47 protein-coding genes, 1 tRNA gene and 1 other RNA gene (2 of these 49 cut by a window edge) are annotated in these 57,671 nt (G+C 72.5%); 29 read left to right on the plus strand and 20 right to left on the minus strand.

Annotated elements, in window-relative coordinates; all coding sequences use genetic code 11:
* Together FHX40_RS06290 and FHX40_RS24995 are read right to left on the minus strand one after the other, a co-directional pair.
* Positions 1-908: the 5' portion of a glutathionylspermidine synthase family protein gene (locus FHX40_RS06290; protein WP_142258737.1), read on the minus strand. It extends 247 nt beyond the left edge of the window; only the first 908 of its 1,155 coding nucleotides appear in the window; the start codon lies at positions 906-908; the stop codon falls past the left edge of the window.
* Positions 909-1,000: 92 nt separating this feature from the next.
* Positions 1,001-1,408, minus strand: a complete 408-nt coding sequence (locus FHX40_RS24995) for a hypothetical protein (RefSeq protein WP_170198733.1) — start codon at positions 1,406-1,408, stop codon at positions 1,001-1,003.
* A 153-nt stretch (positions 1,409-1,561) separates the two neighbouring features.
* Here FHX40_RS24995 and FHX40_RS25000 point away from each other — a divergent pair, with 153 nt between their 5' ends.
* Entirely contained in the window at positions 1,562-2,191 is a 630-nt protein-coding gene (locus FHX40_RS25000) for a helix-turn-helix transcriptional regulator (protein ID WP_170198734.1), read from the plus strand.
* Positions 2,192-2,293: 102 nt separating this feature from the next.
* On the opposite strand, the gene aceE is transcribed toward FHX40_RS25000, so the two are convergent.
* Positions 2,294-5,050: a pyruvate dehydrogenase (acetyl-transferring), homodimeric type gene (gene aceE / locus FHX40_RS06300; protein WP_142258739.1), complete on the minus strand. Its 2,757-nt coding sequence runs from the start codon at positions 5,048-5,050 to the stop codon at positions 2,294-2,296.
* A gap of 409 nt (positions 5,051-5,459) precedes the next feature.
* On the opposite strand from aceE, the gene FHX40_RS06305 reads away from it, so the two are divergent.
* From FHX40_RS06305 to FHX40_RS06330, 6 genes are all read left to right on the plus strand, one after another.
* Positions 5,460-5,654, plus strand: coding sequence for a DUF1918 domain-containing protein (locus tag FHX40_RS06305; RefSeq protein ID WP_142258740.1), 195 nt, complete (start codon positions 5,460-5,462; stop codon positions 5,652-5,654).
* Positions 5,655-5,672: 18 nt separating this feature from the next.
* Positions 5,673-6,080, plus strand: a complete 408-nt coding sequence (locus FHX40_RS06310; protein WP_142258741.1) for a YjbQ family protein — start codon at positions 5,673-5,675, stop codon at positions 6,078-6,080.
* Between the two features lie 158 nt (positions 6,081-6,238).
* Complete coding sequence (locus FHX40_RS06315; protein ID WP_189136198.1) at positions 6,239-6,667, plus strand: DUF3052 domain-containing protein; 429 nt, start codon at positions 6,239-6,241, stop codon at positions 6,665-6,667.
* A gap of 144 nt (positions 6,668-6,811) precedes the next feature.
* Positions 6,812-7,270, plus strand: a complete 459-nt coding sequence (locus FHX40_RS06320) for a peroxiredoxin (protein ID WP_142258743.1) — start codon at positions 6,812-6,814, stop codon at positions 7,268-7,270.
* 39 nt (positions 7,271-7,309) lie between these two features.
* The gene (locus tag FHX40_RS06325; RefSeq protein ID WP_142258744.1) at positions 7,310-7,642 is read left to right on the plus strand and encodes a hypothetical protein; all 333 of its coding nucleotides are present in this window, start codon (positions 7,310-7,312) and stop codon (positions 7,640-7,642) included.
* A gap of 128 nt (positions 7,643-7,770) precedes the next feature.
* Positions 7,771-7,845: transfer RNA gene (locus tag FHX40_RS06330), tRNA-Val, on the plus strand.
* Positions 7,846-8,206: 361 nt separating this feature from the next.
* Here the strand turns inward: FHX40_RS06330 and FHX40_RS06335 are convergent.
* Positions 8,207-9,211, minus strand: coding sequence for a LysR family transcriptional regulator (locus FHX40_RS06335; RefSeq protein ID WP_170198735.1), 1,005 nt, complete (start codon positions 9,209-9,211; stop codon positions 8,207-8,209).
* 300 nt (positions 9,212-9,511) lie between these two features.
* On the opposite strand from FHX40_RS06335, the gene FHX40_RS06340 reads away from it, so the two are divergent.
* From FHX40_RS06340 to FHX40_RS06360, 6 genes are all read left to right on the plus strand, one after another.
* A complete protein-coding gene (locus FHX40_RS06340; RefSeq protein WP_142258746.1) occupies positions 9,512-10,624 on the plus strand; it encodes a saccharopine dehydrogenase family protein in 1,113 nt (370 codons plus the stop codon).
* 450 nt (positions 10,625-11,074) lie between these two features.
* A complete protein-coding gene (locus FHX40_RS06345; RefSeq protein WP_142258747.1) occupies positions 11,075-11,578 on the plus strand; it encodes a hypothetical protein in 504 nt (167 codons plus the stop codon).
* On the plus strand, positions 11,565-11,987 hold the full coding sequence (locus FHX40_RS06350) for a hypothetical protein (protein WP_142258748.1): 423 nt from the start codon (positions 11,565-11,567) through the stop codon (positions 11,985-11,987). Before FHX40_RS06345 ends, FHX40_RS06350 begins: the two co-directional genes overlap by 14 nt.
* Positions 11,988-12,582: 595 nt before the next feature.
* The gene (locus FHX40_RS26020; protein WP_268241035.1) at positions 12,583-12,714 is read left to right on the plus strand and encodes a hypothetical protein; all 132 of its coding nucleotides are present in this window, start codon (positions 12,583-12,585) and stop codon (positions 12,712-12,714) included.
* Positions 12,715-12,859: 145 nt separating this feature from the next.
* On the plus strand, positions 12,860-13,483 hold the full coding sequence (locus FHX40_RS06355; protein ID WP_189136199.1) for a cysteine hydrolase family protein: 624 nt from the start codon (positions 12,860-12,862) through the stop codon (positions 13,481-13,483).
* A 7-nt stretch (positions 13,484-13,490) separates the two neighbouring features.
* Positions 13,491-14,453 (plus strand): GlxA family transcriptional regulator, encoded by a 963-nt coding sequence (locus FHX40_RS06360; protein WP_142258750.1) that lies wholly within the window; start codon positions 13,491-13,493, stop codon positions 14,451-14,453.
* Here the strand turns inward: FHX40_RS06360 and FHX40_RS06365 are convergent.
* The 3 genes from FHX40_RS06365 to FHX40_RS06375 all read right to left on the minus strand — a co-directional run bounded on the left by FHX40_RS06365 (position 14,432) and on the right by FHX40_RS06375 (position 17,266).
* Positions 14,432-14,824 (minus strand): hypothetical protein, encoded by a 393-nt coding sequence (locus FHX40_RS06365; RefSeq protein ID WP_142258751.1) that lies wholly within the window; start codon positions 14,822-14,824, stop codon positions 14,432-14,434. The two genes, FHX40_RS06360 and FHX40_RS06365, sit on opposite strands and share 22 nt — an antisense overlap.
* 124 nt (positions 14,825-14,948) lie before the next feature.
* Positions 14,949-15,662: a response regulator gene (locus FHX40_RS06370; RefSeq protein WP_142258752.1), complete on the minus strand. Its 714-nt coding sequence runs from the start codon at positions 15,660-15,662 to the stop codon at positions 14,949-14,951.
* Complete coding sequence (locus FHX40_RS06375; RefSeq protein ID WP_142258753.1) at positions 15,659-17,266, minus strand: sensor histidine kinase; 1,608 nt, start codon at positions 17,264-17,266, stop codon at positions 15,659-15,661. Before FHX40_RS06375 ends, FHX40_RS06370 begins: the two co-directional genes overlap by 4 nt.
* A gap of 134 nt (positions 17,267-17,400) precedes the next feature.
* On the opposite strand from FHX40_RS06375, the gene FHX40_RS06380 reads away from it, so the two are divergent.
* Entirely contained in the window at positions 17,401-18,789 is a 1,389-nt protein-coding gene (locus FHX40_RS06380) for a cation:dicarboxylate symporter family transporter (protein WP_142258754.1), read from the plus strand.
* Positions 18,790-18,817: 28 nt separating this feature from the next.
* On the opposite strand, the gene FHX40_RS06385 is transcribed toward FHX40_RS06380, so the two are convergent.
* Positions 18,818-19,816: a carbohydrate kinase family protein gene (locus FHX40_RS06385; protein WP_142258755.1), complete on the minus strand. Its 999-nt coding sequence runs from the start codon at positions 19,814-19,816 to the stop codon at positions 18,818-18,820.
* A gap of 205 nt (positions 19,817-20,021) precedes the next feature.
* On the opposite strand from FHX40_RS06385, the gene FHX40_RS06390 reads away from it, so the two are divergent.
* From FHX40_RS06390 to FHX40_RS06400, 3 genes are all read left to right on the plus strand, one after another.
* Positions 20,022-20,744, plus strand: a complete 723-nt coding sequence (locus FHX40_RS06390) for an NUDIX hydrolase (protein ID WP_211350184.1) — start codon at positions 20,022-20,024, stop codon at positions 20,742-20,744.
* Positions 20,741-21,910: a 5'-methylthioadenosine/S-adenosylhomocysteine nucleosidase family protein gene (locus FHX40_RS06395; RefSeq protein ID WP_142258756.1), complete on the plus strand. Its 1,170-nt coding sequence runs from the start codon at positions 20,741-20,743 to the stop codon at positions 21,908-21,910. Before FHX40_RS06390 ends, FHX40_RS06395 begins: the two co-directional genes overlap by 4 nt.
* Before the next feature lie 476 nt (positions 21,911-22,386).
* Positions 22,387-24,495 (plus strand): hypothetical protein, encoded by a 2,109-nt coding sequence (locus tag FHX40_RS06400; RefSeq protein WP_142258757.1) that lies wholly within the window; start codon positions 22,387-22,389, stop codon positions 24,493-24,495.
* 89 nt (positions 24,496-24,584) lie between these two features.
* Here the strand turns inward: FHX40_RS06400 and FHX40_RS06405 are convergent, their stop codons facing one another.
* On the minus strand, positions 24,585-25,526 hold the full coding sequence (locus tag FHX40_RS06405; RefSeq protein ID WP_229788625.1) for a siderophore-interacting protein: 942 nt from the start codon (positions 25,524-25,526) through the stop codon (positions 24,585-24,587).
* Positions 25,527-25,734: 208 nt separating this feature from the next.
* On the opposite strand from FHX40_RS06405, the gene FHX40_RS06410 reads away from it, so the two are divergent.
* Positions 25,735-27,432 (plus strand): IlvD/Edd family dehydratase, encoded by a 1,698-nt coding sequence (locus FHX40_RS06410; RefSeq protein WP_142258758.1) that lies wholly within the window; start codon positions 25,735-25,737, stop codon positions 27,430-27,432.
* Positions 27,433-27,481: 49 nt separating this feature from the next.
* Here the strand turns inward: FHX40_RS06410 and FHX40_RS06415 are convergent, their stop codons facing one another.
* Positions 27,482-28,213, minus strand: a complete 732-nt coding sequence (locus FHX40_RS06415; RefSeq protein WP_268241036.1) for a Mut7-C RNAse domain-containing protein — start codon at positions 28,211-28,213, stop codon at positions 27,482-27,484.
* 95 nt (positions 28,214-28,308) lie between these two features.
* Here FHX40_RS06415 and hrpA point away from each other — a divergent pair, with 95 nt between their 5' ends.
* Positions 28,309-32,280 carry an ATP-dependent RNA helicase HrpA gene (gene hrpA, locus FHX40_RS06420; RefSeq protein ID WP_142258759.1) on the plus strand — a complete coding sequence of 1,324 codons (3,972 nt, stop codon included), beginning with the start codon at positions 28,309-28,311 and terminating at the stop codon, positions 32,278-32,280.
* Positions 32,281-32,346: 66 nt separating this feature from the next.
* Here the strand turns inward: hrpA and FHX40_RS06425 are convergent, their stop codons facing one another.
* On the minus strand, positions 32,347-33,024 hold the full coding sequence (locus FHX40_RS06425; RefSeq protein WP_170198736.1) for a hemerythrin domain-containing protein: 678 nt from the start codon (positions 33,022-33,024) through the stop codon (positions 32,347-32,349).
* A gap of 105 nt (positions 33,025-33,129) precedes the next feature.
* Complete coding sequence (locus FHX40_RS06430) at positions 33,130-33,804, minus strand: SIMPL domain-containing protein (protein ID WP_142258761.1); 675 nt, start codon at positions 33,802-33,804, stop codon at positions 33,130-33,132.
* A gap of 225 nt (positions 33,805-34,029) precedes the next feature.
* Between FHX40_RS06430 and FHX40_RS06435 the strand changes: the two genes are divergently transcribed.
* A complete protein-coding gene (locus FHX40_RS06435) occupies positions 34,030-34,548 on the plus strand; it encodes a TrkA C-terminal domain-containing protein (RefSeq protein WP_170198737.1) in 519 nt (172 codons plus the stop codon).
* 212 nt (positions 34,549-34,760) lie between these two features.
* The gene (locus FHX40_RS06440; protein ID WP_170198738.1) at positions 34,761-37,385 is read left to right on the plus strand and encodes an ATP-binding protein; all 2,625 of its coding nucleotides are present in this window, start codon (positions 34,761-34,763) and stop codon (positions 37,383-37,385) included.
* A gap of 113 nt (positions 37,386-37,498) precedes the next feature.
* Here the strand turns inward: FHX40_RS06440 and FHX40_RS06445 are convergent, their stop codons facing one another.
* Both FHX40_RS06445 and FHX40_RS06450 read right to left on the minus strand, forming a co-directional pair.
* On the minus strand, positions 37,499-38,542 hold the full coding sequence (locus FHX40_RS06445) for a hypothetical protein (protein ID WP_170198739.1): 1,044 nt from the start codon (positions 38,540-38,542) through the stop codon (positions 37,499-37,501).
* A gap of 768 nt (positions 38,543-39,310) precedes the next feature.
* Positions 39,311-40,225 (minus strand): proteasome assembly chaperone family protein, encoded by a 915-nt coding sequence (locus tag FHX40_RS06450; protein WP_142258765.1) that lies wholly within the window; start codon positions 40,223-40,225, stop codon positions 39,311-39,313.
* A 588-nt stretch (positions 40,226-40,813) separates the two neighbouring features.
* On the opposite strand from FHX40_RS06450, the gene FHX40_RS06455 reads away from it, so the two are divergent.
* The gene (locus tag FHX40_RS06455; RefSeq protein ID WP_142258766.1) at positions 40,814-41,782 is read left to right on the plus strand and encodes a terpene synthase family protein; all 969 of its coding nucleotides are present in this window, start codon (positions 40,814-40,816) and stop codon (positions 41,780-41,782) included.
* Positions 41,783-41,823: 41 nt separating this feature from the next.
* On the opposite strand, the gene FHX40_RS06460 is transcribed toward FHX40_RS06455, so the two are convergent.
* Positions 41,824-43,932 carry an ATP-binding protein gene (locus tag FHX40_RS06460; protein ID WP_142258767.1) on the minus strand — a complete coding sequence of 703 codons (2,109 nt, stop codon included), beginning with the start codon at positions 43,930-43,932 and terminating at the stop codon, positions 41,824-41,826.
* Between the two features lie 189 nt (positions 43,933-44,121).
* Here FHX40_RS06460 and FHX40_RS26025 point away from each other — a divergent pair, with 189 nt between their 5' ends.
* Complete coding sequence (locus FHX40_RS26025; RefSeq protein ID WP_268241037.1) at positions 44,122-44,253, plus strand: hypothetical protein; 132 nt, start codon at positions 44,122-44,124, stop codon at positions 44,251-44,253.
* 215 nt (positions 44,254-44,468) lie between these two features.
* Here the strand turns inward: FHX40_RS26025 and FHX40_RS06465 are convergent, their stop codons facing one another.
* The 3 genes from FHX40_RS06465 to FHX40_RS06475 form a co-directional block, all read right to left on the minus strand.
* Positions 44,469-45,374, minus strand: a complete 906-nt coding sequence (locus FHX40_RS06465; protein WP_142258768.1) for an ABC transporter permease — start codon at positions 45,372-45,374, stop codon at positions 44,469-44,471.
* Positions 45,375-45,403: 29 nt separating this feature from the next.
* A complete protein-coding gene (locus FHX40_RS06470) occupies positions 45,404-48,052 on the minus strand; it encodes an alpha/beta fold hydrolase (protein WP_142258769.1) in 2,649 nt (882 codons plus the stop codon).
* A 219-nt stretch (positions 48,053-48,271) separates the two neighbouring features.
* Entirely contained in the window at positions 48,272-49,285 is a 1,014-nt protein-coding gene (locus FHX40_RS06475) for a LacI family DNA-binding transcriptional regulator (protein WP_142258770.1), read from the minus strand.
* Between the two features lie 645 nt (positions 49,286-49,930).
* Between FHX40_RS06475 and FHX40_RS06480 the strand changes: the two genes are divergently transcribed.
* Positions 49,931-50,881 carry a DMT family transporter gene (locus FHX40_RS06480; protein WP_142258771.1) on the plus strand — a complete coding sequence of 317 codons (951 nt, stop codon included), beginning with the start codon at positions 49,931-49,933 and terminating at the stop codon, positions 50,879-50,881.
* Positions 50,878-51,906 carry an aldo/keto reductase gene (locus tag FHX40_RS06485; RefSeq protein ID WP_142258772.1) on the plus strand — a complete coding sequence of 343 codons (1,029 nt, stop codon included), beginning with the start codon at positions 50,878-50,880 and terminating at the stop codon, positions 51,904-51,906. The genes FHX40_RS06480 and FHX40_RS06485 overlap by 4 nt, the downstream gene beginning before the upstream one ends.
* On the opposite strand, the gene FHX40_RS06490 is transcribed toward FHX40_RS06485, so the two are convergent.
* The gene (locus FHX40_RS06490) at positions 51,833-53,236 is read right to left on the minus strand and encodes a sensor histidine kinase (RefSeq protein ID WP_142258773.1); all 1,404 of its coding nucleotides are present in this window, start codon (positions 53,234-53,236) and stop codon (positions 51,833-51,835) included. The two genes, FHX40_RS06485 and FHX40_RS06490, sit on opposite strands and share 74 nt — an antisense overlap.
* 286 nt (positions 53,237-53,522) lie before the next feature.
* Here FHX40_RS06490 and FHX40_RS06495 point away from each other — a divergent pair, with 286 nt between their 5' ends.
* From FHX40_RS06495 to rnpB, 4 genes are all read left to right on the plus strand, one after another.
* A complete protein-coding gene (locus FHX40_RS06495) occupies positions 53,523-54,362 on the plus strand; it encodes a Nif3-like dinuclear metal center hexameric protein (protein WP_142258774.1) in 840 nt (279 codons plus the stop codon).
* Between the two features lie 48 nt (positions 54,363-54,410).
* Entirely contained in the window at positions 54,411-55,151 is a 741-nt protein-coding gene (locus tag FHX40_RS06500; RefSeq protein WP_142258775.1) for a zinc ribbon domain-containing protein, read from the plus strand.
* A complete protein-coding gene (locus FHX40_RS06505) occupies positions 55,148-56,476 on the plus strand; it encodes a bifunctional RNase H/acid phosphatase (protein WP_142258776.1) in 1,329 nt (442 codons plus the stop codon). The genes FHX40_RS06500 and FHX40_RS06505 overlap by 4 nt, the downstream gene beginning before the upstream one ends.
* Positions 56,477-56,588: 112 nt before the next feature.
* Positions 56,589-56,989: RNase P RNA component class A (gene rnpB / locus FHX40_RS06510), an RNA gene on the plus strand.
* Between the two features lie 242 nt (positions 56,990-57,231).
* On the opposite strand, the gene FHX40_RS06515 is transcribed toward rnpB, so the two are convergent.
* On the minus strand, positions 57,232-57,671 hold the 3' portion of the coding sequence (locus tag FHX40_RS06515; RefSeq protein ID WP_142258777.1) for a hypothetical protein. 73 nt of this gene lie beyond the right edge of the window; 440 of the gene's 513 nt are visible here — the last part of the coding sequence; its start codon lies off the right edge, out of view; it ends in the stop codon at positions 57,232-57,234.

The following is a 57,671-nucleotide window of genomic DNA, read 5'->3' on the forward strand; positions in this document are numbered from 1 at the left end:
AGCGGCTTGCGCACGTAACTCGTCAGGTCACGCGGCCCGTCGAGGTAGGCGGGCAGCAGGTTCGGGTGGCCGGGGTAGAGCTCCCACAGGATCGCCAGCAGGGCCTTGTTCGACAGCAGCATCTTCCACAGCGGCTCGATCCACGTCATCGACACCTGCTGCGCCACCGCGTGCGGGCCGAACGGGTCGGCGATCGCCCACTCCCAGGGGTAGAGCTTGCACAGCGTGCGCATGGTGCGGCCCTCGAGGTCGACGAAGCGCCGCGCCTCGGGGTCCCACCCGATGTCCTCCATCGCGATCGCCACCGTGGTGAGCCCGGCCTGGTCGGCGGTCTCCTGCAGGTAGCCGAGCGTCATCACCTCCTCGCCGGTCTCGTCCATCCGCGTCCAGGCGAAGTGGACCGGGCCGGTGGGGAGCTCGAGCCCTTTCCAGCGGTCGACGAGCCGCTCGTGGATCGAGTTCCACTGGTCGTCGCCGGGGTGCACGTCCTGCAGCCAGTACCACTGCACCACCGAGCTCTCCAGCAGGCTCGTGGGCGTGTCCGCGTTGTACTCCAGCAGCTTGGCCGGGCCGTTCCCGTCGTAGCGCAGGTCGAAGCGGCCGAACACGTGCGGGTCGCGCCGCCGCCACGACTCGGCCACGGCCGGGGCCGCCCACTCCGGGATGGCGAAGTCGGCGAAGCGCCACTCCCGCACCACGTGGTCGGCCGCGGCGAGGCACATCCGGTGCAGCTCCTCCACCTGCTCCTCGAGGGCGAGCACCTCGTCCATCTCGAGCACGTACTCGGCGCCCTCGTCCCAGTACGGCCGGCCCAGGTGGGCCGGGTGCGCGGACCGGTGGAAGGCGAGCCCTTGCGACTCGACGATCGACTCCCAGTTCTCCCGCGGCGTGCGGGTCAGCCGTCGCATCGTTGATCATCCCCCCCTCGCGCGTGCCGGACGCCCGCCCGGCACGTCGCCGACCTGCGCGGACGGGTACGGCAGGCCGCGCCCGCGGTACGTCAGCCGCCACCGAACGAGCGCCCGCCGAAGCCGCCGCGCTGGATCGTGCGGCCGGTGCGGGTGTGGATGGTGGCGTCGGCCGGCCGGATCGTGGTGCCGTCGCCGACCCGGTCGCCGACCCGGCGGCCCCCGTAGTACCAGCGGTACGCGTACCGCGACGAGGAGTAGTGCGATCCGTCGTCATCGTCGTCGCAGTACCGGTCGTCGACCACGCGGTACCGGAAGGAGTCGTCGATGTCGGTCAGGTCGACGCAGTCGGCGACGATCTCGCGGGGGCGGTTCTGCGCCACGCAGAATCCGACCACCAGTGCCGACAGCGCGGTGACCGTGCCCAGCTTCACCACCTTCGACGCGAGCCGCGGCGGTGGCGAGGATCGGCCGCCGGCGAGGTCCCCCCTTATGACCATTGGCGCTCCTGCCTGTCAAAACCGAACCGGCGTCCGGAGTCCCGCGAACGTGCAAGCGACGCCGATCGCGGCAAGCCCCCCCGAAGGCCACAACCCCGTAACCAAGGGCAATCTAGCGGAGATTCACGAATAGATCGGCATAGCGTCACGAATGTGAACCGCACCGACCGGCTGTACGCCCTCGCCGTGGAACTTTCCGCGAGCGCGCCGCGGTGCGTGCCGGCCCGGGCGCTCGCCGCGCGGCTCGGGGTGAGCGTGCGGACCGTGGAACGCGACGTGGCCCGGCTGCGGCGGCTCGGCCTGCCGGTCGAGCCGCGGCGGGGCGAGGGCTACCGGCTGGCGGAGGAGGCGGGCGCGGGCGGCGTGCTGCCGCCGGTCGTGCTCACCGCCGAGGAGGCCGCCGCGGTGGCCGCCGCGCTCCGCGACGTCGAGGAGGACGGCCTCGCCGCGCCCGCGCGCAGCGCGCTCCGCAAGATCGCCGCGGCGCTGTCGGTGCCGGAACGGGAGCCGGCCGGCCCGCCGCCGGTCGCCCGCACGGTCGAGCGCGCCCTCGCCCGCGGGCGCGCGCTGCGCATCGGGTACGCCGACCGCACCGGCGCGGTCACCTCGCGGGACGTGGAGCCGAGGATCCTGCTCGCCGGCCGGGGCTCGGTCCGCTACCTGGTCGCCTGGTGCCGGCTGCGCGACGACGTCCGCGTGTTCCGGCTCGACCGCATCGCCTCGGCCGTCGAGCTCGACGACGCCACCGCGGGCGGTGCGGCCGCGCAGGCATCCGGGCGGTGAGGGCCGCCGGCGGGACGGCGGGCCGTACCCGGGGGACCGGACCGGACACGACGGCGCCGCCGCGACGTCCCGCGGCGGCGCCGACTCAACGCGTGACCTCGGCTACACGCCCATCGACTGGGTCTTGTTGCTCTCCGGGGTGGCCATGGAGCCGACCTCGGTGACCCCGTTCTTCAGGTGGTAGCGGGCGATCGCCTCGCGCAGCGTCTCCGGCCGCACCTCGCCCCGCTTGGCGAGCTGGGTGAGCACCGCGAGCGTGATCGAGGCGGCGTCCACGTGGAAGTGGCGGCGCAGCGCCGGCCGGGTGTCGGAGAGGCCGAACCCGTCGGTGCCGAGCGAGGTCCAGTCGCCGGGCACCCACGGGGCGATCTGGTCCGGCACCGCCCGGAGGTAGTCGCTCACCCCGAGGAACGGCCCGGACGCCTGCGACAGCACCTTGGTCACGTACGGCACGCGCTGCTCGGCCTCCGGGTTGAGCAGGTTGTGCTCGTCCGCGGCGAGCGCGTCGCGGCGCAGCTCCGACCAGGACGTCGCCGACCACACGTCGGCCTCCACGCCCCACTCCTCGGCGAGCAGCCGCTGCGCCTCCAGCGCCCAGCGCATCGCCACGCCCGAGGCGAGGATGTTCGCCCGCGGCCGCCCCTTCCGCTCGGCCGGGGCGTACAGGTAGAGGCCCTTGAGCAGGCCCTCGACGTCGAGGTTCTCCGGCTCGGCCGGCTGCGGGTACGGCTCGTTGTAGACCGTGAGGTAGTAGAAGATGTCCTCCGGCTTCTCGCCGTACATGCGGCGCAGGCCGTCCTTGATGATGTGCGCGATCTCGTACGCCCACGCCGGGTCGTACACGACCGCCGCCGGGTTGGCCGAGGCGAGCAGTGGCGACTGGCCGTCCTCGTGCTGCAGGCCCTCACCGTTGAGCGTGGTACGGCCGGCCGTGGCGCCGAGCATGAAGCCGCGGCCGAGCTGGTCGGCGAGCTGCCAGATCTGGTCGCCGGTGCGCTGGAACCCGAACATCGAGTAGAAGATGTACACCGGGATCATGTGCTCGCCGTGCGTGGCGTAGCTGGTGCCCGCGGCGATCATGGAGGCCATCGAGCCGGCCTCGCTGATGCCCTCGTGCAGGATCTGGCCGTCGACGGCCTCCTTGTACGAGAGCAGCAGGTCGCGGTCGACCGGGTCGTAGGTCTGGCCCACCGGCGAGTAGATCTTCGCGGTGGGGAACATCGCGTCCATGCCGAACGTGCGCGCCTCGTCCGGGATGATCGGCACGAACCGGAAGCCGATCTCCTTGTCCCGCATGAGGTCCTTGAGCAGGCGCACGAACGCCATGGTGGTGGCGACGTTCTGCTTGCCGGAGCCCTTGCGCAGGCCCTTGTAGACCTCGTCGCCGGGGAGCTTGAGCGGCTTGGCGCGTACCACCCGCTTGGGCAGGAAGCCGCCGAGCGCCGCCCGGCGCTCCTTCATGTACTGGATCTCCTCGCTGTTCTCGCCCGGGTGGTAGTAGGGCGGCAGGTCCTCCTCGAGGGCCTTGTCGGGGATCGGCAGGTACAGCCGGTCGCGGAACTCCTTGAGCTCGGCCTTGGTGAGCTTCTTCATCTGGTGGGTGGCGTTCCGCGCCTCGAAGTCCTTGCCGAGGGTCCACCCCTTGATCGTCTGCGCGAGGATGACGGTCGGCTGGCCGACGTGCTCGCGGGCCGCCTTGAACGCGGCGTACACCTTGCGGTAGTCGTGGCCGCCGCGGGACAGCTTGCGGATCTCCTCGTCGGACAGGTGCTCGACGAGCTTGCGCAGCCGCGGGTCGTCGCCGAAGAAGTGCTCGCGGATGTACGCCCCGGACTCCACGGCGTAGGTCTGGAACTGGCCGTCCGGCGTGGTGTTCATCTTGTTGACGAGCACGCCGTCGACGTCGGCGGCGAGCAGCGGGTCCCACTCGCGGCCCCAGATCACCTTGATGACGTTCCAGCCCGCGCCACGGAAGAACGCCTCCAGTTCCTGGATGATCTTCCCGTTGCCGCGTACCGGGCCGTCCAGCCGCTGCAGGTTGCAGTTGATGACGAAGGTGAGGTTGTCGAGCTCCTCGCGGGCGGCGAGGCCGATGGCGCCGAGCGACTCCGGCTCGTCCATCTCGCCGTCGCCGAGGAAGCACCACACGTGCGACCGCGAGGTGTCCTTGATCTTGCGGTTGAGCAGGTAGCGGTTGAACCGCGCCTGGTAGATCGCGGCGATCGGGCCGAGGCCCATGGAGACGGTCGGGAACTCCCAGAAGTCCGGCATGAGCCGGGGGTGCGGGTAGGACGGCAGGCCCCGCACGCCCTTGGACAGTTCCTGGCGGAAGGCGTCGAGCTGGGCCTCGGTGAGCCGGCCCTCCAGGTACGCCCGGGCGTAGATGCCGGGGGAGGCGTGGCCCTGGATGAACACCTGGTCGCCGGACTCGCCGTGGTCCTTGCCGCGGAAGAAGTGGTTGAAGCCGACCTCGTACAGCGACGCCGCGGACGCGTAGGTGGCGATGTGACCGCCCACGTTCGTGCGCGCGTTGGCTCGGGTGACCATGACCGCGGCGTTCCAGCGGATGTAGGCCCGGATCCGGCGCTCGATGTACTCGTCACCGGGGAACCAGGGCTCGCGCTCCGGCGGAATGGTGTTGATGTAGTCGGTGCTGCGCAGACCGGGCACGCCGACCTGGTGCTCTCTCGCGCGCTCCAGCAGCCGCAGCATCAGGTAGCGGGCACGAGCCCGACCCTCCGTCTTGACGACGGAGTCGAGCGACTCAAGCCACTCTTGGGTCTCGCTCGGATCGACATCAGGAAGCTGGCTCGGTAGGCCGTCACTGATGATCGAGAAACGCTGGCGTCCGGAAGTCACTGGGTCTCGCCTTCCGCGGATGGACTTGTAGCCTATTTGTGGTCGTCTTGGTCGTTACTCATCCTGGCTGACGTACCCCGAAAGCGCACCTCTACTGTCGGGTAACCAGAATGTCCCCGCTGCCCGTGAGCAGGGGTTTGGCCTAGACCACCGATGGTAGGACGATTTCACATTACCGCTTCGCGGTCTGTTGCGCTCCCTCCGGTTCCGTGGTCGTGCCGGTGCGTAAAGTAAACGGAACGCGCATGGCCGGACCGTCGGGCGGTGCGGCCGGGGGAGCCCGCGTAACGTTTCGGTCTAGTTGCCGCTTCCTGGCGTCGTCACATGGGACACCCCCCTTTTCGGCGGGCACGAGCCGTACGAATGTGGAAGGCAACGGTAGGCACCCGAGCACTCGAGGGAGGGTCGCATGCTGGCCGCTGTGGGGGATCGTCTCCTGGTACGCGGCAACGCAGTCGGCAGTCCGGACCGCCAGGGCGAGATCATCGAGGTCCGGGGGTCCGACGGCGGCCCGCCGTACCTGGTGCGGTTCGACGACGGGCACACGGGCCTGGTGTTCCCCGGCCCCGACGCCGTCGTCATCCCAGCTCAGCGTCAGGGCTGAGACCCTAAGATCGGGCACGTGAGATCTACGACAATCACGGTGACGACCGGGTCACGGGAGCGGGTGTACGACATCACCCCGCAGTGCCGGGACTTCGTCCGCTCCTGTGGCGGCGACGGGCTGCTGCACGTGTTCGTGCCGCACGCCACCGCCGGCGTCGCGCTGATCGAGCTCGGGGCGGGGAGCGACGACGACCTGCTCTCCGCCCTGGGCGAACTTCTGCCCGCCGACGACCGGTGGCGGCACGCCCACGGATCGCCGGGTCACGGGCGCTCGCACGTGATGCCGGCGTTCATCCCGCCGTACGCCACCATCCCCGTGCTCGACGGACGTCTCGCCCTGGGGACGTGGCAGTCGATCGCGATCGTCGATCTCAACGTGGACAACCCGGAACGTAGTGTTCGTCTGTCGTTTTTGTCGGATTAGGAAATAACGGTGCGGGTCACCGCTCGTGGCGACCGTTGACGACGATGGGTCACAGCGTGTGGACTGTGCCGAGCGGCTCCGAAGGGGAGACGAAGCGAACCCGGAGGGCGTCGCGCATGACCGCAACGGGCGGGGCCACTCAAGCAGGAGGGATAAACGTGAGCGCGACCGCGGGTCAGGCGCAGGGCGAACGCGGCCTGGCCGAACGGCTCGGCCTCAAGCCGGGCCAGGTGGTGCAGGAGATCGGCTGGGACGAGGACGCCGACGAGGACCTGCGTGCCTCGATCGAGGAGCTGACCGGCAACGAACTGGTGGACGAGGACTACGACGACGTCGTCGACGTCGTGCTGCTGTGGTGGCGGGACGGCGACGGCGACCTGTTCAACGCCCTGACCGAGGCGAAGACCTCGCTCGCCGACGGCGGCCAGATCTGGCTGCTGACGCCGAAGGCGGGCCGGGAGGGGCACGTCGAGCCCAGCGACATCGGTGAGGACGCCGCCACCGCCGGTCTGTCCCAGACCAGCAGTATCAGCGCGGCGCGGGACTGGTCCGGCACCCGGCTCGTCGCGCCGAGAGCGCGCCGCTAGGCGATCGACACGCCGCCGGGCGCAGGTCCGGCGAACGCTGCCCCTGCCGTACGGTCCGCCGAGGCCGTACGGCAGGATGGTGTATGTCCAAGTCCCATACGCACGGCGATGCCGCGGCGCGCCCGCGGCGGAAATGGACCCGACATGGCGGTCGACGTCGGTGATGTGGCCCCGGACTTCACCCTCCGGGATCAGCACGGCACGCCCGTCAGGCTCTCCGACCACCGCGGCAGGAAGGTCGTGCTGATCTTCTACCCGCTCGCGTTCAGCGGGGTGTGCCACGGGGAGCTCAACGCGATCCGGGACGAGTTCCTGCCCGCGGTCGCCGACGACGTGCAGGTGCTCGCCGTCTCGGTGGACTCGATGTTCGCCCAGCGGGCCTGGGCGGACCGCGAGGGGTACCGTTTCCCCCTGCTGTCCGACTTCTGGCCGCACGGCGAGGTGGCGCGCGCCTACGGCGTGTTCGACGAGGAGAAGGGCGTCGCCACCCGGGGAACCTTCATCATCGACGGCGAGGGCGTGGTGCGCTGGAAGGTGGTCAACCCCCTCTCCGCCGCCCGCGACATCGCCGCCTACCACAAGGCGCTCGCCGAGATCTCCTGACACCCGCCCGTACCCCGGGCCGAGCCGTTGGAGGCCAACATGCCCTGCTTCCGCTGCGGGGCGCGGCAGACCGACCCCGTCCGCGGCGCGAGCCCCTGGAAGCGCGGCGTCCGCCACGAGACCCAGGTGCTCATCTGTCCCGACTGCCAGCGATCCGGCGACCTCGACCTCGACACCTGCCACAGCTGCGGCTCCACCTCCCTCATCTGCCGCCTCGGCGAGGTTGAGTGCCGCTCCTGCGGCGCCGTACGGCTCGCCACCGGCCGCCACGGCACCTGCTCGGCCCCACCGCGGCCCACCGGCGCCCCCGGCCTCTCCGAGGAGGTCGCCGCCGCCCTCGACCGCGTCCTCGGCCGCACCCCCCGCCGCTGACGGCCCGGCCCCCGGATTCCGCCCCGCCCGTAATCCCCGGCCGCGCCCGACCACTTGGCCGCGGTACGCCTGTCGATGTGCCGAACACCCCCGCAGTGCCGTAAGGTGTTGTCGTCCCGTGTTCACCCGGGCGGTTAGCTCAGCGGTAGAGCACTCGCCTTACAAGCGAGGGGTCACTGGTTCGAACCCGGTACCGCCCACCAGCCCAAACGCCCCGGATTCGATCATGAAGCCGGGGCGTGAGTGGCTAACCGAGTGTCCAAGCCTCGGCGGCCGATCCTCGGCCTGGGGCGCTCTGCATGACCACGGTAGGCACGTTGCGCGGCGAGGCCGTGGCTGTCTCGTCGAGGACGGCGCGAGCCGGCACATAGGTGAAGGCCTTGGGGGCGACCTGTGCGCCCTCTCGGGAACTTCAAAGAGATCAAGACGTTGCGCTTCACCTTGTCCCGGCGCATCGCGCTCTTGACCGCAGGATCTGAGATCCCATGGATCGGCTTGAGCGCCTTCGCCTTTGCGGTTCATCTCGGTTGGTGCGTTCAGCGTGCTTCGCTTGCGATGCCTAGCTCACCTGCGAGCGGCGCGTCCTGCCCTGCCCGAGTCGGTCGCGAGGCGGCTTTGTGCGGGTGACGCGGCCTCGGGCCGGGCGTCGCCTCGGCGGTTGCGGCTTACCTCGGTGAGTACGGCGAGCATGGCCGTCACCGCAGGGAGGCGGAAGGGTGGGGACGGGGTGGCGGCGTAGAGGCGGCGGCGGGGGAGTGACGGGGTGGTGGGGCGCAGCACGATGCCGGGGTGGGCGCTGTCCTGGGCCAGGGTGGGGACGAGCATGATGCCGGAGCCGCCGGCGACCAGGGCCTGCTTGCCGTTCCAGTCCTCGCAGAAGAATCCGATGCGCGGTGGGCCGCCCAGGGCGTTCGCCAGTTGGGGGATCGGGCCGAGGCAGTCGGGGTGGCCGCCTTCGATCCAGGTTTCCTCGCGCAGGTCGCTGAGCCGTACCCGGCGGTGGCGGGCGAGCGGGTGGTCGGCGGGCAGGGCCACGTGGAACTCCTCGTCGAGAAGCGGGACGAGGTCGAGTCCGTCGAGCTCCGAGGGGTCGAGCGGCTCGGGGGAGATCGCGGTCCTGGCGGCCTCCAGGTCGGCGTACAGGCTCCAGGCGGTGATCAGCGCCAGGTCGACGCGGTCGTCGCGGAGCGCGGCGAGGGGGCCTGCGGGGCCGGGCTGTACGAGGGTCACGCCGACGCCGGGGTGGGCGCGGCTGAAGCGGTGGATCACCTCGGGCATGAAGGACGTGTTCGCGCTGGAATAGGCGGACATGCGCAGGTGGCCGGACTCCAGGCTGGTGAACGTGCCGAGCCGGGCCTCCAGCGCGCGCAGCCGGGCGAGGATGTCCCGCGCCTGCTCGACGGCGATCCTGCCCGCCGCGGTGGGCCGGACCCCGCGGGGGACCCGCCGGAACAGGCTCACGCCGAGACGGCGCTCCAGGCCGCCGATCTGCCGCGACACGGCCGGTTGGGTCAGGGACAGCGCCTCGGCCGCCGCCGAGAACGAGCCACGCTCCGCAACCTCGACCATCACCCGAAGCGTCCACGGATCAAGCATGCATCGAGCGTATGGCGGGCCGAGGAAACCGGGACTCGAGCGCATGTGTCCCAGGTGCCGGGCCGGCCGGCCGCCATATCGCGCCTTCCCGCATCTGCCGTGGAAAAGGGTGCCGAGCGAGCCTCCTCCCATGCCTGCGATGCATGGGTCGCATAAGAAATCCGCAGTTGTGTTCGCGTTCGCCTGCTGCGGATGCTGAGGGAACGGGCGGCGGGGCCGGCGCCCGGTCGGACACTCGCGGCCCCGGCGTATCGCGAAGGAAGGCGAACACGGATGGGGAGGAACGAGGACCGGCCCGGCGCCCCGATCGTGATCGTGGGCGCCTACGGTGCGGTCGGCCGGGTGGCGGCGCACACGCTCACCTCGTGGTACCCGGAACGAGTGATCGTGGCCGGACGCGACCCGGCGCGGGCACGGGAGATGGTGCTCTCCGGCGGCGCGGCGCGGGCGATCCGCGTCGACGTCACCGACCCCGGCGACATCGCCCGCATGCTGGACGAACGCCCGGCCGTCGTGGTCATGTGCGTCGAACGCGGCAACGCGGCCGTGGCCCGCGCGTGCCTCGAACGCGGCGTGCACCATGTCGACATCAGCGCGACCGCCGCCATCCTGAACGAGATCGCCGAGCTGGACTCGCTCGCGGTACGGCACGCCGCCACCGCCCTGCTCAGCGTGGGCGTCGCCCCAGGGCTCAGCAACGTGCTCGCCCGCCACTGCGTCGAGGCGCTGCCGTCGGCCCGGAGCGTCGACATCGACCTGCTGCTCGGCATGGGCGGTGCGCACGGCGACGACTCGGTGCGGTGGGTCGTCGCGAACCTCGCCGCCGGAAACGCTCCGGGCCGCGCCGACCGGATCCGCGTACGGCTGCGCGGCTTCGGCGTGCGGACCGTGCACCCGTTCCCGTTCTCCGACCAGTACACGATCCGCGACAAACTGGGTCTGCCGGCCACGACGCGGATGTGCTTCGACTCGGCCGCGGCGACGTCCCTGCTGTTCGCCCTCCGCTCGGCCCGGTTCTTCGAGGCGGCCCGGCGGCTGCGCGCCGAACGCCTGATCACCTCGCTGTTCTCGCGCCTGCACTTCGGCTCCCGCCGCTTCGTCGTACAGGCCCGCGCCGCCGACGCGCACGGCGCGGCGGTGTCGAGCACGGTAACCGGCCTCGGTACGGCCCGTGCGACCGGCGTCGTAACGGCGCTGGCCGTACGACGCCTGCTCACCGGCGATGCCGCGCCCGGCGTCCGTCACCTTGACGAACTCGTCCCCGTAGGCCAATTCATTGACGAACTGCACGAATACGGCATGACCGTGCACCACGACCCGCCGCCGCAGGATGACCGGTTCGGCCCTCGAATCACCACCCCCGACGACCCGGCGAACCGCCCCTGAATGAAGCCGTCACGTCCGTCGGCCGCGTTGTCCCCTGCGCATCCGCTGCCCTAAGCGCTGTCCGGACCGCAGGATCTTCCGCGCTCTCGAACACCCACCCTCCGAAGTGAATGCCGCCTGACGAACCTTGAAGCGTCACGCGATGGCCGTTCCTGTGGCCGGCGGCGCGCCTGTCACCTGGTCGAACTTCTGCACCACCTCCGTGGGCGCGGCTTCAAGCGGAGAACCGAATGTGAGGGTGATTCCGAAGGCCGGGCGGGCGGGACGACGGCCCACCGAGCAGTTGGTCGCCGTCTGTTCTAAAACGTACTCGGGTGGGCCAAAATTGGGAGAGCCGGTCCGCAAGGAGCGATTGCTCGGCTCCCCGGCGGGAGGGCGAAGCCTTAATAGCGTGCGCGCCTGGATGCGGGAAAGGAGGGAGGGGTGCCGATAAATGAGATAAATGAAACCATGGAGCAGGTCGCCAACTACAGCGCGATCCCGCTTGCTCTAATAGGCTTCGGATTGACCCTGTGGCAGCTCGCCAAAACGAAGAGGGCGGCGGAGGCGGCTCAGGAGTCCGCGCGCTCGGCGCAGGTGGCCATCAGTCGCAATCATCTGCTCATATTGATCCCCCAACTGCAGCGCATTGAGGAGGAGCTAGAGAGGTCGGTGCGGGCGAACTCGATTGAGCTCACTCTTTCCTGGTTGGCGAACTGGCGCTGGCAGGCGGGCCAACTCCGGGGATTTCTGCTTGCCTCGTCGTATGACGACGAGAAAACTATGCGAGCGTTACAGTCTTCCATTGCGAAGGCGGCGGTCGCGAGGAAGGCCATCATCGACAGCAAGCATGGCGATCTGCTGAAGGCCACCCGGCCGGCGCGCGACGCGATAGCGGTTGTGACGAACGAACTCGGCATGCTCGCGGCCCACCAGGGGATCAAGACAGGAGGGCAGGAGAATGGATCTCTATGAAGCGTCTCGCGACGAGAGATTCCCCCGGCTGGTCAACTTACTCATCACGAAGACCAAGGCTGGTCAGGTGCAGTGGGAGGTGGCACGCATTCCCGACGACGGGGAAAGCGACGGATTCTCGTTCTCGACGCGCCGGAGCACGGTCATAATCGGAAGCGTCAAGGGGGATGGGCAGGCTCCCTTCTACCTGTCGATCCTCAATGAGCACGGCTTCGAGGTCGAGCGCATCTTGGCCGAACCTCCTGATCTGGAGGTGGGGCCCGATGAGACCAGGGAGTCCGCCCGTTTCAGATATATGCAGGTCTCTCATCTCCTGAATCAGATCACCACCCTTTACAAGCAGGCGCGTCGCGTGGCACTCCAGACGGATCAGGTCATTGATCACCTGTTGCAGGACCTCGCCTTGTAGGCTCCTGGTGCGAGTGCGGTGCCCACGCGCCGGATGTAGAGGTGTCTGGGGGAGCGGGGAGGGTGATTCCGAGTCTTGCCATCCGTGGGCGAACTTCCACCCCGCGGAGTATGGGTGACGGCAAAAGGGGCGGGCCCGACCAAGAAGTAGCCGGGCAGGTATTCGTCGACCCCGATACCTTGCAACAAGGACACCTCGATCGGATGAGACGGCCCGCCGGGCCACCCGCTTCTGCGGGAGTCGCACTCGCAGCGCTGCCGGCAACGCCGAAACCGATTGTGATCCGGAGATTCCCGCCCACCTGCATGACGCGTAATCCCATGTGCTGCTTGTCCGGCCGGGGACGATGCGGCGCGAAGGCGCAGGTCACCGGCTTGAAGCCGGTACCGCCACCGGCGGAACCGAGCCCTGTGGCGCGCACTGCCGGATGCCGGCCATCAGGGCGACGTTGACGTCCCTGAAGGTCCGCTCCGAGGTTCTCGCGGCTGAAGCCGGTTGGCCACATCCTCCACACCGAGAGGCGTATGCATCGCCTATGTATCGCCTCGCCGACCTGGTACGACCCCCGCTCACCCGAAGCCCTCTGTTGCCGGCCATGAGTGTCCGTATGCAGACGAGCGCGACCTGCCGGCCGTCCACGGATTGGCCGATGCGCTCCCGCCGCGTTCTTCGCGTGGCCGACTCGTCGATGGTGCGGGTGATGGCGGTGCCGTACGCCCGGCTCTGACAGGTGGTCGGCCCGCCGCGCCGTACGCTCGTCTCGATAGGGGTGACCTGCCTGGTCTGCGTGGTGTGCGACCGACCGGATCGTTCCGCATCCGGGCTTGATCGTGCCTTCCGGGATGGTGCCCCGGATGCGGAGGATCGGAGCCGTGAACAGAGCCCTTCTCGTCATCGATGTACAGGAGTCCTTCCGGCAGCGGCCGAACTGGCGGGCGGTGTCCGCGCCCGACATCGCCGATCGGGTGGCGCGTCTGGTGCGGGCCTCCCGCGCCAACGGTGACCTGGTGGTGTGGGTGCTGCACACCGACCCGGGGAGCGGCGGGCCGTTCGATCCGGAGCGCGGTTTCGTCCGCCCGATCGAGGGCCTGGAGCCCGCGCCCGGTGAGCCGGTGGTGACGAAGACCTCCTACAACGCCTTCACCACCACGAACCTCCACCAGCTGCTCACCCGGCACGGCGTCCGGGAGGTGATCGTGTGCGGCATCAAGACCGAGCAGTGCTGCGAGACGACCACCCGTCTCGCCTGTGACCTCGGCTACGACGTCACGTTCGTGATCGACGCCACCGCGACCTTCCCGCTCGAGCACCGGGACGCGCCCAAGGGCCGCCCGATCGAGGAGATCCTCGCGGACCCGAGAACGCTGTCCACCGACGAGATCATCCGCCGCACCGAGTACACCCTCTCGGGGTGGTTCGCCACGATCCGGACCGTCGCCGAGCTGACGGGGGAGCCCGCCGAGAAGGTCGGGGCGGGTTCCGCTGCGGGAGGCTGACCGGATCGTGCCCCGCGTGGTGTTCGTGCTCGTCCCCGATTTCCACCTGCTCGACCTGTCGGGCCCCGCGCAGGTGTTCTCCGCGGCCGCCAACCTCGGCTACGACTACCGCCTGAGCTACGTCGCCGAGCGGCCCGAGGTGACCAGCGCGCAGGGCCTGCCGGTCCGGGCGGAGGTGGACTGGCCCGAGACGGACGCCGACGATCTGGTGATGGTGCCGGGCTGGCGGGCGCCGACCCTCGCCGGCCACGGCCACCTCACCGCGGCGACGCTGCGCCGCCTCGCCGCCCACCATGACGCGGGCGGTACGGTGGCCAGCGTGTGCGCGGGCGCGGACGCGCTGGGCCGTGCCGGGCTGCTCGACGGCCGCCGGTGCACCACCCACCACGCGCTGCAGGAGGAGCTGGCGCGGCGCTACCCGCGGGCCACCGTGGTACGCGACGTGCTCTACGTCGTCGACGGCAGGGTGGTGACGTCCGCCGGCATCGCCAGCGGCATCGACCTCGCGTTGCACCTCGTCGCGGTACGGCACGGCCCCGGCGTGGCCGGGCGCATCGCCCGCAACCTGGTGGTCTTCGCCCGCCGCAACGGCGACGAGCGGCAGGCCAGCGTGATGCTGCGGTACCGCTCCCACCTGTGCGACGCCGTACACCGCGCGCAGGACATGATCGACGCCCGGTACACCGAGCGGCTGCGGCTGGCCGAGCTGGCCGCGGCGTGCGGGGTGGGGGAGCGGACGCTGACCCGCCTGTTCACCAAGGCGATCGGGATGACGCCGCTGCGCTACCAGCAGGCGCTCCGGCTCGAGCGGGCCGAGCATCTGATCGGCCAGGGGGCGACCGTCGAGGCCGCGGCCCGGGCCGTCGGCTTCCAGGACGCCCGCATGCTGCGTCGCCTGCGCGCCCGTACGGCCCGAGGCCGGGCGGTCCCCGGGCCTGTCGCGGCCGGTCAGAGGGCGCAGATCGCGTAGACGCTGATGCCGACGGTGTTGCCCTTCGACTGGCGGCCGAGGGCGATCCAGCCGCGGCCGTCCGAGGTGGGGAACGAGCCGACGAGGACCGCGTTGGGCCCCTGGGCCTCGCCGCCACCGCCGATCACCCGCTTGTTGTGGGGGCACCAGGCGGTGCGGCGCTGGAAGTTCGGCACGTTCTTGTTGGGGAGCACGACGACCTGGTAGCCGGGCGGGAGCGCCGAGGCGGTCGAGGCCGCGGTCCGTGCGGACGTGCCCGATCCGGTGGCGTTGGCCGGGGCGTTGCCGATGGCGAGCGCGGTCACGGTGGACGCGAGGGCCGCCGCGACGAGCGTGGAGAGGGCGGTCTTGAGAGCGGGCTTCAGCGGCATCCGGATCTCCTTATGGTCTCCGCCGCGCGAGGCGGTTCGGGGGAATCGGCGGTGACGTCAGGTGAGACGCGGCGGTCGCCGCCGTTGTTCGGCCGCGGGCGTGGGCGTCTCGGCCCACGTGCGGTCACTCCGAGTCCAGGGGGAGGCCCGGGACGGATCCGGAACGGCCGGTCGTGGGCTGGTAGCGCAGCTCGGGGCGCCCCACCGAGCCGTACCGGGGGAGGCGGCGGGCGGCGCCGGTCTCGATCAGGTACTCAAGGTAGCGCCGCGCGGTGACCCGGGAGACGCCCACCGCCGCGCCGACCTCCTGGGCCGAGACGCCGTCGGGGTACTTGCGCAGCTCGGCCGCGATCAACTCCAGGGTGGCGAGGGACATGCCCTTGGGCAGCGCGGCTCCGGCGCCGCCGCGCAGGGTGGCGAGGGCGCGGTCCACCGCGTGCTGGTCGGCCTCGGCGGCGCCGTCCATGGTGGCGCGGAACTCGGCGTACCGCTTGAGCTTCTCGGCCAGCGCGGCGTAGGTGAACGGCTTGATCAGGTACTGGGAGACGCCGATCGACACCGCGGCCCGTACCACCGACAGGTCCCGCGCGGAGGTCACCGCGATCACGTCGCAGAGCAGCCCGGCGGCCCGCAGGCTGCGGCACAGCTCAAGCCCGTGCATGTCCGGCAGGTAGAGGTCGAGCAGGATCAGCTCGACCCGCCGTTCCCGCAGGAACCGCAGCGCCTCCCCGGCGGACCGGGCCACCCCGGCGACCTGGAAGCCGCCGACCCGCTCGACGTACCGGCGGTTCGCCTCCGCCGCGATCTCCTCGTCCTCGACGACCAGCACCGGGATCACGGCTCACCCCCGCGCAGCGGCAGCCGTACGGTGAACACCGCGCCGCCCAGACCGGTGCCCGGGGCGCCGCGCCCGACCTCGATGGTCCCGCCGAGGCGGCGTACCGCCTGCCCGACCAGGGCGAGCCCGAGGCCCCGGCCGTCGCCCTTGGTGGACCAGCCCTTCCGGAACGCCTCCGCCGCGGTCGCCGGGTCCATGCCCGGCCCGCTGTCGGCGACCCGGACGACCAGCGTGCCGTCGTCGGCGCGCAGCCGTACCGCCACCCGTTGCGGGGGCGGGCCGGCGCCCGCGGCGTCGATCGCGTTGTCGATCAGGTTCCCGACGATGGTCACGAGCGCGCGCTCGTCCACGCAGATCGTGTCGAGCTCGCCGTCGGGGTCGATCGCGAGCTCGACCCCGCGCTCGGCGGCGACCGCGGACTTGCCGAGCAGCAGCGCGGCGAGCACCGGCTCGCGTACCGACTCCACCACCCGGTCGGTGAGCCGCTGCACCGTGCGCAGCTCCTCGGTGGCGAACGCCACCGCCTCCTCGGTACGGCCCAGCTCCACCAGCGACACCACGGTGTGCAGCCGGTTCGCCGACTCGTGCGCGGCCGACCGCAGCGACTCGGCGAACCGGCGCTCTGCGTCGAGCCGGCTGGTGAGCGCCTGCAGCTCGGTGTGGTCGCGCAGGGTGACCACGGTGCCGAGCGACCGCGCCCCGGCGCGCACCACCGACACGCTCACCAGCAGCACCCGGTCCGCGGTGAGGTGGATCTCGTCGGTGCGGGTGTGCCCGGAGGCGAGCAGCTCGACGAGGGACGGCGGCAGGCCGAGCTCGGTGACGTGCCGACCCTCGGCGTCGGGTGGCAGCCTGAGCAGCTCGCGCGCGCCGTCGTTGGCGAGGGTGAGCCGCCGTTCGGCGTCGACGAGCAGCAGGCCCTCGCGCACCGCGTGCAGGATCGCCTCGTGGTACTCGTACATGCGGCTCAGCTCGACCGGGTCGAGCCCGTGGGTCTGCCGCCGGAGCCGGGCGCCGACGGCCGCCGCCCCGGCGATGCCCACGGCGAGCCCGGCGAGGACGATCAGCGCGGTCCAGGCGAGCTGGCCGCGCAGCCAGCCGCTGATCTTCTGCACGGTGATGCCCGCGCTCACCAGCGCCACGATCCGGCCGGTCTGCGGGCTGCGCACCGGGGTGACCGCGCGCACCGAGGGCCCGAGGGTGCCGGTGTAGGTCTCGGTGAAGGTACGGCCGGCGAGGGCGGGCGCGGTGTTGCCGAGGAAGAACCCGCCGATGCGCCGCGGGTTGGGGTGGGTGTAGCGGCGGCCCTCCGGGCTCATGATCGTGATGAAGTCGACGCCGGTGGCGGTGCGGATGCCTTCCGCGTACGGCTGCAGCGCCCGGGACGGCTCGGGGTCGTCGAGCGCCTCGGGCACCACCGGTGAGTGGGCCACGCCGATCGCCACCGCCCGGGCCACCGCCGCGGCCTCGTCGGAGAGCAGTGACCGGGTCTGGACGACCGCGAGCAGGGTCGCGCCGAGCACGGTCACCCCGACCACGGCGATCTGCAGCGCCAGTATCTGCCGGGCGAGGCTCCACCGCCGCGGGCGCGCCGCCTGCGCCATCGCGCTCCCTCACCTTCCTGAACGACCGGATGTGTGCTGAACGAAATGTACGCAATGGTGACGTAGGTCACGCGTTCGGCACATAGTGGCTCGACCGCGGTCTCCAGCTCAGCGTTTCAGGAAGGTCGAGTCTCATGTCAGCCGAGACGCCACGACAGGCCTCGGGCGGCGCCACCCCGGCCGCCCGACGGGACCGCACCCACTACCTCTACCTCGCCGTCATCGTCGCGGTGCTCGCCGGGATCGCCGTCGGGTTCCTCGCCCCGGACGTCGGCAAGGAGCTGCGGCCGCTCGGTACCGCGTTCGTCAACCTGATCAAGATGATGATCAGCCCGATCATCTTCTGCACGATCGTGCTCGGCGTCGGCTCGGTGACCCAGGCGGCGAAGGTCGGCCGGGTCGGCGGGCTCGCCATGGCCTACTTCCTGGCGATGTCCACGATCGCGCTCGTCATCGGCCTCGTCGTCGGCAACCTCGTCGACCCGGGCGCCGGGCTGCAGCTCACCGACGAGGCCCGGAAGGCGGCGGCGACCGAGGCGGCGAAGGCCGCGGAGAGCGACACGGTGGAGTTCCTGCTCGGCATCATCCCGACCACGCTGGTGTCGGCCTTCACCGAGGGGGAGATCCTGCAGACGCTGCTGGTGGCGCTGCTCGCCGGGTTCGCGCTCCAGGCGATGGGGGAGCGGGGCGCGCCGATCCGCACCGGCATCGCGCACATCCAGCGGCTCGTGTTCCGCATCCTCGCCATGATCATGTGGGCGGCGCCGGTGGGGGCGTTCGGCGCTATCGCCGCCGTGGTCGGCGCGACCGGGATCGACGCGCTCACCAGTCTCGCCATGATCATGATCGGGTTCTACGTGACCTGCGTGCTGTTCGTGGGCGTGGTGCTCGGCCCGCTGCTGTGGTTCGCCGCCCGGATCAACCTGTGGTCGCTGCTGCGCTACCTCGCCCGCGAGTTCCTGCTCATCGTGTCCACCTCCTCCTCCGAGTCGGCGCTGCCGCGGCTCATGGCGAAGATGGAGCACCTCGGGGTGAGCAGGCCGGTCGTCGGCATCACCGTGCCGACCGGGTACTCGTTCAACCTCGACGGCACCGCGATCTACCTCACCATGGCCACGCTGTTCGTGGCCACCGCGACCGGCTCGCCGCTGTCCCTGGGCGAGCAGGTGGCGCTGCTCCTCTTCATGATCATCGCGTCGAAGGGCGCGGCCGGGGTGACCGGTGCGGGCCTCGCCACCCTCGCCGGCGGCCTGCAGGCGCACCGGCCGGACCTGGTGGACGGCGTCGGCCTCATCGTCGGCATCGACCGGTTCATGTCCGAGGCCCGGGCGCTCACCAACTTCGCCGGGAACGCCGTGGCCACCGTGCTCATCGGCCGGTGGACCGGCGAGCTCGACCGGGAGCGCGCCGCGCAGGTGCTCTCCGGCCGCCTGCCGTTCGACGAGACCACCCTGCTCGACGAGGAGGCGCACGACGACCGCGCCGCCGCCGCGCCCGCCGAGCGCGAGATGGCGCACGCCTGACCCGGCCGCCGGTACGGCACGGCCGCCCCTAGCAGGCGGGTCCATCGGCGAGACCATCGGGGGACTCGCCGACGGACCCGCCCGCGTTCCGCTCGTGCAGGAACGCCTCGACCTCGGCACGGGTGGGCGGCGCCGCGCCCTCGCGGGTGCAGGTGAGCGCGGCGGCCGCCACGGCGAACCGCAGCGCCGCATCGAGGTCCGCGGCCGGGAACGCGGCGCCCGGGCGCTCCGGCAGCGCGCCGCGGGCGGCGAGCGCGTGCAGCAGCGCCCCGGTGAACGTGTCCCCGGCGCCCACCGTGTCGGCCACCCGCACCGGGAAGCCCGGCACGTGCCGCGGCGGCCCGTCCGGCGTCACCGCCACCGCGCCCCGCTCCCCGCACGTGATCAGCACCAGGGCGAGCCCGTGGCCGTCGAGCCAGGCGCGGGCCACGTCGAGCGGCTCGGCGTCCGGGTGCAGCCAGGCCACGTCCTCCTCGCTCGCCTTCACCACGTGGGCGGTCTTCAGCCAGGGCTCGACGGCCGCGCCGTACCGGGCCCGGTCGGGCAGCAGGGCGGGCCGTACGTTCACGTCGTAGACGACCGTGTACCGCTCGCGCCGGGCGGCCGCCCACTCCCGCAGCACCTCGGCCCCGGGCGGCAGGATCGAGGCGAGGGTGCCGAAGTGGAGCACCCGGGTGCCGGGCGGCGCGTCGGCCGGGAGCTCGGCCGGCCGCCACTGCCAGTCCGCGGTGCCCTGCACGTAGAACGCGTACGTGGGGCCGCCGGACGCGTCGAGCCCGACGACCGCGGCCGTGGTCGGCTCGTCCGCCGCCACCGCGAGCGAGAGGTCGACGCCCCCGGCGACGAGGTGCTCGCGGATCCGCCGCCCGAAGCCGTCGCCGGACAGCCGGCACAGCAGGTACGCGGGGGTGCCGAGCCGGGCGAGGGCGACCGCCGTGTTCGCCGGGCCGCCGCCGGGCACGGCCCGGAAGGTGTCCGGCCCGGTGGGCACGAGGTCGATCAGCGCCTCACCACAGACGACGATCATGTGCTCCTCCTGGAATCCTGCGCCCGCACGTGGCCACCCGGGCCGACGCCGCGAAGCGCGCCCACGCGCCGCCGGCAGGTGTGAGTAGATCATCGGCGCCCGCCCCGGCGCAACGGCCGGCGGCGCGGGCGGCGGGGCCGTGCCGTACGAAAAAACCTTGCCGCAGGGACTTCCTGTCGAACTGACAAAAAGTTACCGTGGGAGCGTGGCCGACGAACCGTGGGAGCCGCCGAGGATTCTGCTCGCGGTCGACCTTGTGATCCTGACGCTGCGGGACGACCGCCTCCACGTGCTGCTCGTCGAGCGCGGCATCGAGCCGTACCAGGGGACCTTCGCCCTTCCGGGGGGTTTCCTCCGGGACGAGCACGAGGCGATCGACGCGGCGGCGCGGCGCGAGCTCGCCGAGGAGGCCGGGCTGGCCGACGTGCACCTGGAGATGCTGGGGGTGTACGGCGAGCCGGGCCGGGACCCGCGGGGCCGCGTGGTGTCCGTCGCCTATCTCGCGGTGGCGCCCCGCCTGCCGGAGCCCGTCGCCGGCACGGACGCGGCCGACGCCCACTGGATTCCGGTGGACGAGGTGCTGTCCGGCCGCCTGGAGCTCGCCTTCGACCACCGGCGGATCGTCGAGGACGGGGTGGAACGCGCCCGCGCCAAGCTCGAGCACACCGCGCTCGCCACCGCGTTCTGCGGCGAGACCTTCACGATCGCGGAGCTGCAGCGGGTCTACGAGGCGGTGTGGGGCGTCCGGATCGATCCCCGGAACTTCTACCGCAAGGTGAAGAGCACGCGCGGGTTCGTCGTCCCGGCCGGGCCGATGCGGCGGAACGCGAACGGCCGGCCCGCCCGGCTCTACCGGGCTGGCCCGGTCCGGGTGCTGTACCCCCCGATGGTCCGCGCTGGCCAGGCCGAGGAAGGGCAGAGGTCATGAGCGAGCGCCCCATCGTGGTCCTGACCGCATTCGACCTGGAGTACCAGGCGGTCCGGCGGTATCTCTCCCGGCCCCGGGTGCACCGCCACCCGGCCGGTACGCGGTTCGAGGTGGGCCGCCTGGCGGACTGCCCGGCGCCGGTGGCGCTGGGCCTGGTCGGCAAGGGGAACCATCCCGCGGCCGTGCTCGCCGAGCGCGCCATCGGCGAGTTCTCGCCGTCCGCCCTGATGTTCGTGGGGATCGCCGGGGCCCTGTGGCCCGACATCCGCCTGGGGGACGTGGTGGTCGCCACCCACGTCTACGCCTACCACGGCGGCACGAGCGAGGACGACGGATTCAAGGCGCGTCCCCGGGTCTGGGAGGCCTCGCACGTGTCGGACCAGATCGCGCGGCACGTGCACCGGACCGGCACGTGGACGCGGTACCTGCCGCCGGGCGCGGGGGTGCCCACGGTGCGGTTCGGCCCGATCGCGGCCGGCGAGGTCGTGCAGAACTCCAGCATCTCCGCGCACGCCCGGTGGGTGCGGCTGACGTACAACGACGCGCTCGCGATCGAGATGGAGGCGGCGGGCGTGGCGCAGGCCGCCCATCTGAACCACGCGCTGCCCACGGCGGTGGTGCGCGGCATCAGCGACCGCGCCGACGGCACCAAGGTGGCCACCGACGGCAAGGGCTGGCAGACGGTGGCGGCGGCGAACGCCGCGGCCTTCGCGGTGGCCCTCGCCGGCGAGCTGGCGCGGGAGATCGGCATGGGGCACAAGGACGAGGCCGCCCGTCCGGCGGGGCGGCCGGAAAGGGCGGCGATGATCAACAAAGTGGTGAACAAGGCCCAGGGCAATGCCCGGGTCGGCATACAGGTCGGGGCCGTCTACGGCAACGTGACCATCGGCCAGGAGACGGGGGCCGGCCTCGACCTGTGGGGGCGGATCGAGGAGCTGCGCGGCCGCCTCGAGCAGGCGCGCCGGAACCGCGAGATCGACGAGGCGACCTACGCCGCGGCGGCGGAGGAGCTGTCCGCCGCGTCCGGCTCGCTGAAGGAGGGCGGCGGGCGCGGCACGCAGAAGGCGCTGCTCTCGCTGAAGAAGCTGCGCGGCCTGCTGGCCGACTCGTCCGAGCTGGTGGCGCTCGTGGCGACCGTCATCTCCATGATCGCGGGGGCGTCGTAGCGGTGCCGGTGGTGTCCTGGCGTATCCGCCGCCGTTCCGAATCGTCTCCGTTGTCCCACATATCCATATAACCGGAATTGGATCGTATATGCATATTGTGGGAATTTCGCGAGCCGGCGGGGTGTGATGGTGACGATTTTGAAATCCACCGGAAACCGAATTACGCCATGCCGTCTGGGTAAGGTGGGCAGCCAGGTTTTCGCGCTCGCGGGCGAAGGGCGTCAGGGGGTGTCCCGGCACGCGTGGAACGTGAATGGGTACGGCCGTGGCCGGCGTCTCGGCCGCAGCGGAATTCAGAGGGTCTTCTGGGTGTGATCGCCAGAAAACCCCTGGACGGCGGCGGGGCGGGCCGCTGCGGCGCGGCCCTTCCCGCTTTTGGGAGGACACCGGTCGTTCCGGTGGAACGGCACGTTATCGGATGTGAACGTGGAACTCCATTTCCATACTGAAATCTTCTCCAGGAAGGTCCCGGGCCGATGAACCACGTGCCACCGAACGTGACCAACGTCGCCATGGACGACGCGCATGTGGAGGCGCAGATCGGTTATGTCCACGGCGACGTCACGATCTATTCGCTGTCGAGCGGGGACCCGCGCCACAAGTACGAGACCGGCCTGCGCTATCTGGAGGGCGACAACCCCCGGCAGGCCGAGCGGCTGATCGAGGAGGCGGCGATGGCCGGCCACCGGTCGGCCGAGGTGGCGTACCACTGGGTCCTGGCGATCCTCAGCGACCGCTCGTTCGACCACCTCGGGCAGGAGGAGTTCCGCCGCCTGCACACAGCGATCACGATGGCCCACGAGTTCCCGCGCGACGCCTGGCGGGACGCCCTCGACGTGGTCATCGAGCTGGTGAACTGCCTGGACGAGGAGACGAACGGCCCGTCCGACTCGGAGACCCTCACCAAGGCCCTCGAGCGCTACACGGCGCTGCCGCAGGAGCGGCAGGACGAGATCCACCGCCACCTGGACATGGTGCTGAACGGGTGGATCCAGGACAAGATCAGCGAGCTGCAGGCGCAGTACGTGCAGCGGATGCGCTTCGCGAACAACCGCGAGCAGCGGGTCTGGAAGTTCTTCGAACCCGTGCCGATGCCGCCGCGGAAGGCGGTCCCGCCCCCGCCGGCGATCGCCCCCGCCGACCGGGGCCGGATCATCGCCGGGTGTGTGCTCGGCGGCTTCTCGCTGTTCATCATCACCGCCGTGCTGCTGTTCAGCGCGCCGGCCCACGCGGTGGTCGCGTGCACGCTGGCCAGCCTGTGGGTGCTCATCACCGTCACCATGGCCCTGCCCCGCCGCCGCCTGCGCCACCCGGCGTCGCAGGGGTGGTGGAACGAGCGCTTCGCCCAGGCCGTCTCCGACAGCGTCGACCACTGGTTCCGGGTGGCGGGGCCGCAGGACCCCGCGGGCGCGGCGCGGTGGGCCGCCGACAGCGAGCGGCTGCGGGCTCAGCTCAAGGAGGATCTCGTCCTCCGCTACGGGGCCGACCTGTCCCGCGTGGGACCGATCCGGTGGCTCATCCGGTGGCACGCCCACACCACCGCCGAGCGGTTCTTCACCGGCCGCATCCGGCTCCCGGTGGACGAAACGTCGGTCCCGCTGCCGGTCCGGGCGAGCAAGTACCTGCTGTACGTCGCGATCCTGCTCGGCCTTGCCGGATCGGTCGAGGCCGGGGCGGGCATGCTCGTGTTCTGGGGCCTGCTCGCCGTGGGCGCCCTGGTGAGCGGGTCGGAGCTGCTCGACTACGCCGCGGCGCGGCAGCGGTACCAGCGCGAGGCCGCCGAGGCGGAGCAGCGGTACGCCGAGGAGCTGCAGGAGTACGAGCGCTGGCGCCAGGTGCTCGCCGACCGCCCCAGCGACATCGAGATGGCGACGTGGCTCGCCTACGACAAGCTGACGTTCAAGTCGTGGGCGCTGCGCGAGTACGGCCTGAGCAACCGCGACGTCCTCGCCCACCTCATCCTGACCGAGGCGGCCCCGAACAGCCGCCGCGCCCGGGTCCCGTACGGCCCGCCGCGGTACTCGGCCTACACCGTGCTGCTCTTCCTGCTCACCGAGGGCGGCGTGCGCCAGGTCACCGCGACCCTCGACTTCGCCACCGGCAGGTTCTACAACCAGCGGCGCGACACGTTCCGGTACGACATGATCGCCTCCGCGCGCGTCGAGGAGGTGGGCGTGCGCTTCGAGGCCGGCAACCGGCGCGTGGTCGCCCGGGAGGAGATGGGCCCCTACGACCACCAGGCCCTCATCCTCCGGCGCGCCTTCCGGCTGTCGCTCGTCAACAACCAGGACGTCAACGTCCTCGTGGACGGCTTCGAGGAGGGGGCGTACGACCGGATGCCGGAGGACCACGCGTTCCTTGAGGAGCTCGCCATGAACTCCTCCGGGGTGAGCGGGGCGCTGCGCATCCTCGAGTCGGTGTGCGCCGAGGGCAGGGAGTGGCTCGCCCTGGAACGGGCCCGCCGCCGGCGCCGGCTGCAGGACTTCCGGGAGAGCAGGCACGTCCCCGGTGCGATCGGCTTCCTGCGCCGTTCCATGCTCACGGCCGGGCCGGGAGAGAAGCCCGCGCCGGACACCGCGGGCTGACGCGATCCGCCGCCCGCGCGGACGCGCCGCGATCGCGCACGCTCGTCCGCCCGCCGTGCGGGGCCGGGCCGTACGAGCCGTACGAAGGGTCAGGCGCCGGTGGGCTCGGGGCGGCCGAGGCGCCAGTAGCCCATGAAGGCGACGGCCCGGCGGTCGAGGCCGACCTCCTGGACCAGGTGGCGGCGCAGGGTCTTCACCACCGACGCCTCGCCGGCGAGCCAGGCGTACAGGCCGTCGCAGGAGGTGACCGAGGTCGGGTCGGGGACCTCCCAGAGCAGCTCGGTGTCGACGTCGACGTCGTTGAGCTCGCCCGCCGGTGCGGTGGCGAGCTCGCGGGCGAGCTCGGCGGTGGCCTCGCGCACCGCGGGGATGAGGCGGTCGCCGTGGGCGGCGCCGTCGCGGGGCAGCCAGGTGACCTCGACGCCGGGGCGGGTGCGCAGCTCGAGGATGTCCTCGTGGTGCGGCACCTCGAGCAGGACCGTGGCCGGGACGTCGCCGGAGAGCGACTCGGCGATCACCGAGATCGCGGGCACCGCGGTCTCGTCCCCGGCGAGCAGCAGGCGGCGCGCGTCCACCGGGGGCGCCCACTCGCGGCCCGCGATCGGGCCCTGGTAGCGGGCGTCGGGGCCGACGAGCGCGACGCGGTCGCCGGGGCGGGCGTGCGAGGCCCAGCGGGAGGCGGGCCCGCCGTCGCCGTGCAGCACGAAGTCGACGTCGACCTCGCGCCGGTCGGCCCGTACCGCGCGCACGGTGTAGGTGCGGAGCGGGTGGCGGCGCTCGTCCGGGAGCTCCCGCCAGCGCAGGTACCAGTCGGGGCCGTCGGGGAACTCGTCGAGGTCGGCGCCGGGGATCGGGAGGACCACCTTGATGCGCTGGTCGTGCCCGAGGTCGGCGAAGTGCGCCAGCGGCTCGCCGGTGAACGTGACCCGCAGGAAGCTCGGGCTGAGCCGCCGGGTGCGGGCGACCTCGACGTGGAAGATCGAGTACGGCTGGATCTCCGCGACCTGCGACTCGGTGGATGTGGTGCTCACGGCCGGTGCCTGCCTCCGCTCGGTGGTCTCGTATCCCGGGTAACTTAGCTTTGCCTTACCTAAGGAGGCAAGCCGGGGTCCCGGCCTGACGTCCGATAGGCGGTGAAACGCCCAGGTCTGTCCCCATTTCACCGAATGGGGCTGTCCAAATTAATCCAGAAAAGTTACAAATAGGGGCGACCGGACCGGCTCGAGGAACGGGGGAGGCATGGCGCTGCGATCGCAGGCGTGGTACACCGGGCTGAACCGAAGCGCGTTCCACCACCGGGCATGGATGCGCCGGGGCCTGCCCGACGACGCCTTCGACGGCAGGCCGCAGATCGCGATCTGCACCACCTGGTCGGACCTGAGCCCGTGCAACCGCCACCTGCAGGAGGTGGCCGAGTACGTCGCCCGCGGCGTGTGGGAGGCCGGCGGGGTGCCGCTGGAGATGCCCGTGCCGAGCATGGGCGAGAACCAGATGCGGCCCACCGCCATGCTCTACCGCAACCTGGCGGCGATGGCCGTCGAGGAGATGATCCGCGCCAACCCCGTCGACGGCGTGGTGCTGCTCGGCGGCTGCGACAAGACGATCCCCGCGCTGCTGATGGGCGCCTGCTCGGTGGACCTGCCCGCGCTCGTCGTGGCCGGCGGCCCGATGCTCACCGGCACCTGGCGGGGCCGTCCGCTCGGCTGCGGCACCGACGTGTGGCGGCTGTCGGAGGAGATGCGGGCCGGCACGATCACCGCGGACGAGTTCCGGGCGGCCGAGCAGTCGATGATCCGCAGCCGGGGCCACTGCAACACGATGGGCACCGCCTCCACCATGGCCTGCGTGACCGAGGCGCTCGGCATGACCCTGCCCGGCAACGCCGGCATCCCCGCGCCCGACAGCCGCCTGCTGCAGCTCGCCCACCACGCCGGACGCCGCATCGTGCGGATGGTCGAGGAGGACCTCACCCCCAGCCGGGTGCTCGGTCCCGGCTCGTTCCGCAACGCGCTCGCCACGCTCGCCGCGATCGGCGGCTCCACCAACGCCGTGGTGCACCTGCTCGCCATCGCCGGGCGGGTCGGCGTGCCGCTGTCGCTCGACGACGTGGACGCCTTCCACGACGTGCCGCTCCTGGTCAACCTGCAGCCCGCGGGCGCCCACCTCATGGAGGACTTCTTCCGCGCCGGTGGCCTGCGCGCCGTGCTGCGCGAGATCCGCGACCGGCTCGACCCCAAGGCGATCACCGTGCTCGGCCGCCCCCTCGTCGAGGGACTGGAGACCGCGGAGATCGTCGATCCCACCGTGATCCGCCCGGCCGCCGATCCGCTCAAGCCCGCCGCGGGCATCGCCGTGCTGCGCGGCAACCTCGCCCCCGACGGCGCGATCATCAAGCCCGCCGCGGCGAGCCCGCACCTGCTCCGCCACCGCGGCCGGGCGATCGTGTTCGAGTCGCCCGAGGAGCTGCACCACCGCCTCGACGACCCCGGCCTCGACGTGGACGAGACCAGCGTCATGGTGCTGCGCGGCTGCGGCCCCAAGGGCTACCCCGGCATGCCCGAGGTCGGCAACATGCCGCTCCCCGCCAAGCTGCTCGAGCGCGGGGTCCGCGACATCGTCCGGATCAGCGACGCCCGGATGAGCGGCACCGCGTACGGCACCGTGGTGCTGCACGTCGCCCCCGAGTCGGCCGCGGGCGGCCCGCTGGCGCTGGTGCGCACCGGCGACGAGATCACCCTCGACGTGGAGCGCCGGCTCCTGCGGTTGGAGGTGCCGGACGACGAGCTGGCCCGCCGCAGGCCGGTGCTCCCCGAGCGCACGCTCCGCGGCGGCTACGAGGCCCTGTACGTCGAGCACGTCATGCAGGCCGACAAGGGAGCCGACCTCGACTTCCTCGTCGGCGCGCGCGGCCGCGCCGTACCGCGTGAGTCACACTGAGCCGCGGCACGGGTACGGCGGGCCGCCCGCCGTACCCACGAAGACGGCGTCAGACGCCCACGGCCCCGACCACCCGGGTGGCCCGCTCCACGATCTGCTGGAGCCGCCGGTGGTGGGCCCCGCGCCAGTAGACGCGGTCGCACGACGAGCAGCGGGCGAACACGTCGTAGGTGCGGCGCGTGCCCGGCTCCAGCAGCGCCTCCACCTCGCTCTTCTCGGCCGCCACGAGCGGGGCGTTGCACGCGGTGCACCGCGTCCACGGGGCGAGCGGCGGGGCGAACCGGCCCAGCACCTCGTCGAGCTGGTCGTCGGGGTTCGCGTTCCGCACGTGCGCCCCGAGCCACAGGCTGCGGCGGCGCAGCAGGCCGCGGTCCCGGGTGAGCAGGATGCGGCGCTCGGCGTTCGCGATCTCCACGAGCGTGTCGTCGTCAAGGTCGTTGTCGTAGGCGGTGTCCACCCCGACCAGGCGCAGCCGCCGGGCGAGCGTGCCGAGGTGCACGTCGAGCAGGAACCGCGGCGGGTCGATCGGCACCGGCTGCGGGCGGGCGACCGGGAGCACCCGTACCAGCGTGCCCGGCGCGGCCCGCTCGTCGGCGGTGACGGCACGCCCGTCCACCTCGATGCGGCCCACCTCGGGCAGCGGAACGCCCACCGACTCGATCACGTGCCCCAGCGTCGTGGTCTCGTCGGCGGGCACGGAAAGCTCCCGTCCCCTGGCGCCGGGCGCGAGGAAATGCCACAGCTCGGCGTCCACCTCGATGCGAACATTCGCGCTGTCCACGGTTTCAGCATGCCAGCCCGCGCCGTGCCGGGCCGGTGACGACGGGCAAAACGGTTGGCGTCCCGCCGAGGGGCATTGCCTATCCTTGCTGTGCCATGAAAACGTCACCGCAACGGCCGTCGTCGAGGTCGTCCGCTTCCCGGGGGCCGTCGCAGCGCTCCCCGTTCGCCGACCTGCACGCCCGGATCGGCGCGCTCATGCTGCGCGACCAGCGCCGGCTGCGCCGCCGCATCGACGGCGCGCGCAAGGTCCGCGACGCGGCGGCCCGCCAGGCGATCGCCGAGCAGATCGCCGCCGACATCGAGGCGGCCGAGCGCCGGATCGCGGCGCGCCGGTCCGCCGTGCCCGCGGTGACCTACCCCGAGCAGCTGCCGGTCAGCCAGAAACGGGACGAGATCCTCGCCGCGATCCGCGACCACCAGGTGGTGGTGATCGCGGGCGAGACCGGGTCCGGCAAGACCACCCAGATCCCCAAGATGTGCCTGGAGCTCGGCCGGGGCGTGGCCGGGCTCATCGGGCACACCCAGCCGCGCCGGATCGCGGCCCGCTCGGTCGCCGCGCGCATCGCCGACGAGCTCGGCACCGAGCTCGGCGAGGCGGTCGGCTACAAGGTGCGCTTCACCGACCAGGTGTCCGACGGCACCCTCATCAAGCTGATGACCGACGGCATCCTGCTCGCCGAGATGCAGCAGGACCGGCTGCTGTCCCAGTACGACACGCTCATCATCGACGAGGCGCACGAGCGCAGCCTCAACATCGACTTCATCCTCGGCTACCTCAAGCAGCTGCTGCCGAAGCGCCCCGACCTCAAGGTGATCATCACCTCGGCGACCATCGACCCCGAGCGGTTCTCCCGCCACTTCGGCGACGCGCCGATCATCGAGGTGTCGGGCCGCATGTACCCGGTCGAGGTGCGCTACCGGCCCGTCGACGAGGGGGACGGCGACGAGGACCGGGACCAGATCCAGGCGATCTGCGACGCGGTCGACGAGCTGTGCGCCGAGGGCCCCGGGGACATCCTGGTGTTCCTCTCCGGCGAGCGGGAGATCCGCGACACCGCCGAGGCGCTCGGCAGACGCGAGGGCGTGGAGATCCTCCCGCTGTACGCCCGGCTGTCCGCGGCCGAGCAGCAGCGGGTGTTCCAGCCGCACCGGGGCCGCCGCATCGTGCTCGCCACGAACGTCGCCGAGACCTCGCTCACCGTGCCCGGCATCAAGTACGTCATCGACCCCGGAACGGCCCGCATCTCCCGGTACAGCCACCGCCTCAAGGTGCAGCGGCTGCCGATCGAGCGCATCTCCCAGGCGTCGGCGAACCAGCGCAAGGGACGCTGTGGCCGTACCTCGGACGGCATCTGCATCCGCCTCTACTCGGAGGAGGACTTCCTCAGCCGCCCCGAGTTCACCGACCCGGAGATCCTGCGCACCAACCTCGCCTCGGTCATCCTGCAGATGACCACGCTCGGGCTCGGCGACATCGAGGCGTTCCCGTTCATCGACGCCCCGGACAAGCGGCAGATCCGCGACGGCATCAACCTGCTCGTCGAGCTCGGCGCGTTCGACGCCCAGCGCCGCATCACCCCGCTCGGCCGCAAGATCGCCCAGTTCCCGATCGACCCGCGGCTCGCCCGCATGATCCTCGAGGCGGAGAAGAACGGCTGCGTGCACGAGGTGATGGTGATCGCCGCCGCGCTGTCCATCCAGGACCCGCGCGAGCGCCCCCTCGACAAGCAGCAGGCCGCCGACGAGAAGCACAACCGGTTCCGCGACCCCGAATCCGACTTCCTCACCTTCCTGCGGCTGTGGGAGTACCTGCAGGAGCGGCAGCGGGAGCTGTCCTCCGGCCAGTTCCGCCGCATGTGCAAGGCCGAGTTCCTCAACTACCTGCGGGTACGCGAGTGGCAGGACATCTACTCCCAGCTCCGCCAGGTGGCCCGGTCGCTCGGCATCTCCATGCGGGACGACCGCCCGGCCGACCCGTACCGCATCCACGTGTCGCTGCTCGCCGGCCTGCTGTCGCACATCGGCATGCTCGACCTCGACCGCAAGGAGGAGGGGCCGGGCGGGCGGCGCCCGATGCGCGAGTACCTCGGCGCGCGCAACGCCCGGTTCGCGATCTTCCCCGGGTCGGCGCTCGCCAAGCGGCCGCCGCGCTGGGTGATGTCGGCCGAGCTGGTGGAGACCTCCCGGCTGTGGGCGCGGATCAACGCCAAGATCGAGCCCGAGTGGATCGAGCCGCTCGCCCAGCACCTGGTCAAGCGCACCTACAGCGAGCCGCACTGGGAGAAGGACCAGGCGGCGGTGATGGCCTACGAGAAGGTCACCCTGTACGGCGTGCCGATCGTGGCCCAGCGGAAGGTCAACTACGGCCGCATCGACCCCGAGCTGTGCCGCGAGCTGTTCATCCGGCACGCGCTCGTGCAGGGCGAGTGGGACGCCCACCACAAGTTCCTGCGCGACAACCGCAGGCTGCTGGAGGACGTCGAGGAGCTGGAGAACCGGGCCCGCCGCCGCGACATCCTCGTCGACGACGAGACCCTGTTCGACTTCTACGACCGGCGCATCCCCGCCGAAGTCGTCTCCGGCCGCCACTTCGACGCCTGGTGGAAGAAGGCCCGGCACGAGAACCCGGACCTGCTCACCTTCACCCCGGAGATGCTCGTCAACGAGGGCGCCGACGTCAGCGCCCGCGACTATCCGGACACCTGGCGGCAGAACGGCCACCGGCTGAAGCTGAGCTACCAGTTCGAGCCCGGCTCCGACGCCGACGGCGTCACCGTGCACGTGCCGCTCCACCTGCTCAACCAGGTCGATCCGGACGGCTTCGACTGGCAGATCCCCGGGCTGCGCGAGGAGCTGGTCACCGCGCTCATCCGCTCGCTGCCCAAGCAGCTGCGCCGCAACTTCGTGCCCGCCCCCGACTACGCCCGGGCGGTGCTCGAGTCCGCGGCGAAGCAGGGCGTCAAGCCCGGCAGCGCGCCCCTGCTCGACGTGCTCGAACGCGAGCTGCTCCGGCTCACCGGGATCGCCGTGCCGCGCGACGCGTGGAACCTGGAGGCGGTACCGGCCCACCTGCGCATGACCTACCGCGTGGTGGACGAGCGCAAGCGGGTGATCGCCGAGGACAAGGACCTCGACGCGCTCAAGCGCCGCCTCGCCCCCACGCTGCGCGAGCGCCTCGCCAAGGCCGGTCAGGACCTGGAGCGCACCGGGCTGCGCCGCTGGGACTTCGGCGAGCTGCCCAAGGTGTTCCAGCAGGGCCGGGTGAAGGCCTACCCGGCGCTCGTCGACGAGGGCGACAGCGTCGCCATCCGCATGTTCGAGACCGAGCAGGAGCAGCGCCGCGCCATGTGGGCGGGCACCCGCCGCCTGCTGCTGCTCGCCATCCCGTCCCCGGCCAAGCGCATCCTCGGCACGCTGAGCAACCAGCAGAAGCTCGCGCTCAGCCGCAGCCCGCACGGCGGGGCGGTGGCGTTCTTCGACGACTGCGCGGCGTGCGCGGTGGACAAGCTCATGGCCGAGGCGGGCGGGGTGGTCTGGACGCCCGGCGACTTCACCCGGCTGTACGACCACGTGCGCGCCGAGCTGTACGACACGATGGCCGAGGTCGTGGCGCGGACCGAGCGCGTGCTGGTCGCCTGGCATTCGGCGGTGACCCGGCTGCGCTCGATGACCGCCACCACCCCGGCGCCGCGGCTCGCCCCCGCGCTCGAGGACGTCACCGAGCAGCTCGAGCACCTGGTCTACCCCGGGTTCGTGGCCGGCACCGGGTTCGACCGGCTGCCGGACCTGCTCCGCTACATCCGGGCGATCGACCGCAGGCTGGAGCGGCTGCCCGACGACCCGCACCGGGACGCCCGGTGCATGGACGTGGTCCACGACCTCGAGGACGAGTACCACGACCTGCTCGACCGGCTGCACCCGGACCGGCGCGAGGACGAGGACGTGGTCCGCATCCGCTGGATGCTCGAGGAGCTGCGGGTCAGCCTCTTCGCCCAGACCGTGGGCACGCCGTACCCGATCTCGGAGAAGCGCATCCGCAAGGCGATGGAGCAGCTCGCCGCCTGACGCCGCGCCCGGCCGGGTGCCCGCGCCGCCGCGTCGGGCGTGCGGGCCGTACCGGCCGGGCCCGGCTCAGTGGTGCTTCCTGAGCGCCTCGGCCAGCTCGTCCTTGGTCATCCCGGAGCGGCCGGGGATGTGGGCCTGCTTGGCCTGCTCGTAGAGCTCCTCCTTCGACCGGCCCTCGGTGGGCTTCCCGGCCGGTGCCGCCTTCCCGGAGGCGCGGGCCCCCTTCGCCCCGCCGGTCCTCCTCGCCCCGGCCTTCTCCGGCGCCGTGGCGGTCTGTTTGATGCTCTCCGGCGTGATCGCGCTGGGGTTGCGCAGCACCTCGGCCTTGCCCTCGCTGAACGCGCGGCCCAGCTCCTGCAGCAGCCTCTTCGGCGCGGCCTTCGCCAGCACCGGGAGCACCTGCGACTCCTCCTCCTGCACGTGTTCGTGCACGGCCGCGATGAACTCGTCGAGCACGCGCTCGAACTCCGGCGAGTCGCAGTCCATGTCCTGCAACGCGAACAGCATCTCCTCGGCCTTGTGGTGCTCGGACGTGCCGTGCTCCACCTCCGGCCGCTCCTCCGGCACCAGCTTGGCGATCTCCGGGTAGACGCGCTCCTCCTCGGCCACCGAGTGCGCGAGGAACTTTGCGCACACCTCCGCGAACAGCGCGGGCCGGTTCTCCGGGTGCCGCTTCATCTCCGCGAAGAGCGCCTCGACGTCACGATGGTCGGCGGTGATCAGTTCGATGACATCAGCGGGCATGATGATCCTCCTCGCCCGGCCGCTACCCGCGCCACCTGCCGCTACACGGCGCCGGCGGCAAAGCGTCCCGCCCGCCATCCGGTACGGCGAGCCCGCCCGGGCGGGTCAGAGGGCCTGCGGCGGGGCGAGGGTGAACGTCGCCTCGACCGAGGCGTGCACCTGGATCGGGTGCGGCTCCAGGTCGAGCGGGGGCGGGGCGGACTCGGGCGCGGCCCCGGGGACGGCCGCGGTGAACGCGAACGGGACGGGCGGAGGGTGGATCGTGTCGTGGGAGAGGCCGGTGTCGGCGATCTCCACCAGGCCGGTGATCTCGGCGCCGAGCGCGCCCGCGTACGTGCGCGCCCGGGCGAGCGCGGCCTGCACGGCCTGCTCGGCCGCACGGCGGTAGGCGTCCGAGCCGGGCCGCAGCTCCCAGCTCGGGCCCTCCACGGTGACCGGCTCCTCGTCGGCGAGCCGGCTGACCAGCTCGCCGAGCACGGTGAAGTCGCGCACGGTGACGCGGAGCCGTACCGCGCCGTGGTAGGCCCGCACCCGCTCCGCGCGGCCCTCGCGCAGCTCCGGGGTGATCACCACCGCCGAGGTGCCGACGTCCTCGACCGCCTCCTCGTACCGGTCGATGAGCCTGCGGCACGACCGCTGGCGCTCGGTGAGCCGCTCCAGGGTCCGGCGCCGGTTCTTGTCCTGCGCCCGGACCACCACGGTCAGCCGGGCGATCTCCGGCTCCACCTCGAGCGTCGCCTCCCCGCGGACGCGGACCAGGGGTTCGGCTCGTTCGGCCATCTCGCTCCCATCGATCGACGGTGCCGGTGAGGAGCACTCTAGGCCGCCGCGCGCCGCCCCGCGGCGCCGTGCCGTACCGCGGGTTTATCCCCGGCACGGCGGGTAAGGGCAGCGGGCTCTCCGGCGCGTCCCCGTCGGTCGCGCCGCCGACGTCGCGTTCGCCGAGCGGCGGCCGGGCACGCCCCACCGGCCGGGGCACGCCCCGTCCCGCCGAGGAGGATGGTCATGAAGCGCCGCGTCTCCGCCGTCCCCGACCTGCACGTCCGCGAGCACCGCCTGGCGGGCGGGCGGCGCCTGTTCACGGTGACGCTCGCCGACGGCACGCTCGTCAGCGTCGCCGTGGACCCCGCCACGTCGACCCGCGAGCTCGCCATCACCCCGCCCGGAGGCGACGCGGCGACCGCCCGGGCCGCGTTCCGCGACCCCGAGGCGACCGTGGTCGCCGCGATCCTCGGCGGCATGCGGTTCGTGGTCGAGGGCTACGAGGAGTACGGCGAGCCGCCGGTCCGCGCCCTCAACCTGCGCACGGTCACCATCGGCCCCTCCTCGCCCGCCGTGGGCCGCCGCCTCCACGAGATCGAGGTACCGTCCCCGGACGACGCCGAGGTGATCGGGGTCATCCACGAGGACGAGCCCGGCCTCATCCAGCGGGACCCCGGCCGTACCTGCCGCCCCGGGGACCGGCTCGTGATCGTGGGCCGCCCGGGGGCGATGTCGCGGACCGTCGCCCACCTGCTCGGCTGACCGCCCGCGCGGCGGGGCCACCGCCCCCGGACCGTGTGCCGATAAATCGGTGATCGCGCGGAACGTGCGCGATGGCGGGCCGATCCGGCGTCACCGGCGGTATCTTTCTCCTCGCCCGGCGAGCATGGGCACACGGGGGACGGGCCCGAGTCGGAAGGTGTGCGATGCCCGGACGGTCGCGACGAACGGGGGGCCGAAGGCGCCCGGGGCGATTGACGAGATCGCTCGCCGCGCCCGCCGTCGCCGGTCTGCTCGCGGGGGTGGCGAGCGTGCTGGCGACCTCGACGGAGATCCTCGCCGACCAGCTCGAGACCCCCATGCGGATCGTCATCGTCGGGGTCTCCTCGGTGCTCGCGGGCGTGACCACGTGGGCGACCTCCCGGGAGCGGGCGGTGGAGCCGGGGCGTGACGAGACGCCGTCGCCCACCCAGCTCCCGCCGATCATCGCGCACTTCACCGGCCGCACCGAGGTGCTCGCCGATCTCCACCGGTGGTTCGCGGCGCATCGGCGCAGGGAGCCGGGCACGCCCCCGGTCCTGACCATCTACGGCCAGGGCGGGGTGGGCAAGTCGGCGCTCGCCACCCGGTTCGCGCACGAGGTGGCCGGGCACTTCCCGGACGGCCAGCTCTACTTCGACCTGAGCGGCGGCGTCGGCGAGTCGGACGGCGCCCGGATCCGGCCCGAGGAGGTGCTCGCGGGCTTCCTGCGCGCCCTCGGCGTACGCCTCACCACGGACCCGGGCGGCCTGCGCGAGCTGCAGACACTGTGGCGCACCTGGACCAGCGGCAAACGCATCCTGATCTTCCTCGACAACGCGCAGCGCACCGAGCAGGTGCTCGACCTCATCCCGCCCGAGCCGCGGTGCGCGGTGATCGTCACCTCCCGGCGGCCGCTCTTCCTGCGCAACCACCACGACATCCGGCTCGAAGTGTTCACCGAGGCCCAGGGCGTGGAGCTGCTCGCCCGGCTGGCGGGCGGGGACCGGGTCGCCGCCGACCTGGAGTCCGCCCGGGAGATCGTACGGCTCTGCGACCACCTGCCGCTGGCGATCAGCATCTGCGGCGGACGCCTCGCCACCCGCCCCAGCTGGACGCCGCGCGACCTCGCCGAACGGCTGCGGGACGAGCGGCGCCGCCTCGACCATCTGGAGGTGGGCCGGCAGGTCGACACGAGCGTGCGCGCCTCGGTGCAGCTCTCCTACGAGGCCTGCACCGAGCTGCAGCGGCGGCTGCTGCGCATGCTCGGCCTGCTCACCGTGCCGGACGTGAGCGCGTGGGCGGCCGGCGCGCTGCTCGACACCTCCGAGCTCGACGGCGCCGACCAGCTCGAGGCGCTCGTGGACGCCCAGCTCGCCGAGACCTCCGGCAGCGACGTCACCGGCCAGACCCGCTACCGCCTGCACGACCTGGTGCGCCTGTACGCCCGGGAGCAGGCGCTGCGCAGCGACCCGCAGCCGGTGCGCCGCGCCGCCATCGAGCGCTTCCTGTCCGGGTACCGCCGCCGCGCCGAGGCGTACGCCACCTCCCGCTGGCCGCAGGACTGGAGCCGCAGCGGGGTACGGCGGCGCCCGCCCGCGGGCGCGATCCCCGGGACGGCCGGGCAGGCGGCCGCCTCGGACTGGTTCGCCGCCGAGTGGCTGGGCCTGCTCGCCGCCGTGCACCTCGCCCGCGACCGGCACATGTGGGAGCAGGCGTGGCGCATCGGCCGGGCGTACTGCTCGCTGTGCCACTCGATGCGGGCGTTCTGGGCCGACTGGCGTGGCGTCGCCGAGATCACCTACGAGGCCGCGAAGGAGCTCGGGGACGAGCGCGCGATCGGCATCGCGCTGCTCGAACGCGCCACCGCCGCCGGCAACTACGGCAACGCCGCCCACGCGCGGGCCGACGCGGAGCAGGCGCTGGAGATCTTCGAGCGCCTCGGCGAGGCCTGGTGGGCGGCGCGGGCGATGCGCACCATCGGCATGACCTACTTCAACGACGGCAGCCTCGACCGGGGCGAGACCCACCTGCTCGACGCGATCGCGGCGTTCCAGGCCGCGGACGACCCGTGGTGGCGCGCCCGCACCCAGCGCAACCTCGCCGAGCTGCGGCTCGCCCAGCACGCGCACGACGCGGCCCGCGAGCACGCCGAGCAGGCGCTCGCCGTCTTCCAGCGGAACGGCAACCGCTACTCGGAGGCGCAGACCCAGCGGGTGCTCGGCGAGGTGCTCGCCGCCGAGGCGCGGGCCCTGCTCGAGCGCGGCGAGGAGCGCGAGGCGGCCGCCCGGTTCACCCTCGCGGAGAACGCCCTGCGCTTCGCGATCCAGGCGTTCCGCGACCGCCGGGAGACCTGGGAGGAGGCCCGCGCGCTGCGCGCCGCCGGGAGCGTCGGCAACCCGGCCAACCTGCTTCAGGAGCACCAGCACGTCCGGGACGCCAAGGAGATGCTGGAACGGCTCGGCGACTCGTGGGGCGTGGCCCGGGCCGAGTACGCCGAGGGGCACGCCCTGCACCGGCGGGGCCGCCTGCCCGCGGCGATCGAGGCGCTGCGCCGCGCCGCCGACCGGTTCGCCGAGCTCGGCGACCGCTGGTGGCAGGCCCGCAGCCTGCGTACCCTCGCCGCCTTCCTGCTCGAGGCCGGGCGGACCGTGGGGGCCCGCGACATGGCGGCCACGGCGCTCGACATCTACACCGGCATCGGCAACGCCGGCGGCATCGCGCGCGCCCGCGCCGTCCTCGACCGCGCCGAGGCCGCGCTCGGCGGCCGCCGTGACGGGCCGTCGCCGGGGGAGGAGCGCCGCAGGAGGAACCCGGGCGAGGAGGAAGCGCCCGGGGGGACACCGAAGCGGGACCCCTGAGCACCCGTGCCGCCCGGGTACGGCCGGCGGCGTGGCAGCGGCGCGTTCCGGGGCCGTCCTCCCGGCGGCGGCCGGGCTCCGGGCCGTTCCGCGCAGGGCGGCCCCGCCGCCTGCTACCGCCGCGGGGAGGGGTCCTCCGGCCCCTCGGGATCCGCGCCGGTGCTCCCGGCGCCGTCGGCCGTGTTCGCTGTCGGGGCGTCCCCGGCGTCCGGGGAAGCGGATGCGGGCTGGGCCGGGGCCCGGGGCGACGGCGGGGGAGCGGGAGGAGGCAGGGGACCGGGGGGCCGGGCCGCGTCCAGCAGGTAGTCCGCGGCCTGCCGGGCCTCCGCGATGCTGTCCCGCAGCCGCTGCTCGACCTGCTCCACCTCGGTGCCGAGCTCCTCGGGGCCGGAACCGACCACCTCGTCGGCGGCGAGCTCGGCGCGGAGCCGCTCGAAGCGGGGGTGGTGCTCGCGCAGCCGCTCCATGTTCCGGTAGACCTCGAAGTGCCGGTCGGCGCGCCGTACCTTCTCGGCGTAGTCCTCGAGGGCCTCGACCTTGGCGGTGAGCGCGGCGAAGCCGGTGCGCAGGGTCTCGTCGTAGGGGCGGAAGGCCTCGGCGAACTCGTCCGGCACGTCGTCGCCCACGATCGCCGTGTAGTCGGCGGCGATCCGGCTGAGCTCGGCGAGGCGCCGGGCGAGCTGCCAGGTCTCCTCCCGCAGCCGGACCGCGTTCAGCGTGCCGTCGAGCATGCCCCGCCTGCCGATCTCGGAGGAGAGCACGGCGTCGGCGGCGTCCTGGGCGCGGCGCAGCAGCGGGCGGGTCCGCTCGTCGAGGTCGGTGGCGAGCACGAAGCCGTCGGGGTGCTCGGCCGCGTACCGCAGGGCCTGGTTCACCTTGAGCTGCGACAGGTTCGGCAGCAGCTCGACGGCGGCGGCGATGCCGAAGAACCCGCCGGAGAAGGTGAGCCCGAAGGCGAGCGCGGACGCGACGTCGCCGGGGTTGAGGCCGTCGCCCACGCCCGCGGTGACGGCGAGGATGAGCAGGCTGACGACGGCGAGCAGGATGGCGGCGGCGCGGGCGAGCTGCGGGATGCGCGCCGGCCAGAACGGGTGCGGACGCCACCCGTCGCGAATTTTCCGCAGCAGATCCGGGTGCTCGCTCAGGAGCCGGGCCATCGGCTCGGGTATGTCGGGGTCGAACGCCGGCCGGGGTGCCTGACTCTCCTCCACCTGATCTGACCTCCCAGGCTCAGGCCGCTGCACCGTTTGCCGTACGTCGCCACGGAGACCGTCTACCTGGTCAACGAACTCGGCCGGTGGATGGTTCTAGCCGGTACGGTTGACTCGCGTGGTTTGAGAATTTTTTCCGCCAATGCGTGGTGAATAACCGGGCTCGACGGAAACCCGCGATGTGACGCTCGTCTCTCCCTCGCGGCTCGCGCGGTTCGCGCCGCCGAGGCGGAGCGGGAAACGGCCGAATGCCGGCCGGCCCCGGGAAAGCCGGGGGAAAGGCGTGGCGCGGTTCCGCCGGAAAGCGGTGGGGCGGAGACCCTCATGGCCCACACAACGGCGACGGGGGAAGAGGTCTTCGACGACGATGCGCCACGATCGTCGTGATTTCGATTCCGGCCGGCTCCGCTGGTCCCGCCGGGCGTCGTCACGTGGACGCCCGGCGACCTCATCGGGTGAGCCAGGCGCGGGTGATGCCCGTGGCGTCACCCGCGACGACCGTCGCCGGGCGGATCGTCCGGCGGCGGGCGAGCGGTGCGCAGGCCCGCCCGGCTCCACGCCCGTGCCGCCCGCCGCCCGAACGCCGGCGTTCCTCAGGCGGCCCGCACCCGCGCGGGCCGCGTACCCGGCCCGCCCGCGGACGCGGACCGCTCCACTGCTCCGGTACGGCCGGGCGGGGCGGCCACATCCGGCGTGCCCGCCCGCTCGTTCAGGTCAGGAGTCCCGCTCCTCGCGCTCGGCGAGGAAGCGCTCGAACTGGGCGGCGAGCTCCTCGCCGGTCGGCACCCGGATGTTCTCGATCAGGTTGTTCTGCTGGGCGCCGCCGGTGAAGGCGTCGTACTGCTGCTCCAGGCCCTTGATCGCGGTGGCGAGCTCCTCGGAGGCCTGGATCTGCTCCTGGATCTCGGCGGTGGTGCGGGCGGCCGCGGCACGCAGCTCGTCCATCGGGAAGATGAGGCCGGTGCAGAGGCTGATCGCGTCCAGCGCGGTGACCGCGGCCTGCGGGTACTCCGCCTGGGCGAGGTAGTGCGGCACGTGCACGGCGAGGCCGACCGCGTCGCGGCCGTCCGCGCCGAGCCGGTACTCGATGAGGGCGGCCACGCTCCCGGGTACCTGGACCCGGCCGAACGGGCTGACCCCGTACCCGGCCAGGTTCTGCAGCGCCTCCGGCTTGGTGCCGTGCGGGGTGAGGCCGAGCGGGCGGGTGTGCGGCACGGCCATCGGGATGCCGTGCGCGGTCACCAGGCGGGAGACGCCGAACCGGTCGGCCAGCGCCCGCACCGCCCCGACGAACGCCTCCCACTCCCGGTCCGGCTCCGGGCCGGTCATCATCAGGAACGGCCTGCCCTCCAGGTCGTGCACGAGGTGGATCGCGAGCCGCGGCGTGTCGAAGTCGGTCCACCGGTCGGTGTCGAAGATCATGATGGGCCGTCGTGACCGGTAGTCGAGCAGGCGGTCGTGGTCGAACGTCACGATGACCCGGTTGTCCAGCTTGGCGAGCAGGTGGGCCATGGCGAGGCGACCCGTGGCGCCGGCGTCCACAAAACCCTCGAAGTGGTAGAGCAGCACCGGATCGGTCAGCTCGGGGATGTCCTCGTCGAGCCGGTAGAGATCCGTCGGGTCGAACACCTTGTGTCCTTCCTGTCTTCTTCAGCCGAGCCCGCTTGGGTGAACGGGGTCTTGCCGGGAGCTCCGGCGTCGGAGCGTCGGGAGTCCGCCTGTCTCTCCCGGGTGAACCTGTGGCGGCCCTGAGGAATTCCTTAACCCTATCGGTGTCGTGTTGATGGCAGCATGGGAGCGTGGGGTCGGATCCGGGTACGAAAGCGGTCGTGACCAGGCCGTTCGGGCACCGGCCGGGTGCCTCGCGGGGGCGGCGGCCGAGGACGCGGCCCGGCCTGGGCGGCCCGCCGCGGGACGGGTCGGTGCGCGGCGCGCCGAGCCCGCGGGCGACGCCCGGCGCCGACCGGGGCGGCCGGGCGCGAAGGCCGCTCGCCGTACCGCCCTTCGCGCAGGTCACCGGACCCGTCACGGCACCGATCAGGGTACCGGTCGCGGACGTCGGCCACGGCGTCGGACCGGACGCACGTGCCCCGGACACCGGCGCCGCCCGAACCTTAAGAATCAGGACATTATCGGCCCTCGTAAGTGATTTATCGTGATTTATAGCGATTCTACGTCATTCTGGCTTCAAGGCCGCTCGCGGTGCATTATTGGCCGATGACAGCCACTCAGGGGCGCACTGCCGTTTCATTGCAGATTCCGTCCATCCCGTGTCCGTTTCCCAGCGAGATCAACCCGCACGTCGAGGAGACCGAGCGGGAGAGCTTCGCCTGGCTGTGCGCGTCGGGGATGATCCCCGACGAGGAGACGGTCGAGCGGTACCGGAGGGCCCGGTTCGGTGATCTCGCCGCCCGCACCTACCCGCGGGTGGACCGGGAGATGCTCCGGCTCGTCACCGACTGGTGCATGTGGCTCTTCGCCTTCGACGACGGGTTCTGCGAGTCGGTACGGCACGGCCGCCGTCCCGGGAAGCTCGTGCGCGAGCTGCCGGAGCTGCTGCGGGTCCTCGACGACCTCACCCCGCCCGAGCACTTCCGCTCCCCCTACGCCCGCACGCTCCTGGAGGTCAGGAACCGGGTCGCCGCGCACGCCCTTCCCGACCAGCTCGACCGCTGGTGCGCCGCCACCCGCGACTATCTCTACGCCCAGGTGTGGGAGGCCGGCAACCGGGAGGCCGACGTCGTCCCCACCGTCGAGGACTACCTCTTCATGCGCCGCCGTACCGGCGCCATGCCCCCGGTGGTCACGCTGATCGACATCGCGGGCCGCTTCCACCTCACCCCGGAGCACTGGATGCACCCCCAGGTGCGCGAGCTCACCCAGCTCTGCTACGACCTGGTGGTCTGGGACAACGACATCTTCTCCTACGCCAAGGAGCAGCGGCACGACCGGGCCCGGCACAACCTGATCAACGTGCTCGTGGCGCACCGCGGCCGCAGTGAGGAGGAGGCGCTCGAGGAGGTCCTCGCGATGCACCGCCGGGCCGTCGACCGCATGGTGGAGCTCGACGCCGCCGTGCGCGCCTGGGCGCCGCGCGAGGTGATCGAGTTCGTGCAGGGCCTGGAGCACTGGGTGAGCGGCCACATCGCCTACGCGCTCGCCAGCTCCCGCTACACGCAACCCTGACCCGCCCGGCCGGGACTCGGCCGTTTCGCCCTGAAGGCACCCTAGACGCGGGCGTGCCGCCCGGTCGGCCGCGGCGGGATGTCGTGCACCGCGAACGCGATCGCCTCCTCGACGGTCATGCGCGCGCCCGCGTCGAAGGTACGCCGGAACACCTCCTCGCCCAGCGCCTTCTGGCACTCCTTCACGCACCGCTCCCGGTCGTCGACGACGAGCCGCGGCACGCTCCCGTAGCGGCGCCAGTTCGCCTCGGTCGCGCCGAGCAGCATCGCCGCCCGCTCCGCGTCGCCCTGGTCGACCGCGAGCGCGGCGAGCGTCCCCATCGCCATCAGCACGCCGAACACGTCGTGCATGACCCGCTTGATGCGCATCGACTCCTTGGCGTTCGTCACGGCCTCCGCGATCCGGCCGGTCGCCCGCTGGGTGAGCGCGATCGCCCACAGCGCGTGCGACAGCAGCCACTTCTCGCCGCGCTCCTCGCAGAGCTGCCGGCAGTCCTCGAGCAGCTCCTCGGCGTCGGCGTGCGAGCCCTGGTGGTGGAGGACGAGGGCCTGCTCGACGATCGCGGGCAGCAGGCCGGGGTTGAGCTCCCGGCCGCCCTGGTAGAGCTCGATCGCCACGCCCAGGTAGGCCTGGGCCTGGGGCAGGTTGTTCTGCAGCAGCGCGGCCGTGCCGAGCATCTTCGCGGCGAGGATGATCGCGTGGTGGTCGCCGACGAGCAGGGCCTGCCGCTCGCACTCCTCGGCGGCCTCGATCGCGCCGTGGATGTCGCCCTGCGCGCTGCGCACGTACGAGAGCACCCACAGCGCCTTGCACCGCTCCTTGCTCGGCTTCGCCGCGGCGATGGCGCGCTCGAGCAGTGTCCGCCCCTCCCGGGTGAAGCCGCAGGCCGCCCAGAGGAACCACAGCGACGACATCATCCGCAGCCCGGCGGGCACCTCCGCCGGGTCGCTCAGGCAGAAGTCGAGCGCGGAGCGGAAGTTGTCGCGCTCCCGGCGCACCCGCAGGAACCAGTCCAGCTGCTGCGGCCCGGACCAGGCCTCCTCGGCCCGCTCGGCGAGCCAGAGGAAGTGGTCGCGGTGCCGGGCCCGGATCCGGTCGATCTCGCCCAGCTCCCGGAGCCACTCCAGGCCGTACTCGCGCAGCGTGTCGATGAGCCGGTACCGCACGGTGGCGGCGCCGGGCGTGCACAGCAGGATCGACTTCTCCACGAGCCCGGTGAGCAGGTCCACGATCCGCTCCTCGGGCAGCCCGTCCCCGGCGCACACCCGCCGGGCGGCCTCGAGGTCGAAGTCGCCCGCGAAGATCGACGCGCGGGCCCACAGCAGCCGCTCGCCCGGCTCGCACAGCTCGTGACTCCAGCCGATCGCCGCCCGCAGCGTGCGGTGCCGCGGCAGCGCGGTACGGCTCGCCCCGGTGAGCAGGCTGAACCGGTCGGTGAGCAGCGAGAGCATCTGCCGGAGCGAGAGCGTGCGCAGCCGTACCGCGGCGAGCTCGATGGCGAGCGGGATGCCGTCGAGGCGGCGGCACAGGTCACAGACGATCTCGATGTTCGACTCGTCGACGGTGAAGTCGGGCACCACGGCACGGGCCCGCTCGGCGAACAGCCGTACCGACTCGTTGTCGTACGGGCTCTCCTCCGGGTCGTCGCCCGGCAGCGCCATCGGCGGCACCGGCACGGTGTGCTTGCCCGGCACGCCGAGCGACTGGCGGCTGGTCACCAGCACGCGCAGCCCGGAGCACCGGCTCAGCAGCTCCTCCACCAGGCGCGCGCACTCGGCGACCAGGTGCTCGCAGGCGTCGAGCACGAGCAGCAACCGGCGGTCGGCGGCCCACTCGGCGAGCACGTCGAGCTCCGGCCGGTGGGTGTCCCCGAGACCCAGCGCCGAGACCACCGCCTGCGGCACCATGCCCGCGTCCTGCAGCCGGGACAGGTCGACGTACCACACGCCGTCGGGGAAGCAGGAGCGGACCTCGTGCGCGACCCGCAGCGCCGTGCGGGACTTGCCGACGCCGCCGATGCCGGTCACCGTGACCAGCCGCTGCTCGGTGAGGTGCCGGGTGATGGTCGCCAACAGGCGCGTCCGGCCCACGAAGCCGGTCAGCTCCATCGGCAGGTTGCCGTCGTGGCTCCATCCTGTCGGCGAGACCATGGCCGCCCCCGGGGATCGCGTTCGGCGTGTGCGGTGGCACTCCTGCACCGGCATGGTACTCAGGAAGGGCCGAATACGACCCTATGCAGAGCAGGGCCGTGGATTCCGTCTTATCTTCCCGATGTCGGTTTTCTTGTCCTCGGTGTGACCATTCCATCGGGCCGCGGGCCGGTTCGCTATCCTGGTCGCGTGACAGCGCATGTGCCGGACGAGCTGCGTCCGGTGGACCTCAGCGATGACGATCTCGGCTGGGCCGACGACGAGCCCGAGGACGACACCGCGCGTCTGCTGGAGGAACGCCCGCCACACTGGTCCGAGTGAATTACGCGATTGATTGTCGCCGATTCAACGGACCATCCCGTTTTTCGGTTTTGGTGGCCTCTGTGGCATGCCCGGTCATCCCGGCACCGTCCGACAGGGAAAACCGTCCGAGAACCCGTCATCACCCGTAACGGGTCGGCGCCGCCCGTCGCGACGCCGACCCGTTTTTCCATTGCCCGCCGGAAATATTCACGGGGCGCGTTTGTCAGGCGCGCTCACGACACGACGTCCTTGCGCCGGAAGCGCCGGAAGGCGAACGCGATGAGGATCGCCGCGTAGGTGACCGACACCGACGTGCCCTTGATCATGCCGCTGAAGTCCATGTCCAGCGCGAGGGCGTCCATCCAGGCGGTGTTCCAGTACGTGGGCAGGAACTCGCGCACCGAGCCCAGCGTGTCCACCGCCTGGAGGATGTTGCTCACGATCACCAGCCCGACCGCGCCGCCGACCGCGCCGAGCGGCGAGTCGGTGCTCACCGAGAGCAGGAACGCCAGCGCGGCGACGACCAGCTGGCTCACCAGGGCGTACCCGATCACGATGCCGAACCGGGGCAGCACGTCGAGCGCGGGGATCGTCTCGCCGGTGCCCGGCACGATGATGTCGTTCCAGCCGAACGCGAGCGTGCCGGCGATCAGCGCCATGACCGGCAGGCAGATCACCGCGGCCGCGGAGAAGCCGAGCGCGACGATCAGCTTCTGCCGCAGCAGCCGGTCCCGGGGGACCGGGGCGGCGAGCAGGTAGCGCAGCGAGGACCAGCTCGCCTCGCTCGCCACGGTGTCCCCGCAGAACAGCGCCACCGCCACCACGAGCAGGAAGTTCGCCGACACCGACAGGGAGAACGCGGCGAAGTTGAGCCCGCTCTGGGTGGCGAGGTCGGACAGCCGCAGCCCGCCCTGCCGCCCGGCCGGGCCCAGCTCGAACGCGACCACCAGGATCCACGGCAGCAGGAGCAGCAGGCCGAACATCACCGCGGTACGGCGCCGCCGCAGCTGCCGCACGATCTCCACCCGCAGCGGCAGGGTGCGCCCGGCGGCGTAGCCGGGCGCGCCGCCGTGGGCGGTGCCGCCCGGCGTGCCGGTCGCCCTGCCCTTCGGGTCGTCCTTCGGGCCGGTGCTCGTCATGTCCGGTGTTGTGGCCCGGGCCGCGCCGCTCATACCTTCTCCCCGATCAGGTCCAGGAACACGTCCTCAAGCCGTCCCCGCGTGCCGTTCTCCGCGGCGGAGCCGAGCAGCTCGCCGACCGGCCCGGTCGCCACCAGCCGCCCGCGATGCATCACGACCACGTGCGTGCAGGTCTGCTCGACCTCGGCGAGCAGGTGACTGGAGACGATCACGGTACGGCCGTCGGCCGCGTACCGGGTGAGCACCCGGCGCATCTCGGCGATCTGCGGCGGGTCGAGGCCGTTCGTCGGCTCGTCGAGCACGAGCAGGTCCGGCAGGCCGAGCATCGCCTGGGCGATGGCGAGCCGCTGCCGCATGCCCTGCGAGTAGGTGCGCACCGGCCGGTCGACCGCCGCGCCGAGCCCGGCGATCTCCAGCGCCTCCTCCAGGTGGGCGTCCTCGGCCGGGCGGCCGGTCGCCCGCCAGTACAGCTCGAGGTTGGCCCGGCCGGACAGGTGCGGCAGGAAGCCCGGCCCCTCCACGAACGACCCCAGCCGGGACAGCACCGGCGCGCCCGGCGTGACCCGGTGGCCGAAGATGCGGATCTCGCCCGCGTCGGGGTGGATGAGCCCCATCAGCATGCGCAGGGTGGTGGTCTTGCCCGCGCCGTTCGGGCCGAGCAGGCCGAGCACCTGGTTGCGCTCGACCCGGAACGACAGGTCGTTCACCGCGAACTCGCCGTCCCGGTACCGCTTGGTGAGGCCGGTGATCACCAGCGGCACGTCGCGCAGCTCGGGGTCGGCGTCGCGGTCCTCGCGGCGGCGCCGCCGCCCGGCCAGCGTGATCGCCACCGCGGCCGCGACCGCGGCGAGCGGCAGCGCCCACGTCCAGGCGTCCGGGCCGGTGGCGGGCGCGGCGAGCTCCGGCGCGAGCGGCACGGTCACCGCGGGCTCGGCGAGCGCGACCCGGTGCACCGCGGCCTTGGCCGGGTTCGCGTACGCCATGTCCGTGGTGCTGACCACGAGCCGCAGCCGGTGGCCCACGTCGAAGGAGTGGTCGATGGCGGGCAGTGTGACCGCCACGTCGGTCCCCGACCCACTGGCCCGCACCTTGAACGGCGCCACCTGGCCCTCGGGCAGCGTGGCCTGCCCCGGCGCGGTCTCGTCGTACAGCTTGGCGAACAGCGTCACCTCGCCCTCGCCGTACACCCGCAGGCGCACGGTGGGCGCGCCGGTCACGGTGAGCGGCCGGGTGAGCGGCTCGGAGGCGAAGGTCGCGAACTGGCCCGGCATGTCGACCGCGACCCCGAACCCGCCGCCCCCGCCGGCGATGCCCGCCAGGCCGGGCACCGCGGAGATCGCCGCGGGCGAGCCGCCGGGCGGGGACGCCACCGGCTGGGCCGGGCCCGCGAGCGGGACGCGCCGGGTCTGGGTGCCGGCGAGCCCCGGGTAACGGCCGGAGGTGGCGTGCACGAGCACCGGGCGCCGGGTGCCCGGGTCACGGCCGCCGTCCCGGGTCACCGTGAAGGCGGGCGCCGCCGCCTCGGCCGCGTCGGTGCGCTTGAGGTACCGGTCGAACCAGGCGACGATCTGCTCGTCCACCCAGTCGGTCTCGTCGTCCCCGCCGTCGTGGCCGCCGGCGTACCAGGCCACCCGGACCGGCGCGCCGGTCGCGGCGATCGCGCGGGCGTTCGCGTCGGCGTGGGAGAGCGGGAACAGCGAGTCGCGCTGCCCCTGGATGAGCAGCGTGGGCACCCGGATGCGGCCCTCGACCGAGATCGGGCTGGACCGGCGCAGCAGCTCGATCGCCTCGGGCGTGGGCGTGCCGGTCTCCGCGACCTGCCGGTAGATGTCGCAGATCTCCGGCAGGAACCGCCCGCACCGCACCTCCTGCTCGGTCGGCGCGCGCCCCTGCCCGCGGGTCGCGGACGGGGAGGGCCGCCCGGACCCGTCCGGGGCCGTGCCGGCGTCGTCCCGGCCCGCCTCGTTCCCGCCGTCGGGGCCGCCCCCGGCGCCCCCGGCCGCGCCGCCGAGGCCGCCGACCCCGCTGATCGACGGGGTGCCGCCGCCCCGGTTGAAGAACAGGCCCGCCCACATGCGCTTGAACACCCCGTTCTCCGGGCCGCCGCCGGTGGCGTTGGGGAACAGCGCGTCGGCGAGGTCGTGCCAGGTGATCATCGGGACGATGGCGTCCACCCGCGTGTCGTAGGCGGCGGTCATGAGCGCGATCGCGCCGCCGTATGAGGCGCCGGTCATGCCGACCCGCGGGTCGCCGGGCGCGTCGAGCACCACCTCGGGCCGCTTCGCCGCCCAGTCGATGAGCTGCTTGACGTCCTTGACCTCGTAGTCGGGGGAGTTGAGCGCGATCTGCCCGGTGGAGCGGCCGAAGCCGCGGGCCGACCAGGTGAGCACCGCGTACCCCTGCCGGGCGAGCAGCATCGCCTGCTCGCGCACGCTCTGCTTGCTGCCGCCGAACCCGTGGCCGAGCAGCACGAGCGGCCCGCGGCCGCCGCCCGCCGGCGGGAAGAACGTCGCGTCGATCGTGACCCGCTGGTCGTCCGCGGGCCCGTCCACGACGGTGATGGTATGGTCCTCGCCCCGCACCTCCGGGCCGGACGGCCACAGCACCCATCCGACGGTGGCGAGGAGCATCAGCGCGACCAGCACGATCGCCGGTCGGCGTCCGCCGAGCAGCTTCATGCGGCAGAGCCTACTGCCGACTGCTGAGAGATCTATGAGACAAACCGCCGCGCACCCTCCCACGGCGCCCGCCCGCCGCCGCGTACGGCCCGGCCGTCACGCCCGTGACCTCGGGCTTCGCGGCCGGTGCCCCGGGTACGGCGAGCCGGCCGCACCTCGCGGCGATACCGGCCGGTGCGGCGGTCGTGGTGCGTGCCCCGGCCGGACGGCCGCGGAGGCTCACCGCTGCCGGGGCGGGGCGGTGCTCTCCCGGATCATCAGGTCGGTGGCGAGCTCGACCCGGGACGGCTCGGGCTTGCCGCCGCGGCCGATGGTGAGCACCATGCGCGTGGCGAGCGCGGCCATCTCCTGCAGCGGCTGGCGCACCGTGGTGAGCGGCGGCCAGGCCGAGCGGGCGAGCGGCAGGTCGTCGAACCCGACCACGCTCAGGTCGTCGGGGACCCGCAGCCCGCGCTGCCGGGCGGCCTCGAACACCCCGAACGCCTGCAGGTCGCTTCCCGCGAAGATGGCGGTCGGCGGGTCGTCGAGGTCGAGCAGCGCGTGCCCGTGGTCGTGCCCGGAGTTGACGAGGAAGTCGCCGTACCGGATGAGCTCGGGGTCGATCGGGATGCCCGCGGTCTCCAAAGCGGCCTTGTAGCCGTCGATCCGGGCCCGGCTGCACAGCATGTCGGCGGGGCCGCCGATCATGCCGATGCGGCGGTGGCCGAGCTCGATCAGGTGGCGGGTGGCGGCGAGGCCGCCGTTCCAGTTGGTGGCGCCGACCGACGGCACGCCCGGCGCGGGCTCGCCCTCCGGGTCCACCGTGACGAACGGGATGGACCGGGCGGTGAGCTGCCCGCTCTGCCGCGCCGACAGCCGGGAGCCGATGATGATCACCCCGTCGGTACGGCGGGCCGCGATGCGGTCCACCCAGTCGCGGCCGGGACCGGCGTGGGTGTGCAGCACCGAGATGACCACGCTGGCGTCGGCCTCGTGGGCGGCCTGTTCGGCGCCGCGGATCAGCTCCATCGCCCACGGGCTCTCGATCTCGGCGAAGACCAGGTCGATGAGTCCGACCGGCCCGTCCCCCTGCCCGGTGCGCCGCTGGTAGCCGTGCTTGTGCAACAGACGCTCGACGCGCTGCCGGGTCTCGGGGGCAACCTCGGGCCTCCCGTTGATGACCTTGGAGACCGTGGGGATCGAAACCCCGGCCTCCTCGGCGATCAGCGCGATGGTCACTCGCCTTTTCTGCATGTCGAGAAGTGTATCCGAAAGTTTTCGGGCACCGCCCGCCGGGTGACGCCGTGCCGTACCGTTCCGTGCCGATCTCCCCGTGACCGCAGGGTCATCGACGTCACGGGAGCAATACCGGCAACCCTATTGACGAGCGGCCCGGGTTTTGCGTAGCCTCCGGAGCACGAAACATTCGGGAAGTTGGCGAAAGTTTCGATCGGTGCCCCCGCAGAGGGGGCGCGGGGCGCGCCGATGACCCAGACGTCCGGCCGGACGGGGCCGGACAACCGGGCTTGTGTGGTCCCGTTTTGGAGCGCGCGGGATCACACAAGCCCTTTCCATTTGTCGCCGCCGTCGCCTCGTTCGTTCGCCCGTGTCCCGGCGGCCCGGGTGCGCCCCGGCGCCGGACGCCGCGCCGCGGGCGGGATGCCGCCCTCGCCGTCATGCTCCGCCGTCACCTCGGCCGCGTGGTTCCCTCGTCTCCCTGGGAACGCGCCCGGGCGATCGGATCGCCGGCACACCGTACCGGACATACCGCCCCCCGGTTTCGCCGGGGTGACCGATGCCAACCCGGCTGGGTCACTCTTCATCCCGGGTGGTACAGGACCACACTGACTCGCGCAATGTCAGCGAGCCATCGCAGACGGTGAATGCGATCCTGCCGCCATGGCAGCGCCTCCCGCTCCGCGCCCGTTCCTCGGGGCCGCTCTCCTCCTCTTCGTCAGCGCCGCATGGGGGTCGGCGTTCCCGCTGACGAAGGACGTGATCGATCGTATGCCCGTCGCCGACCTGCTCACCGAGCGCTACGCGATCGCGACGCTCGCCCTCGTCGCGGTGCGGCCCCGGTGCCTCGCCGGGCTGCCGCGCCGTACCTGGCTCACCGGGGTGTTCGCCGGCCTGCTGTTCGGCTCCGGCCAGACCGCGCAGTCGGTCGCGCTGCACGAGCTGCCGAGCACGGTCTCCGGCTTCGCGGTCGGCACCTACGTGGTGATCACCCCGCTGCTCGGCATGCTCTTCCTGGGCGCCCGCATCGCCGCCCGGGTGTGGCTCGCCGCCGGGCTCGCCCTCGCCGCGCTCACCGTGTTCACCCTGCTCCGCGACGCGCAGGACACCGAGATCTCGCTGCCCGCGCTCGTGCTCACCCTGCTCGCCGCGGTCCTGTACGCGGTGCATGCCCTCGTGCTCGGCCACCGGCGCCGCCACGCCTACGCGGTCGCGGTCATCCAGCTCGGCACGATCGCGGTGCTCACCGGGGTGGCGGCGCTGCCCGGCGGCCTCGCGCTGCCGGGCAGCACGGCCGACTGGCTGGTGCTGCTGCACCTCGCCCTGGTCGCCTGCGCCCTCGGCTTCCTCGCCCGGTCGTTCGCCCAGCAGCACGTGCGCCCGGTGACCGCCGCGGTCATCCTCGCCGCCCAGCCGCTGTGGGTCACCGCGTTCTCCGTCGTGCTGTACGGCGATCCGCTCACCTGGCGGGTGTTCGTCGGCGGCGCGCTCACCGTCGTGGCCGTGCTGCTCGTGCTGCCGAACAAAGCGGTTGACCTGGAGTGCACTCCAGGTGGCAGAGTCGGGAGCCGGACAACCCACGCGACCGAGAGCAAACGAGAGGAGTCACGGTGAGCGTTGCCAAGCGGACGCTCGGCCGCAGCGGCATCGAGGTCAGCGCGATCGGGTTCGGCGCCTGGGCGATCGGCGGCCCGCTGTGGTCCCCCGACGGCACCGCCCTCGGCTGGGGCGAGGTCGACGACGACGAGTCGCTCGCGGCGTTACGGCGGGCCCTCGAGCTCGGGATCACCTTCATCGACACGGCCGACGTGTACGGCGCGGGCCACAGCGAGCGGATCATCGGCCGGGCGATCGCGGGCCGCCGGGACGAGGTGGTGATCGCCACCAAGTTCGGCAACGTGTTCGACGAGACCACCCGTACCCTCACCCACACCGACGTCTCGCCCGAGTACATCCGGCGGGCCTGCCGGGCCTCCCTCAAGCGGCTCGGCACCGACTACATCGACCTCTACCAGCTGCACGTGGGGGACATGCCGCTGGAGCGGGTCGACGAGACCATCGCCACCCTGGAGGACCTCGTCGCCGAGGGGCTGATCCGCGCCTACGGGTGGAGCACCGACGACCCCGAGCGGATCGCCGCCTTCGTCAAGGGCCCGCACTGCACCGCCGTCCAGAACCAGATGAACCTGTTCGACGACGCGCCGCGGATCCTCGCCGTGTGCGAGGCCTACGACCTGGCGAGCGTGAACCGGGGCCCGCTCGCCATGGGCCTGCTCACCGGCAAGTTCTCGGCCGGGTCCACGCTGCCGCGCGACGACGTGCGCGGCATGAACCTGGAGTGGCTGACCTACTTCAGCGACGGCCGCCCGAACCCGGAGCTCCTCGCCCGGCTCGACGCGGTCCGCGAGATCCTCACCTCCGGCGGCCGCACCCTCGCCCAGGGCGCGCTCGGCTGGCTGCTCGCCCGCAACGGCCGTACCGTGCCGATCCCGGGCATCCGCACGGTCGCCCAGGCCGAGGACAACGCCGGGGCGCTGCGCCACGGGCCGCTCACCGCCGAGCAGTTCACCGAGGTGGAGACGCTGCTTCGTCGTTGGTCTCCGGATACGGCAGACGCAGTACGAACCGAGCCCCGCTGAGGCTGTCCTCGATGGTGAGCGTGCCGCCGTGCGCCTCGGCGATCTGACGGGCGATGGCGAGGCCGAGGCCGGTGCCGCCCGCGTCCCTGCTGCGGGCGGCGTCCAGCCGGGTGAACCGCTGGAACACCACCTCCCGGTGCTCGGGCGGGATGCCCGCGCCGTCGTCGAGCACCTCGAGCACGGCCGCGTCCGGCTCGCGCCGTACCGTCACCATGATCAGCGACCTGGCGTGCCGCTCGGCGTTGTCGAGCAGGTTGGTGAGCACCCGGGTGAGCCGCTGCAGGTCGCCGATGACCACCACGCCGGACTCCAGGCGGGTCTGCACCCGGGGCTCGCGCGGGCGGCGCTCCAGCTCCGCCCGCACCAGCTCGGCGAGGTCGACCAGGTCACGGGAGCCGGCACCGCCCGCGTCGAGGGTGGCGACGAGCAGCAGGTCGGTGACGATCGCCTGCAGCCGGTCCACGCTCGCCAGGATCGCGCGGGCGGTGGCGGGCCAGTCGGTCTCCTCCGGGGCGAGCAGGCCCTCCTCCACCTGGGCGCGGATCGCGGTGAGCGGGCTGCGCAGGTCGTGCGAGGCGTCCGAGGCGAACCGGCGCTGCTGCTCCACGAGCCCTTCCAGCAGGTCGAGCGTGCGGTTGACGGTGAGCGCGAGCTGCCGGAACTCGCCGTGCGACTTCGGGACCGTCACCCGCCGGCCGAGGTCGGTGGTGGTGATCTCGGTGAGCTCCGAGCGGATCACCCGCACCGGGTGCAGCACCCGGTCGATCACCCGGTAGGTGAGCAGCCCGTTGACCGCGACGGTGAGCAGGGTGGCCGCGACGAGCAGCTCGGCGTACGGCGGGGGGAAGTGCCGCTGCCGCGTCCCCGTGTAGACCACCCAGCGCCCGCCCGGCACCTTCCCGTCGCCGAACACCTGCACCTGGGCGGGCGCGTCGACGGCGAGCGCGACCACGTGCAGGCAGTCGCCGAGCGTGATCGGGCGGTCGCACAGGTGCAGGAACTCGGGGGCGTCCGGGCGCGACGGCCGCACGCTCGACATCGGCGGGCGCCCGGCGAGCCCGGAGCTCGCGGTCACCACCCGGCCGCGGGAGTCCACCACCTGCACGTCGACGAGCTCGGACGGCACCGGTCGCGGCGCGTATCCCTGCCGGATCTCCGCGGCCACCTGGCGGGCGATGCCGCGCAGCTCGTCGTGGGTGCGGTCCTCGGCGCGGGCGGCGATGATGACGAGCGCGATGGCGAGCGGGGTCAGCGCGGCCACCGCGAGGGCGGCGGTGTTGAGCACGGTCAGGCGGGTCCGGAGCGACCGGTCCCGCCACCTTTTCACCATCTCGGCATCCCCCCGCACCGATACCGCTCGCGAGCACGGCCCGCGACGGGGGGATGTCATTCAGTAGAGGGTTTTCACGAAAGGGTGGGGCACAAACCCCGCCGGCCCGGTCCGGTGACCGGCCGGGCCGCGGCGCCGGCCCGGGTCAGCGGGCGCCGCGCCGGGCCGGCGGGGCCGGCCGTACCCGGGGGACGGCCAAGATTTGGCGAACCGGTGGAACGGTTGACGGGAAGGCGGCGCGTTGGGCGATAGGCTGTCGCAGGTGGCCGGATCAACCCTTGCCGTCGTGACGGCTGAGCTCGAATCGTTGTACGACCCCGCGTGGGCGGAGTCCTGGGACGCGGTCGGACTCGTGTGCGGGGACCCGGGACAGATCGTGCGGCGCGTGCTGTTCGCGGTCGACCCGGTCTCCGCGGTGGTGGACGAGGCGATCGAGTGGGGCGCGGACCTCATCGTCGCCCACCACCCCCTCTACCTGCGCGGGACCACCAGCGTCGCGGCCAACACCGTCAAGGGCCGCGTGATCCACAGGCTGATCAAGAACGACATCGCCCTCTACACCGCGCACACCAACGCCGACGTCGCCGACCCCGGTGTGTCGGACGCGCTCGCCTGGGCGGTGGGCCTCGTCGGCCCGCTGCGCCCGCTGCAGCCGCGGCCGGACGACACCCGGCGCGGCCTCGGCCGCATCGGCGAGCTGCCCGAGCGCATGCCGCTGCGCGAGTTCGCCGACCTCGCCGCGAAGGGCCTGCCCGCCACGGCCGGGCCGCTGCGCGTCGCGGGCGACCCCGACCGCATGGTGCGCACGATCGCGGTGTGCGGCGGCGCGGGCGACTCACTGCTCGACGTGGCGCGGGCCGCCCGGGTGGACGTGTACCTCACCGCCGACCTGCGGCACCACCCCGCCGGCGAGTTCATGGAGGCGGCCGCGCTCAACAACGGCCCCGCGCTCATCGACGCCGCGCACTGGGCCACCGAGTGGCCGTGGCTGGCGGATGCGGCGAACCGACTGGCGTCCAGGCTCGGCATGAAGGGGACTACGGTAGAGACGCGCGTCTCCGATAAGGTCACGGACGCGTGGACGGCCGTCGCATCGAGCCCGGTACGGCTGGACTCGCTGCCGTAGCCGTCACACCGCCCCGCCGTACATGTCGCATATATGGATGGTCCAGTTGTGAAAGCGGCACCGGAAGCACAGAAGCGCCTGCTCGATCTCGCCGAGCTGGACTTGGTCATCCACAGGCTGATGCACCGCCGCCGGACCCTGCCGGAACTGGCCGAGTACGAGGAGACCAGCGCCCGCCTCGCGCGCCTCGCGACCCAGGTGATCGCCGCCGAGACGGAGGCGGGCGACCTCGCCCGGGAACAGGCGAAGGTGGAGAGCGACGTCGAGTCGGTGCGCGCCCGCGCCGCCCGGGACCAGCAGCGACTCGACTCCGGCCAGGTCTCCTCGCCGCGGGACCTGGCGAGCCTGCAGTCCGAGATCGCCTCCCTCAAGCGGCGGCAGAACGACCTCGAAGAGGTCATCCTGGAGATCATGGAGCGGCGGGAGGCGGCCGACGCCCAGGTGCAGAAGCTCACCGCCGAGCGCGACTCCCTCAGCGCCGCCCTCGAGGCGATCGCCGCGCGCCGCGACGCCGCCCTCGCCGAGATCGACCGGGAGCTGGCGGAGACCCGGGACAGGCGCGGCAAGGTCGCCGGGGAGATTCCCCCGGACCTGCTCGGGCTGTACGAGAAGCTGCGCGAGCAGTACGAGGTCGGCGCGGCGATGCTGCAGCACGGCCGGTGCCAGGGCTGCAAGGTCGTGCTGTCCATCGCCGAGCTCAACGCCATCCGGGCCGCCGCCCCCGACGAGGTGGTGCGCTGCGAGGAGTGCCGCCGCATCCTCGTCCGCACGCCGGAGTCCGGCCTGTGACGTCCCGGCCCGCGGCGCCGTACGTCATCGAGGCGGACGGCGGCGCCCGCGGGAACCCGGGCCCGGCCGGTTACGGGGCGGTGGTGAAGGACCCGTCCGGTGCGGTGATCGCCGAGGTGGCCGAGGCGATCGGCACCGCGACGAACAACGTCGCCGAGTACCGGGGCCTCATCGCCGGGCTCACCGCGCTCTCCGCGGCGGTCGGGGAGGAGGCCGGGGTCCCGGTCGAGGTGCGCATGGACTCCAAGCTCGTCATCGAGCAGATGTCGGGCCGCTGGAAGGTCAAGCACGCGAACATCCGCCCGCTCGCCGCGCAGGCCGCCGCGCTCGCCCGGCGGCACCGCGTCACCTGGCGCTGGGTGCCGCGCGAGCGGAACGCGCACGCCGACCGCCTCGCCAACGAGGCGATGGACGCCGCCGCGCGCGGCGAGCCCTGGCGGGCCGGAACCGCTCCGGCGGCGCCGCCGGCTCCGGATCGGGCCGCGGAGCCCGGCGCCGGGCCCGGCGGGGATGCCGCGGGGCCGGAGGGCGCGGCGGAGGCGCGGGCGGACACCGTTCCGGGCGTCGGCCCGGACACCGGTGCCGGCTCGCGGCGCGTTCCGGGTACGGACGCGGAGGCGGCCGGTTCCGGTGCCGAGGCCGCGCGGGCCGCCGGTGCCGCGGCCGACGCGCGGACCACGGGCACCGGGTGGATGCCGCGGCCGACGCGGACGCCGACCACGCTGTTGCTGCTCCGCCACGGCGAGACCCCGCTCTCGGTGGAGAAGCGGTTCTCCGGGGTCGGCGATCCCGTGCTCACGGCCACGGGCCTCGCCCAGGCCGAGGCGGCGGCGGCACGGCTGTCGCGCGAGCCGTACCGGATCGACGTGATCGTCAGCTCGCCGCTCAAGCGGGCCCTGCAGACCGCCGAGGCCGTGGCCGCCGCCACCGGGCTGAAGGTCGTCGTCGACGAGGGCCTGCGGGAGACCGACTTCGGCGCCTGGGAGGGGTACACCTTCGCCGAGATCCAGCGGCGCTGGCCGGACCTGCTCACCGCCTGGCTCGCCGACCCCGCCGTGGCGCCGCCTGGCGGGGAGAGCTTCGAGCAGACCGCGCGCCGGGTGGAGGCCGCGGTCGGGCGCATCACCGCCCGGTACGCGGGCCGCACGGTCCTGGTGGTCTCGCACGTCACCCCGATCAAGACGATCCTGCGCCTCGCCCTGCTCGCCCCGCCCGCCGCGCTCCACCGCATGCACCTCGACCTCGCCTGCCTGTCCGTCGTCGACTACTACGCCGACGGCCCGGCGGTGGTGCGCTCGATCAACGACACCGCCCACCTTCGCTGAGCGGATCGTCGTACCGGGCGGAGGAAGGATTCGCGCGCGCCGGGCGTTCCGCGGTGATGACGGCCCGGCCGGGGGACCGTACACGATCCACTAGGCTGGGTCGTACGGCGGACGAGCCGGCCGGGCGGCCGCGTCGGGGTCCTCCGTACGGAGGCCTCGCCGAGGAAGGTCCGGGCTCCACAGGGCAGGGTGGTCGGTAACACCGACCCGGGGTGACCCGCGGGAAAGTGCCACAGAAAGCAGACCGCCTCCGGCGCACGCCAGGAGGTAAGGGTGAAAGGGTGGTGTAAGAGACCACCAGCGTCCGTGGTGACACGGGCGGCTAGGTAAACCCCACCCGGAGCAAGGTCAAGAAGGGATCCCTCGGGATCCCGCGCGCGGCGCCTGAGGGTGGCCCGCCCGAGCCGCGCGGGTAGACCGCTTGAGGCCGTCGGCAACGACGGTCCTAGATGGATGGCCGCCGGTTCCGCGCCAGCGGAATCACAGAACCCGGCCTACAGGCCGACTCGTCCGCCGTTTCCCTGTCCGAGCCGCGCTGTTTCATCTCGCTCGGTGCCGCACCGGGGCGCATCGAGGGTGGGACGGAACCGGCGCCGCGAACCCCACCGGAGGTCCGGCCGCAGGATCGCCCGTAACGAGTACGGGCTGTCCAGGCCATGGAGTCGCTGCAGGGCGCGTCGGGAATCGTGCGCGGCTGTTCCGCGTCATACCGCCACGCCTCGGTGATCTCGTCGCGGCCTGGGATGGGGCGAGTCTCACTCGACGAGGGCCTGCAGCAGACCGATTATCGCGGTGGCGGTACCGAGGACGGTTACGAGGACCTGCTGGATGTCCCGTCCGGATCGTGCTTTCCCGTGACCGCTTTCCGCGCGCCGGATCGTCAGCGTTGAAATCAGCTTGCTGATGCCCATGCCGGCTCCGATGGCCGCGATTCCGCCGAGGATGAGAACACACCATTTCGCTATTCCGGACCAAGGGGACGCGAAGTCGTAGATCTGTTCATAGACGGCGATGACGGCGGCTGTCCCGCCGAACAAGAAGGCCATGCCGATATCCGAAACGCCGGGCGGCCTGACGGAGTCCTTGCCGCCTATGAGTATGAAGGAAACGCTGAGGACGGCGAGCAGTACCGCAACGACCTCCGTTGCGAGGGTCACCGCCTTCGGTGCGTCCAGGTAACGCGGGGCGATGAGTA

Origin of the sequence: Thermopolyspora flexuosa, assembly GCF_006716785.1 — a bacterium.
In the GTDB taxonomy this organism is placed as follows: Bacteria; Actinomycetota; Actinomycetes; order Streptosporangiales; family Streptosporangiaceae; genus Thermopolyspora; species Thermopolyspora flexuosa.

Coding starts and splice junctions, on each gene's coding strand:
- FHX40_RS24995 (WP_170198733.1), bottom strand. CDS start 1,408: ATGGTCATAAGGGGGGACCTCGCCGGCGGCCGATCCTCGCCACCGCCG.
- FHX40_RS06305 (WP_142258740.1), top strand. CDS start 5,460: ATGCTGGCCGCTGTGGGGGATCGTCTCCTGGTACGCGGCAACGCAGTC.
- FHX40_RS06320 (WP_142258743.1), top strand. CDS start 6,812: ATGGCGGTCGACGTCGGTGATGTGGCCCCGGACTTCACCCTCCGGGAT.
- FHX40_RS06325 (WP_142258744.1), top strand. CDS start 7,310: ATGCCCTGCTTCCGCTGCGGGGCGCGGCAGACCGACCCCGTCCGCGGC.
- FHX40_RS06335 (WP_170198735.1), bottom strand. CDS start 9,211: ATGGTCGAGGTTGCGGAGCGTGGCTCGTTCTCGGCGGCGGCCGAGGCG.
- FHX40_RS06340 (WP_142258746.1), top strand. CDS start 9,512: ATGGGGAGGAACGAGGACCGGCCCGGCGCCCCGATCGTGATCGTGGGC.
- FHX40_RS06345 (WP_142258747.1), top strand. CDS start 11,075: ATGGAGCAGGTCGCCAACTACAGCGCGATCCCGCTTGCTCTAATAGGC.
- FHX40_RS06350 (WP_142258748.1), top strand. CDS start 11,565: ATGGATCTCTATGAAGCGTCTCGCGACGAGAGATTCCCCCGGCTGGTC.
- FHX40_RS26020 (WP_268241035.1), top strand. CDS start 12,583: ATGAGTGTCCGTATGCAGACGAGCGCGACCTGCCGGCCGTCCACGGAT.
- FHX40_RS06365 (WP_142258751.1), bottom strand. CDS start 14,824: ATGCCGCTGAAGCCCGCTCTCAAGACCGCCCTCTCCACGCTCGTCGCG.
- FHX40_RS06375 (WP_142258753.1), bottom strand. CDS start 17,266: ATGGCGCAGGCGGCGCGCCCGCGGCGGTGGAGCCTCGCCCGGCAGATA.
- FHX40_RS06380 (WP_142258754.1), top strand. CDS start 17,401: ATGTCAGCCGAGACGCCACGACAGGCCTCGGGCGGCGCCACCCCGGCC.
- FHX40_RS06385 (WP_142258755.1), bottom strand. CDS start 19,816: ATGATCGTCGTCTGTGGTGAGGCGCTGATCGACCTCGTGCCCACCGGG.
- FHX40_RS06395 (WP_142258756.1), top strand. CDS start 20,741: ATGAGCGAGCGCCCCATCGTGGTCCTGACCGCATTCGACCTGGAGTAC.
- FHX40_RS06400 (WP_142258757.1), top strand. CDS start 22,387: ATGAACCACGTGCCACCGAACGTGACCAACGTCGCCATGGACGACGCG.
- FHX40_RS06410 (WP_142258758.1), top strand. CDS start 25,735: ATGGCGCTGCGATCGCAGGCGTGGTACACCGGGCTGAACCGAAGCGCG.
- hrpA (WP_142258759.1), top strand. CDS start 28,309: ATGAAAACGTCACCGCAACGGCCGTCGTCGAGGTCGTCCGCTTCCCGG.
- FHX40_RS06425 (WP_170198736.1), bottom strand. CDS start 33,024: ATGCCCGCTGATGTCATCGAACTGATCACCGCCGACCATCGTGACGTC.
- FHX40_RS06430 (WP_142258761.1), bottom strand. CDS start 33,804: ATGGCCGAACGAGCCGAACCCCTGGTCCGCGTCCGCGGGGAGGCGACG.
- FHX40_RS06435 (WP_170198737.1), top strand. CDS start 34,030: ATGAAGCGCCGCGTCTCCGCCGTCCCCGACCTGCACGTCCGCGAGCAC.
- FHX40_RS06445 (WP_170198739.1), bottom strand. CDS start 38,542: ATGGCCCGGCTCCTGAGCGAGCACCCGGATCTGCTGCGGAAAATTCGC.
- FHX40_RS06455 (WP_142258766.1), top strand. CDS start 40,814: ATGACAGCCACTCAGGGGCGCACTGCCGTTTCATTGCAGATTCCGTCC.
- FHX40_RS06460 (WP_142258767.1), bottom strand. CDS start 43,932: ATGGTCTCGCCGACAGGATGGAGCCACGACGGCAACCTGCCGATGGAG.
- FHX40_RS06465 (WP_142258768.1), bottom strand. CDS start 45,374: ATGACGAGCACCGGCCCGAAGGACGACCCGAAGGGCAGGGCGACCGGC.
- FHX40_RS06470 (WP_142258769.1), bottom strand. CDS start 48,052: ATGAAGCTGCTCGGCGGACGCCGACCGGCGATCGTGCTGGTCGCGCTG.
- FHX40_RS06475 (WP_142258770.1), bottom strand. CDS start 49,285: ATGCAGAAAAGGCGAGTGACCATCGCGCTGATCGCCGAGGAGGCCGGG.
- FHX40_RS06480 (WP_142258771.1), top strand. CDS start 49,931: ATGGCAGCGCCTCCCGCTCCGCGCCCGTTCCTCGGGGCCGCTCTCCTC.
- FHX40_RS06490 (WP_142258773.1), bottom strand. CDS start 53,236: ATGGTGAAAAGGTGGCGGGACCGGTCGCTCCGGACCCGCCTGACCGTG.